Origin of the sequence: Streptomyces sp. NPDC052042 (assembly GCF_044548345.1) — a bacterium.
In the GTDB taxonomy this organism is placed as follows: Bacteria; Actinomycetota; Actinomycetes; order Streptomycetales; family Streptomycetaceae; genus Streptomyces.
In genome coordinates this window covers 57,672-114,798 of the sequence record NZ_JBIUBU010000021.1, presented here as the reverse complement: position 1 = coordinate 114,798, position 57,127 = coordinate 57,672, and the positions used below count along the sequence as shown (strand labels likewise).

General features: G+C 69.8%; 50 protein-coding genes and 2 pseudogenes (2 of these 52 only partly in view). 16 read left to right on the top strand and 36 right to left on the bottom strand.

The features are described from left to right. On the bottom strand, positions 1-1,120 hold the 5' portion of the coding sequence (locus ACIHCL_RS28330; protein ID WP_399866165.1) for a hydantoinase/oxoprolinase N-terminal domain-containing protein. Its footprint begins 449 nt before the window's first position; only the first 1,120 of its 1,569 coding nucleotides appear in the window; the start codon lies at positions 1,118-1,120; the stop codon falls past the left edge of the window. Positions 1,121-1,146: 26 nt separating this feature from the next. Further along, positions 1,147-2,505, bottom strand: coding sequence for a purine-cytosine permease family protein (locus tag ACIHCL_RS28325; protein ID WP_399866164.1), 1,359 nt, complete (start codon positions 2,503-2,505; stop codon positions 1,147-1,149). A 658-nt stretch (positions 2,506-3,163) separates the two neighbouring features. Here ACIHCL_RS28325 and ACIHCL_RS28320 point away from each other — a divergent pair. Further along, complete coding sequence (locus tag ACIHCL_RS28320) at positions 3,164-3,640, top strand: GNAT family N-acetyltransferase (RefSeq protein ID WP_399866162.1); 477 nt, start codon at positions 3,164-3,166, stop codon at positions 3,638-3,640. A gap of 13 nt (positions 3,641-3,653) precedes the next feature. Here ACIHCL_RS28320 and ACIHCL_RS28315 read toward each other — a convergent pair. The 7 genes and pseudogenes from ACIHCL_RS28315 to ACIHCL_RS28285 all read right to left on the bottom strand — a co-directional run. Further along, positions 3,654-3,903: pseudogene (locus ACIHCL_RS28315) on the bottom strand (oxidoreductase); the annotation flags it as partial. Between the two features lie 139 nt (positions 3,904-4,042). Beyond that, entirely contained in the window at positions 4,043-4,573 is a 531-nt protein-coding gene (locus ACIHCL_RS28310; RefSeq protein ID WP_399866160.1) for a hypothetical protein, read from the bottom strand. Positions 4,574-4,746: 173 nt separating this feature from the next. Then, complete coding sequence (locus ACIHCL_RS28305) at positions 4,747-5,322, bottom strand: hypothetical protein (protein WP_399866157.1); 576 nt, start codon at positions 5,320-5,322, stop codon at positions 4,747-4,749. After that, positions 5,319-6,716 carry a hypothetical protein gene (locus ACIHCL_RS28300; protein WP_399866213.1) on the bottom strand — a complete coding sequence of 466 codons (1,398 nt, stop codon included), beginning with the start codon at positions 6,714-6,716 and terminating at the stop codon, positions 5,319-5,321. Before ACIHCL_RS28300 ends, ACIHCL_RS28305 begins: the two co-directional genes overlap by 4 nt. Further along, positions 6,713-7,546 (bottom strand): ABC transporter ATP-binding protein, encoded by an 834-nt coding sequence (locus ACIHCL_RS28295; RefSeq protein WP_399866155.1) that lies wholly within the window; start codon positions 7,544-7,546, stop codon positions 6,713-6,715. Before ACIHCL_RS28295 ends, ACIHCL_RS28300 begins: the two co-directional genes overlap by 4 nt. After that, positions 7,543-8,361 carry a zf-HC2 domain-containing protein gene (locus ACIHCL_RS28290; protein ID WP_399866152.1) on the bottom strand — a complete coding sequence of 273 codons (819 nt, stop codon included), beginning with the start codon at positions 8,359-8,361 and terminating at the stop codon, positions 7,543-7,545. Before ACIHCL_RS28290 ends, ACIHCL_RS28295 begins: the two co-directional genes overlap by 4 nt. Continuing rightward, positions 8,358-8,918 (bottom strand): RNA polymerase sigma factor, encoded by a 561-nt coding sequence (locus ACIHCL_RS28285; RefSeq protein ID WP_399866150.1) that lies wholly within the window; start codon positions 8,916-8,918, stop codon positions 8,358-8,360. Before ACIHCL_RS28285 ends, ACIHCL_RS28290 begins: the two co-directional genes overlap by 4 nt. Positions 8,919-9,553: 635 nt before the next feature. On the opposite strand from ACIHCL_RS28285, the gene ACIHCL_RS28280 reads away from it, so the two are divergent. The 7 genes from ACIHCL_RS28280 to ACIHCL_RS28250 all read left to right on the top strand — a co-directional run bounded on the left by ACIHCL_RS28280 (position 9,554) and on the right by ACIHCL_RS28250 (position 16,472). Further along, positions 9,554-10,471 carry a ribokinase gene (locus tag ACIHCL_RS28280; RefSeq protein ID WP_399866147.1) on the top strand — a complete coding sequence of 306 codons (918 nt, stop codon included), beginning with the start codon at positions 9,554-9,556 and terminating at the stop codon, positions 10,469-10,471. Next, a complete protein-coding gene (locus ACIHCL_RS28275) occupies positions 10,468-11,505 on the top strand; it encodes an ABC transporter permease (protein WP_399866144.1) in 1,038 nt (345 codons plus the stop codon). The genes ACIHCL_RS28280 and ACIHCL_RS28275 overlap by 4 nt, the downstream gene beginning before the upstream one ends. A gap of 110 nt (positions 11,506-11,615) precedes the next feature. Further along, a complete protein-coding gene (locus ACIHCL_RS28270) occupies positions 11,616-12,641 on the top strand; it encodes a sugar ABC transporter substrate-binding protein (RefSeq protein ID WP_399866142.1) in 1,026 nt (341 codons plus the stop codon). Beyond that, positions 12,641-14,209: a sugar ABC transporter ATP-binding protein gene (locus ACIHCL_RS28265; protein ID WP_399866140.1), complete on the top strand. Its 1,569-nt coding sequence runs from the start codon at positions 12,641-12,643 to the stop codon at positions 14,207-14,209. The genes ACIHCL_RS28270 and ACIHCL_RS28265 overlap by 1 nt, the downstream gene beginning before the upstream one ends. A 96-nt stretch (positions 14,210-14,305) precedes the next feature. Then, positions 14,306-14,761, top strand: a complete 456-nt coding sequence (rbsD, locus tag ACIHCL_RS28260) for a D-ribose pyranase (RefSeq protein WP_399866138.1) — start codon at positions 14,306-14,308, stop codon at positions 14,759-14,761. Between the two features lie 130 nt (positions 14,762-14,891). After that, entirely contained in the window at positions 14,892-15,605 is a 714-nt protein-coding gene (deoC, locus tag ACIHCL_RS28255; RefSeq protein WP_399866136.1) for a deoxyribose-phosphate aldolase, read from the top strand. Positions 15,606-15,713: 108 nt separating this feature from the next. Continuing rightward, entirely contained in the window at positions 15,714-16,472 is a 759-nt protein-coding gene (locus ACIHCL_RS28250) for a GntR family transcriptional regulator (protein WP_399866133.1), read from the top strand. Between the two features lie 457 nt (positions 16,473-16,929). Here the strand turns inward: ACIHCL_RS28250 and ACIHCL_RS28245 are convergent, their stop codons facing one another. The 6 genes from ACIHCL_RS28245 to ACIHCL_RS28220 all read right to left on the bottom strand — a co-directional run bounded on the left by ACIHCL_RS28245 (position 16,930) and on the right by ACIHCL_RS28220 (position 23,363). Continuing rightward, positions 16,930-17,838 (bottom strand): aldo/keto reductase, encoded by a 909-nt coding sequence (locus ACIHCL_RS28245; protein ID WP_399866130.1) that lies wholly within the window; start codon positions 17,836-17,838, stop codon positions 16,930-16,932. A gap of 212 nt (positions 17,839-18,050) precedes the next feature. Further along, complete coding sequence (locus tag ACIHCL_RS28240; RefSeq protein ID WP_399866211.1) at positions 18,051-18,920, bottom strand: endonuclease/exonuclease/phosphatase family protein; 870 nt, start codon at positions 18,918-18,920, stop codon at positions 18,051-18,053. A gap of 426 nt (positions 18,921-19,346) precedes the next feature. Then, entirely contained in the window at positions 19,347-19,895 is a 549-nt protein-coding gene (locus ACIHCL_RS28235; protein ID WP_399866129.1) for a GNAT family N-acetyltransferase, read from the bottom strand. A gap of 221 nt (positions 19,896-20,116) precedes the next feature. After that, complete coding sequence (locus ACIHCL_RS28230) at positions 20,117-20,248, bottom strand: putative transporter small subunit (RefSeq protein ID WP_399866127.1); 132 nt, start codon at positions 20,246-20,248, stop codon at positions 20,117-20,119. Positions 20,249-20,270: 22 nt separating this feature from the next. Next, on the bottom strand, positions 20,271-22,046 hold the full coding sequence (locus ACIHCL_RS28225; RefSeq protein WP_399866124.1) for a sodium:solute symporter family protein: 1,776 nt from the start codon (positions 22,044-22,046) through the stop codon (positions 20,271-20,273). A gap of 732 nt (positions 22,047-22,778) precedes the next feature. Continuing rightward, positions 22,779-23,363 (bottom strand): GNAT family N-acetyltransferase, encoded by a 585-nt coding sequence (locus ACIHCL_RS28220; RefSeq protein ID WP_399866122.1) that lies wholly within the window; start codon positions 23,361-23,363, stop codon positions 22,779-22,781. Positions 23,364-23,864: 501 nt separating this feature from the next. Between ACIHCL_RS28220 and ACIHCL_RS28215 the strand changes: the two genes are divergently transcribed. After that, positions 23,865-24,101: a hypothetical protein gene (locus tag ACIHCL_RS28215; RefSeq protein WP_399866119.1), complete on the top strand. Its 237-nt coding sequence runs from the start codon at positions 23,865-23,867 to the stop codon at positions 24,099-24,101. 118 nt (positions 24,102-24,219) lie between these two features. Here ACIHCL_RS28215 and ACIHCL_RS28210 read toward each other — a convergent pair whose 3' ends face one another. Continuing rightward, the gene (locus ACIHCL_RS28210; protein ID WP_399866117.1) at positions 24,220-25,554 is read right to left on the bottom strand and encodes an MFS transporter; all 1,335 of its coding nucleotides are present in this window, start codon (positions 25,552-25,554) and stop codon (positions 24,220-24,222) included. After that, positions 25,554-26,150: an ArsR/SmtB family transcription factor gene (locus ACIHCL_RS28205; protein ID WP_399866115.1), complete on the bottom strand. Its 597-nt coding sequence runs from the start codon at positions 26,148-26,150 to the stop codon at positions 25,554-25,556. Before ACIHCL_RS28205 ends, ACIHCL_RS28210 begins: the two co-directional genes overlap by 1 nt. Positions 26,151-26,180: 30 nt before the next feature. On the opposite strand from ACIHCL_RS28205, the gene ACIHCL_RS28200 reads away from it, so the two are divergent. From ACIHCL_RS28200 to ACIHCL_RS28190, 3 genes and pseudogenes are all read left to right on the top strand, one after another. Then, a complete protein-coding gene (locus ACIHCL_RS28200) occupies positions 26,181-26,540 on the top strand; it encodes a CoA transferase (protein WP_399866113.1) in 360 nt (119 codons plus the stop codon). 753 nt (positions 26,541-27,293) lie between these two features. Continuing rightward, positions 27,294-28,472, top strand: a complete 1,179-nt coding sequence (locus ACIHCL_RS28195) for a DUF418 domain-containing protein (protein WP_399866111.1) — start codon at positions 27,294-27,296, stop codon at positions 28,470-28,472. Beyond that, positions 28,427-29,038, top strand: a pseudogene (locus ACIHCL_RS28190) (SDR family NAD(P)-dependent oxidoreductase). Before ACIHCL_RS28195 ends, ACIHCL_RS28190 begins: the two are co-directional and overlap by 46 nt. Before the next feature lie 105 nt (positions 29,039-29,143). Here ACIHCL_RS28190 and ACIHCL_RS28185 read toward each other — a convergent pair. The 5 genes from ACIHCL_RS28185 to ACIHCL_RS28165 form a co-directional block, all read right to left on the bottom strand. After that, a complete protein-coding gene (locus tag ACIHCL_RS28185) occupies positions 29,144-30,856 on the bottom strand; it encodes a (2,3-dihydroxybenzoyl)adenylate synthase (protein WP_399866109.1) in 1,713 nt (570 codons plus the stop codon). Beyond that, positions 30,834-33,125, bottom strand: coding sequence for an acetate--CoA ligase family protein (locus tag ACIHCL_RS28180; RefSeq protein WP_399866108.1), 2,292 nt, complete (start codon positions 33,123-33,125; stop codon positions 30,834-30,836). Before ACIHCL_RS28180 ends, ACIHCL_RS28185 begins: the two co-directional genes overlap by 23 nt. Next, positions 33,122-34,702 carry an FAD-dependent monooxygenase gene (locus tag ACIHCL_RS28175; protein WP_399866106.1) on the bottom strand — a complete coding sequence of 527 codons (1,581 nt, stop codon included), beginning with the start codon at positions 34,700-34,702 and terminating at the stop codon, positions 33,122-33,124. Before ACIHCL_RS28175 ends, ACIHCL_RS28180 begins: the two co-directional genes overlap by 4 nt. A gap of 249 nt (positions 34,703-34,951) precedes the next feature. Further along, positions 34,952-35,734 carry a PaaX family transcriptional regulator C-terminal domain-containing protein gene (locus ACIHCL_RS28170; protein WP_399866209.1) on the bottom strand — a complete coding sequence of 261 codons (783 nt, stop codon included), beginning with the start codon at positions 35,732-35,734 and terminating at the stop codon, positions 34,952-34,954. A gap of 245 nt (positions 35,735-35,979) precedes the next feature. After that, complete coding sequence (locus ACIHCL_RS28165; protein WP_399866104.1) at positions 35,980-36,630, bottom strand: TetR/AcrR family transcriptional regulator; 651 nt, start codon at positions 36,628-36,630, stop codon at positions 35,980-35,982. A 688-nt stretch (positions 36,631-37,318) separates the two neighbouring features. Between ACIHCL_RS28165 and ACIHCL_RS28160 the strand changes: the two genes are divergently transcribed. The 3 genes from ACIHCL_RS28160 (at position 37,319) to ACIHCL_RS28150 (ending at position 41,046) form a co-directional block, all read left to right on the top strand. Then, positions 37,319-38,260 (top strand): VOC family protein, encoded by a 942-nt coding sequence (locus ACIHCL_RS28160; RefSeq protein ID WP_399866102.1) that lies wholly within the window; start codon positions 37,319-37,321, stop codon positions 38,258-38,260. Continuing rightward, positions 38,260-39,102 (top strand): alpha/beta fold hydrolase, encoded by an 843-nt coding sequence (locus ACIHCL_RS28155; RefSeq protein ID WP_399866100.1) that lies wholly within the window; start codon positions 38,260-38,262, stop codon positions 39,100-39,102. The genes ACIHCL_RS28160 and ACIHCL_RS28155 overlap by 1 nt, the downstream gene beginning before the upstream one ends. Positions 39,103-39,282: 180 nt before the next feature. Further along, on the top strand, positions 39,283-41,046 hold the full coding sequence (locus tag ACIHCL_RS28150) for an FAD-dependent oxidoreductase (protein WP_399866098.1): 1,764 nt from the start codon (positions 39,283-39,285) through the stop codon (positions 41,044-41,046). A gap of 328 nt (positions 41,047-41,374) precedes the next feature. On the opposite strand, the gene ACIHCL_RS28145 is transcribed toward ACIHCL_RS28150, so the two are convergent. Genes ACIHCL_RS28145 through ACIHCL_RS28095 form a run of 11 tightly spaced genes read right to left on the bottom strand, consistent with a single transcriptional unit; the run spans position 41,375 to position 53,051 of the window. Then, positions 41,375-42,619, bottom strand: a complete 1,245-nt coding sequence (locus ACIHCL_RS28145; protein WP_399866096.1) for a PucR family transcriptional regulator — start codon at positions 42,617-42,619, stop codon at positions 41,375-41,377. A gap of 49 nt (positions 42,620-42,668) precedes the next feature. Then, positions 42,669-43,850: an ABC transporter ATP-binding protein gene (locus ACIHCL_RS28140; protein ID WP_399866093.1), complete on the bottom strand. Its 1,182-nt coding sequence runs from the start codon at positions 43,848-43,850 to the stop codon at positions 42,669-42,671. Continuing rightward, positions 43,847-44,881, bottom strand: a complete 1,035-nt coding sequence (locus tag ACIHCL_RS28135) for an ABC transporter ATP-binding protein (RefSeq protein ID WP_399866091.1) — start codon at positions 44,879-44,881, stop codon at positions 43,847-43,849. The genes ACIHCL_RS28140 and ACIHCL_RS28135 overlap by 4 nt, the downstream gene beginning before the upstream one ends. 5 nt (positions 44,882-44,886) lie before the next feature. Further along, complete coding sequence (locus tag ACIHCL_RS28130; RefSeq protein ID WP_399866089.1) at positions 44,887-45,810, bottom strand: ABC transporter permease; 924 nt, start codon at positions 45,808-45,810, stop codon at positions 44,887-44,889. Next, entirely contained in the window at positions 45,807-46,814 is a 1,008-nt protein-coding gene (locus tag ACIHCL_RS28125) for an ABC transporter permease (protein ID WP_391784827.1), read from the bottom strand. Before ACIHCL_RS28125 ends, ACIHCL_RS28130 begins: the two co-directional genes overlap by 4 nt. Positions 46,815-46,870: 56 nt before the next feature. Continuing rightward, positions 46,871-48,535 (bottom strand): ABC transporter substrate-binding protein, encoded by a 1,665-nt coding sequence (locus ACIHCL_RS28120; protein ID WP_399866086.1) that lies wholly within the window; start codon positions 48,533-48,535, stop codon positions 46,871-46,873. After that, the gene (locus ACIHCL_RS28115; RefSeq protein WP_399866083.1) at positions 48,532-49,458 is read right to left on the bottom strand and encodes a hypothetical protein; all 927 of its coding nucleotides are present in this window, start codon (positions 49,456-49,458) and stop codon (positions 48,532-48,534) included. The genes ACIHCL_RS28120 and ACIHCL_RS28115 overlap by 4 nt, the downstream gene beginning before the upstream one ends. Next, entirely contained in the window at positions 49,455-50,360 is a 906-nt protein-coding gene (locus ACIHCL_RS28110; RefSeq protein WP_399866082.1) for a polysaccharide deacetylase family protein, read from the bottom strand. Before ACIHCL_RS28110 ends, ACIHCL_RS28115 begins: the two co-directional genes overlap by 4 nt. A gap of 2 nt (positions 50,361-50,362) precedes the next feature. After that, entirely contained in the window at positions 50,363-51,253 is an 891-nt protein-coding gene (locus tag ACIHCL_RS28105) for a polysaccharide deacetylase family protein (protein WP_399866079.1), read from the bottom strand. Between the two features lie 24 nt (positions 51,254-51,277). Continuing rightward, positions 51,278-51,874 (bottom strand): isochorismatase family protein, encoded by a 597-nt coding sequence (locus tag ACIHCL_RS28100; protein ID WP_399866077.1) that lies wholly within the window; start codon positions 51,872-51,874, stop codon positions 51,278-51,280. Positions 51,875-51,905: 31 nt separating this feature from the next. After that, positions 51,906-53,051 carry a four-carbon acid sugar kinase family protein gene (locus tag ACIHCL_RS28095; RefSeq protein WP_399866206.1) on the bottom strand — a complete coding sequence of 382 codons (1,146 nt, stop codon included), beginning with the start codon at positions 53,049-53,051 and terminating at the stop codon, positions 51,906-51,908. 897 nt (positions 53,052-53,948) lie between these two features. On the opposite strand from ACIHCL_RS28095, the gene ACIHCL_RS28090 reads away from it, so the two are divergent. Further along, positions 53,949-54,179 carry a hypothetical protein gene (locus ACIHCL_RS28090; RefSeq protein WP_399866075.1) on the top strand — a complete coding sequence of 77 codons (231 nt, stop codon included), beginning with the start codon at positions 53,949-53,951 and terminating at the stop codon, positions 54,177-54,179. Positions 54,180-54,523: 344 nt separating this feature from the next. Here ACIHCL_RS28090 and ACIHCL_RS28085 read toward each other — a convergent pair whose 3' ends face one another. The 3 genes from ACIHCL_RS28085 to ACIHCL_RS28075 form a co-directional block, all read right to left on the bottom strand. Further along, complete coding sequence (locus ACIHCL_RS28085; protein WP_399866074.1) at positions 54,524-55,858, bottom strand: NAD-dependent succinate-semialdehyde dehydrogenase; 1,335 nt, start codon at positions 55,856-55,858, stop codon at positions 54,524-54,526. A 110-nt stretch (positions 55,859-55,968) separates the two neighbouring features. Continuing rightward, positions 55,969-57,069 carry an alcohol dehydrogenase catalytic domain-containing protein gene (locus tag ACIHCL_RS28080; protein ID WP_399866071.1) on the bottom strand — a complete coding sequence of 367 codons (1,101 nt, stop codon included), beginning with the start codon at positions 57,067-57,069 and terminating at the stop codon, positions 55,969-55,971. After that, a protein-coding gene (locus ACIHCL_RS28075) for an APC family permease (RefSeq protein ID WP_399866069.1) crosses the window boundary here: on the bottom strand, positions 57,069-57,127 show its 3' portion. Its footprint extends 1,423 nt past the window's final position; only the last 59 of its 1,482 coding nucleotides appear in the window; its start codon lies off the right edge, out of view; the stop codon is at positions 57,069-57,071. Before ACIHCL_RS28075 ends, ACIHCL_RS28080 begins: the two co-directional genes overlap by 1 nt.

The window sequence follows — 57,127 nt, the reverse complement described above, 5'->3', positions numbered from 1 at the left end:
CCACGTGGGCGACCCGCCCGGCGTCGCCGATGTCGGCGAGTCCGGCGGCCACGGCCAGGTCGGTGGCGGTGAGCTGGTCGCCGCCGAAGACGAGGGCCCGCTCGGTGAGCCGGGAGCCGACGCTCTTCGGGCCCACCCGCGGCCCGCCGTCCCGGGTGACGTGGCTGCCGCCGCCGATGCCCACGGACAGCACGTCGGGCATCCGGAAGTTGGTCTGCACCTCGGCGACGGCGACGTCGGTGGACGCCTCGCGCGGGAAGCCGTTCTGCAGGATGCCGACGTCGGTGGTGGTGCCGCCGACGTCCATCACCGCGCAGTCCGTCTGCCGGGAGAGGAAGGCCGCGCCGCGCATGGAGTTGGTGGGGCCGGAGGCGAAGGTGGCCACCGGGTAGCGGCGGGCGTAGTCGACGTCCATCAGCGTGCCGTCGTTCTGGCTGAGGAACAGGGGGGCACTGATGCCCGCGGCGGTCACGGTCCGGGTGAGTCCGGCGGTGACGTGTTCGGCCAGTTCGCGCAGGGCCGCGTTGATGACGGTGGCGTTCTCCCGGCCGAGCAGGCCCATCCGTCCGATCTCGTGGGACAGGCTGATGGGGCAGCCGGGCAACTCCTCGGCGATGATCTCGGCGGCGCGCTGCTCGAACTCGGCGTTGACCGGTGAGAACACCGAGGAGATGGCGAAGGAGCGGGCGCCGGCCCGGGCCGCCTGTTCCAGTACGGCGCGGAACTCCCGTTCGTCGAAATCGGCGATCCGGGCGCCGTCGTACTCGTGGCCGCCGTGGCACAGGTAGCTGTGCTCGCCGATGGCCGTGCGCAGCCGGTCGGGCCAGTCCACCAGGGGCGGCAGGGCGCTGGTCGCGGGCAGTCCGAAGCGGATGGCGGCGGTGGGGGCCAGCCGGTCGCCCTCGACGAGGGCGTTGATGAAGTGGGTGGTGCCGATCATCACCGCGGCGACGGAGGCGGGGGCGAAGTCCGAGGCCTCCTTGAGACCGGCTATCGCGGTGACGATGCCGGTGGTGACGTCCGGGCTGGTGGACGCCTTGGTGGCGGCCAGGACGCGGTTTCCGTCGATGAGGACGGCGTCGGTGTTGGTGCCTCCGACGTCGATTCCCAGTCTCAGCATGGTGTGTCGTTCTCTTTCACTCGGCTTCACTCGGCCGACGCGCGGCTCTTGGCCGCCGTCGCCTCAGTGGTGGTGGGGGTCGGGTGGGTGGCGGACCGGCCGACGCCCCGGACCAGGCCGAGCCGGGCCGCGGCCGTGTAGAGGAGCATCGCGACGACGACGGAGTTGACGGAGGGCAGGCCCCAGTCGACGAAGTGGCCGAAGAGGGAGGCGCAGGTCCACACCACCAGGGCGGCGGGGACCCAGGTCGGCGCGGTGTCCGGGAGTGTGCCGCGCTCGCGCGAGGCGTCCAGCTCGGGGCGCCAGACCCGGCCGATGAAGTACTCGGCGACCATGATGCCCGCGATGGGCGGGAAGACGACGCCGAGCAGCACCAGGAAGTCGGTGAAGCGGTCGAGGATGCCGACCGCGCCGAGCACGGAGCCCAGGACGCCGACGACGAGGGTGACCAGGGTGCGGTGGACGCGCCGTCCGAAGACCTGGTCGACGAAGTTCACGATGCCCAGGGAGGCGGCGTACAGGTTCCAGTCGTTGATCTTGAGGGTGGCGGCGATGATCACCAGGGTGCCGAGGAAGCCGGACGTCGAGGTGACGATGGCGACGACGTCGTTGGTGCGCAGGGCCAGCGCGAGCAGGACGCCGATCAGGCCGATGACGTACTCGCCCAGGGATATGCCGACGACGGTCTGCTTGACCACGTCCCCGGAGGTGCGGTTGAACCGGCTCATGTCCGGGGTGATCACGGCGCCGACGATGAAACCGCCGGCCACGATCGAGGTGCCCTGCAGCAGGCTCAGCTGTGGCCCGGCCGGCGCCGCGTGGAGGAGGTCGCCGAGGTCGTGTCTGGACAGCTCGCTGATGATGGACCAGCCGGCCAGGGCCAGGAACGCGGGCACGGCGATGTAGGCGGTCCAGGCCATGGAGCCGATGCCGAGCATCACGATGCCGGTGACGGCGAGGCCGAAGATCAGGGCCCACGCCCACAGCGGCAGCACGCCGATCAGGCTGACCAGGCCCTGCGCGGAGACGGCGTTCTGGATGCCGAACCAGCCGAGCGCCGAGATGCTGATGGCCAGGCCGATCAGGGAGGACCCGGCCCGGCCGAAGCCGGTCCAGCGGGCCAGGACGGAGGTGGACAGTCCTTCGCGCTGTCCGGCGATACCGGTGAAGATCGTGACGATCTCCAGGACGACCGCGCCGAAGGTGATGGCGAGGACCGCGTTCCAGAAGTCCATTCCGAAGCCGAGGGTGGCGCCGATCAGGAAGCTGGCGAGCGAGCTCAGCATTCCGAAGCGCTGTACGGCGATGGAGAACCAGTGGTACCTGTGGCCGGCGGGCACCCGGCTCAGGGCGAAGTCGTCGTGGTGCTCAGCGGTGGATTCCATGGCGTCTCCCGGGCTGGGAACGGAACATTCCGCTGAAGGTAAGCGCCTCGGCGGCACCGGTCATTGGGCGGATGGACCGGTGTCGCCGGGACAACTGTGCAGTGCGCACAAATCGATGCGCCGGCCCGCGAGCCGGGCCCGCTCGTTGAGCCGGCGCCGGGCCGGGTCAGTGGTGGCGTGGTGGGCGTCGTACTGGATCAGGCGCCGCAGCCGCCCAGGAGCTGGGCCGGAGCCGGGCGAGCCGTCCCGGACGGCGGCTTGCCCCGCCTGCCTGGGGCGGTCGCGTGTACAGGTCCCCCTTCTCCACGCGGTGGCTGCGGGGGGCGCGCTGTCCGCCGAGCCCGAGCCCGCGCGTCACCCGTCCGGAGGGCGGGGGAGCGGGGAACGCGAACCTCACGGCCCGCAAGGGCGACTCTCCGCACACAACACCCGACTCGAACGACGCCTTGCACAGTCGCCGTTCACCCGGGACCACCGGCGCCGCGCGGCCTGGGCCGAGAAGTGCTGGAGCAGACCCGCGACCTGGCCCGCAAGGGAGCAGTTGTCCAAACTTGTGGGTCGAGTCGTTGGTGTGGCGGCCGAGCATGGTGGCGGAGCCAGCGGGCTTGGAATCCCGTAGCGCTGCTACGAGTGACCGGTTGAAGATGGCGGCATGGATATGCAGCAGGTGGCCTTGCGGAAAATGACACCCGCGGAGTATCACGCGGCGACTGAGCACCGTGAAGCAGAGGCGGCTCGTGCGCTCAGCGAGTTCATGCCGGAGGAGCTGGCGCGAGAACGAGTCCGGTCCGGCACGGCCAAGTTCCTCCCTGACGGCCCCGACACGGCCGGTCATCATCTCGTGGTGGCGGAGAACGGATCGGGCGAGGTGGTGGGGAACGCGTGGATCGGTCCGGATCCGGGCCAGGCGTCGGGCACCACCAGCTCCGCGTGGCTGTACGACATCAACGTCTTCGAGCCGTTTCGACGCCGTGGATACGGATCCGCCATCCTCGCAGCCGCCGAGGAGCTCGTCGCCCGCGAGGGCAAGACAGCGCTCGCCTTGGATGTCATCGGTGGCAACGAGGCGGCCATCGCAATGTACCGCCACGGTGGCTACGAAGTGTCGTCGATGTCCATGCGCAAGGACCTGTAACGGCAAGAAGCGGGTCAGGCGCGGTGGCCGAGCGGCGCTTGCGCTTCGGCGTGCCGAAGGTCGGGCGGGCGATGCCCCACCCGGCCCCCCTTGAACACGCCCGACTTGAGCCACGCGGCGGTCCGGCCGCCCAGGTACCAGGACTTCGCTCGGACGTCCCCGTCCACCATCCGGAAGATTGCGTCCCACTGCCCGAGGCTGATGTGGTTGCCGTGGTACTTCAGCCCGGTGGCCGGGACCTCGCTGACCGTCAGGCGCGCGATATTGTGACGCGGTCGCCTTGAAGGGACGGTGGTGGTCGGCCGACCGTCGCCCGCGGACCGCATCGGCAGGCATCCGGCTCGATCCGGTCCGGCACCACATCACTGATGACGCCTCGACCTGGTCGGAGGCGCCGTAGCGTTACATGTTCCGGCAGGCCTTGGCTTTGAATTCTGCTACGGAGACGGTGATCGCGGATTCGTCGCCGTTGTCCGAGATGCTGTTGTAGCGCACCGTTCCCGGGGTGAGCCGGTCCCGGTCGGCCAGGGTGAAGGAGATGCTGTTCGCTGACCACGAGTTGTCCTTGGTCCACCCGTAGAGCGCGTAAGTGGTCTTGGCGGTGAGCGGAGCGAGGGATCTGGTTGTGGTCCAGCCGGCAGCAGGAGAGTCAAGGGGCCAGGTGGCGAGACCCGGTGTGAGGGGGCGGTCGGCGGTCCACGAACCGACCGTCACCTGCTTGTTGGCGTCGTCGCCGTCCACGTGGAGGGTCGCGCCATCGATCCGATGTCCGCAGACCATCATGACGCCGAGCAGATGGCCGTCGGCGGTCACGGAGATGCCGGCGACCGCGTCGGGGGGAACGGTGCATCCTGAGGTTGCGGTCAGGGCCACACCGACCGCGACGGCGCCGACGAAGCGCCGGAACACCGGATGTGAAGTGGTCGACCACATGCTCAGCCCCTGCCCGGGGTGCGCGTGGGGCCCCTGCCCCCGGATGGTAGGGGGCGAGCGGCGTCTGGCCGCAGTGTCGTCACCCACCTGTTGTGCGCTCGTTGTTACCTCGTAGTCGCTTGGCTGAGTCAGCCCGATCACGGCACCGATGCCCCGGCGCCTTCTCGCGGTCGTCACCGTCTGGGGCCCGCGACGGCGTAGGCCGCGGTGCCGGCCACCGCGAGGACCAGGGCCGTCCAGGTGCCCGCTGCCGTGCCGGGCGGCAGCAGCATCCAGCTCGCCACCTGCATCGGCGCACTCGTCGGGGGCGGGGCGAGGAACGAGAACGAGAGCCAGGCGAACGGCAGCGTCCAGGCGTACTGGCCGCCCGAGAGCGCCGCGCCCAGGGCGACCAGTCCCATCAGGCCCGCGCTGTCCCGGACGACGAACGGGGTGGTGGCCATGTCCTCGCCCATCGCCTGCACGGTCAGCAGCACCGTGCCGACGACCGCCCCGCAGAGCAGCACGTGTGCCGCTCTGCGGGGCACCCAGCGGATCGCGGCCGTCCGGTCCAGCGCGAGGTCCTGCCCGCTGAGCCCGATCGAGGCCGCCATCGCCCCCGTAGCGAGGACGAGCACGGACAGCCGCGGATCACCGGGCCCCCCGCTGCCGTCCCGGGCAAGTGCCCACACCGCCACCGCGCTGATCACCACCACGGCGAGCGACGCGGGTACCCGACGCGAGCGCGCGTACAGCGTCAGCCATCTCACCGGGACGCACCGCCGTTCAGCGCGTCGAACGCGTCGCCCTCGCAGGAGAGCGCGGCGGTGCGCATCGCGTTGATCCGCGAGAGCTGCTCGGCCCGCGGCAGCGCCTTGAGTTCCTTCCACACCGGGCGGGTCTCGGCGTCGACCTCGTGGCGCAAACCTGCCGGCAAGGTGCCGGGAAGCGGCCTGAGGTCCCCGAGGACCCAGCCCACCGCGATGGTCCGCGCGAATTCATCTCCCCCAAAGCTGCTCCAGCCGACGGGGGAGCACCCTGGCACCATGCCTTTGGCGATCAGGGCCCGGGTCAGCTCCCCGCCCTTCGCGGCGGCGATGACGTCGTCGTCGAAGTCGAAGAGCACGGTCCTGCGGGACCACTGCGGCGTGGAGCCCCTCGGCAGTACGGCGGTGTTCTCCCGGACCGAGGCCGGCGCCTGGCCGCCCAGGGCGTCATGCAGCAGGCGCAGCGCCTCCTTACCGGGACCCGCGAGGTCGGCGAGTCGCGCCTGCTGCGTCTTCGTCACGCACACCGGGCCGTCGCACACCAACTCCGCGGCGGCCTGGTCGACGACATACATCCGGCGCGGGTCGGAGGGAAGGACGAGCAGGGCGATCACCGCGCCCGCCAGGACGGGCGTCAGGGCGATCAGCCGGGCGCGCGGGGTCGCGGCGACCAGCAGCGCGAAGCCGGTCGCGGCCATGCCGAGCAGCCAGATCGTCTGCCCGACGTGCACGGAGGCGGAGAGCGTGACGAGTACATCGCGCACCTCCTGCACCGCCGGTGACAGCAGGGAGACCCGGTTCGGCTCCGTGCTCGGGAACCCCGTCGCCGTGATCGTCTCCGTCCGGCCCAACGACATCTGCATGAGGGCCACGAACACGAAGGCGCCCATGGCCAGCGCGGGCGGGGTGAGCACGGACGGAAGGGCCCGTCCTGCCCCCATGCCCAGCACGGCGCCCGCGACGAGAGAGAGGGCCCCCACCAGCGAGATCGGCAGCCATCCGAGGTGCGTGTACTGGGTGTTGGCGACCACCTGGACCGCCCCCACGAGGACGAGGAGGGCAAAGGCCGAGGCCAGCGTGATCGCCGTCGTGCCCGCCAGCGTGGCCGCGCGGTGCCGGGCGGGCCGCGGCGTGCTCGTCAGCAGCTCGGACATCTTCGAGCGGTGGTCGCGCAGACCCTGCAACGCCCCGAGCCCCACGGCAAGCGGCCACAGGTAGAACAGCACGGAGCGGGTCCACAGGGCCATGGACGTCCACTGGGCCGTCCATGCCGTGGTGCCCGTCCACCACGATCCGGAGAGCAGGTACAGGAACGCCAGCGCCGTCGTCAGGACCACGACGCCGGCCCACGGGGCGACGGAGCGCTTCAGCTCGATATGCAGGACGCGGACGTTCACCATGTGCCCCTTGCCTGCTCGGGGTTGAGCAGCAGCGCCGAGTAGCCGCGCTCCAGCGGGCTGTCCCCCACGTGCTCGGGGCCGCCCGCCGAGGCCAGCTCGTCCGGAGGGCCCTGGAAGACCAGCCGCCCCTCGGCGAAGAGCACCACGTCGGTGCATGCGGCGGCGACGTCCTCCACCAGATGGGTCGAGACGAGCACGCAGGTGTCCGTACCCAACTCCTGCAACAGCTCACGGAAGCGCAGCCGCTGCACCGGGTCCAGGCCGACCGTCGGCTCGTCCAGCAGCAGGATCGTCGGGTCGTTGACGATGGCCTGGGCGATGCCGACCCTGCGCACCATGCCGCCCGACAGGGCCTTCATCCTCTCGTCGGCGTGGTCCGCCAGCCCCACCCTCTCCACGGCGCGCTGCACGGCGGCGGGGATGTCCGCCTTGGGCACCTCCTTCAGCCACGCCATGTACTCGACGAACTCGCGCACCGTGAAGCGCTTGTAGTAGCCGAACTCCTGCGGCAGGTAGCCCATCCGGCGGCGCACCGCCCGGTGCTCGCCCCTGCCGCCCACGGACTCGCCGAGCAGCTCCAGGCTGCCCTCGGTGGGGCGCAGTACGGTGGCCAGTGTCCGGATGAGGGTGGTTTTGCCCGCCCCGTTGGGGCCGAGGAGTCCGTGTACGCCGGTGCCCAGCGACAGGTCGAGCCCATTGACGGCCATTCGGTTCCTGCCGACCCTGACCTTCAGCCCGGTGGCCTGGATCTGCCAGGCGTAGGCCGTTGGTGCGATGTCGGCCGCGCTTATCGCGGACATGAGGTGGTGTTCCCTTCTGTTGGTCATCGATGGGCTCCCAACACGGAGTACGCGCCCCTGCGTGCGAGCACGACAGCGGTACCGAGCGCGAGGACCAGTCCCCATGCGGGCAGGCTGCCCGTCTGCAGGGCGATGACCGTACGGCTGGTGACCAGGGTCGGCGCCACGACGGCGGCGGCCCACACGGCCGCCAGTGCGACAGCGGCGCGGGTCACGCCGACGACGCCGCCGAGCGCCAGGGTCGTCGAGGTGAAGGCCAGACAGGGCAGCAGCCACTGTGCGGCCGTCACACCGGTCAGCCATCCGGCCACCAGCAGCGCGGGGACGACCACGGCGAGCACGGACGCGGTGCGCCGCAGCACCAGGTGCAGTCCCGCCCTCGGCGCGGAGGCCGTCAGTTCGTACGCCGGGTCCAGGCCGCGCGACCACGACGCCGCGACGCCGAGGGCGGGCAGGATCGGGGCGAGCAACAGCACCAGTGACACCTCGCCGAAGCCGGTGTCGACCAGGTCGAGCAGGAGCGCGAGCAGTGTCACGCTCACGACCATGGCCGGCCACGGCACCATCGTGGGCGTGACCCATCTCGGCAGCCAAGCGGACCAGCGCCGTTGGTGCGGCATCGTGGCTGTGGCGGCCAGTTGGGGTTCGAGGCCGGACCACACGGTGCCGACCAGCGCCGCCACGACGGGCGCCTCGGCGGTGACGGCGGCCGACAGCCGGTCACGGCACACCCCGCACGTCTCCAGATGGGCCTCCAGGGCCCACACCTCGTCGGCGGCGATGTCCGTGTCGCCGCGTGTGTAACCGTCGATGAGCCGCATCGACGCGTGTTCCACGCTCATGCCAGCGCCTTCCGCATCGCGATCCGGGCCCGGCGGGCACGGGTCTTGACCGTGCCCTCGGGCAGCCCGAGCAGGACCGAGGTCTCTCGGACGGACAGCCCGTCGAGCACCATGGCCTGCAGTACCTGTCTGAGTTCCGGCGCGAGGCGCCGCAGCGCGTCGCCGACGTCACCGCCGACGGTCGTCGCGAGCGCCTCCTCCTCGGCGGCGGGCGCCGCGTCGGGGAGAGCAGCGGCCGTCGGCGGCTCGGCGTGGTGGGCCCTGCGCCGGAAGGCGTCCACGAGGCGGCGTGCCGCGATCGTCCACAGCCATCCGGCGGCCGTCCCTCCCACCGAGGACCCCGCGAACGCGCCCGCCGCGCGCCACACCGCCAGATACGTCTCCTGCATGACCTCGGCGACGATCTGCTCGTCGGCACAGCGACGGCGCAGCCGCACCGCGATCCACGGCGCGGTGCGCCGGTACAGCTCCTCGAACGCCGCGCGGTCACCCCTGGCCACCAGTTGGACGAGTTGTTCCTCGTCCAGCGCGCGCGGTGCCTTCCTGACTGATCTCACACCGGCTAGACGCCCGGGCGGGGCCGCAGGTTTTCCCTCCAGTGTGATCCCCATCACGCATGGGAGGGCTCATGGGCTCCACTCGGCTGAAGTGTCGCCGCCACGCAGCCGTCGCTTCGCTGGTCCGGAGGTCTCGCTGAAGAGGATGTGCGATGGCTTGAGTTGCGGTGGTTTGGGTTGTCCGAGCGCGCGGGAAGGCGGTAGTGAGCCACCCCGCCCCGCGAGCACCGGCACCGAGCCGGCCGGCCGCGTCTGTCTCGGGTGCGCCCGCGCCTCGACCGCGCGGCAGTCCATGGGCGTGCAGCTGGACTCCCTCGCCGAAGCCGGGGGCGCCCGGGTCGCCTCGGGGAAGTTCTCCACCCGCGCCGAGAACGGCCCGAGTTGGAGGCCGCCGTGAAGCCGACCGGGGAGATCCGACCCTCCGGTGTCGCCGTCACTCTCGTCGTGCATGGGTCCAGCAATGCGGCGCGACCGAGGGCCCCGGCAGGAGCAGGGCTGCCTTGTTGCAGTCGGGGCGGTCGGGGCAGTCGGCGGTGATGTCCGACTTTCCGCTTCTGCCCGACCATTGACTATGGACATCCCTATACCTACGATCGCGCTTGTCCATGGTTGTCCATATACAAATTGGTGGGTCGATGAAGATCGCGGTCGTCGGAAGTTACGGAGCCGGCCTCACCATGCGGGTCCCCAAGGCCCCCGCAGCGGGCGAGACCGTCTCGGGTGGCCTGTTCGATCCGGGCGCCGGCGGCAAGGGCAGCAACCAGGCCATCGGCGTCGCCCGGCTGGGTGCCGAGGTCTCCCTGCTCACCGCCGTAGGCGACGATGAATTCGGCAACTCCGCACGGGAGTTGTGGCGGCGTGAGGGAGTCGGGGCCGAGCATGTGCTGACCGCCGGCGCACCCACCATGGTCGGGTTCATCCTGGTCGAACCGTCCGGCGAGAACCGCATCGCCATCGCCCCGGGCGCACTGGACGAACTGGACGCAGCCGCCGTCGAATCCTTCCGCTCCGAGATCGCCTCCGCCGACATCCTGGTCGTCTCGATGGAGATCCCCGAGGAAGCCGTGGTCGCCGCGCTCCGCGTCGGCCGCGAGACCGGCACGCGGACCCTGCTCAACCCGGCTCCCGCCCGCTCGCTCCCCGAGGAGTGCTGGCCGCTCATCGACGTACTCACGCCCAACCAGACGGAGGCACCTGTCCTCCTCGGCCTCGACGAGGGGCACGGGCTCGGCGACGAGGAGCTGGCCCGCGCGCTGCACGAGCGCACCAGGGGCATCGTCGTCATCACCCGGGGCGGTGAGGGTGCAGTGGTCGCCCAGGCCTCCGGCGTCACCCACGTGCCGCCTCACCCGGCCCGGACCGTCGTCGACACCACGGGCGCCGGCGACTCCTTCACCGCCGCATTCGCCGTCGCCCTGTCCGAGGGGCAACCCGTCGAGCAGGCCGTGGAGTTCGCCGCCGTCGCAGGCTCCCACACCGTGTCGATCGCGGGCGTCGTACCCGCCCTCCCCACCAGAGCCCAGCTGAATGCCCTGATTGGAAACGCCTCGTGACCTCGACAACCTCCAAGCCGCCGGCCACCGCGGCGCCATCGCCCGACGAGTCCGCCCGGCAGTTCCCGCCCGCGCTGCGCAGGCTGCTGCACGCGCGTGAGGCCGGCGTGTTCGCCGCGCTCGTCCTGCTCTTCCTGCTGGGCACCGTGCTCTCGCCGACCTTCGCCCAGTCCGACAACCTGCTCTCGGTGGGCCAGCAGATCGCGCAGATCGGGATCATGGCCGTCGGGGCGACCTTCGTCATCCTCAACGGCGAGATCGACCTCTCGGTCGGCTCCACCTACGCCCTGTCCGCGATCTCCACCGGAATGCTCATCGCGGACGGCTGGAACTGGCCCTCGGCCATGCTCGTCGGACTGGCCGTGGGAGCCCTGGCCGGGCTCTTCAACGGGCTGGCAGTGGTGATGCTGGGCGTACCGTCCTTCATCGTCACCCTGGGCACGCTCAGCGTCTTCCGCGGCATCGCCCTGCTCATCTCCGACGGCGCCCCGATCTCGCTGAGTTCCTCCCAGCCCGGCGTCGCGGAGTTCAACCTCCTCGGCCAGGGGCGGCTGTTCGGCCTGGTGCCCATGCAGTTCGTCTTCTTCGCCGCCGTCGCGGCCATCGGCGTGGTTCTGCTGGCGCGTTCGCGCTTCGGCTTCAACACCTACGCGGTCGGTGGCAACCAGGAGGCCGCCCGGCTCGTCGGCGTCGACGTCAAGCGGGTCAAGCTCACCGCCTTCGTCCTCTCCGGCTTCACCGCGGGCCTCGCCGGCGTCCTCGGCCTGTCCTTCCTCTCCTACGTGCAGGGCGTGACGGGCCAGGGACTGGAACTCACCGTCATCTCCGCCGTCATCATCGGTGGCGCCGCGCTCTTCGGAGGCTCGGGCACCATGTGGGGCACCGTCATCGGCGTCGCCTTCATCGGCCTGCTCCAGAACATCCTCAACATCAAGGGCATCTCGTCCTTCTGGCAGACCGTCGTCACCGGTCTCGTCATCGTCGCCGCCGTCGCGGCCGATACCTGGCAGCGAAAGCGCAAGAGCCGAGCCTGAGCGCCGTCCCCGGCCGGCGTCCGCCGCCCCGCGAGCCGCTCACCCCCCGCCGCACCACCGCCCAGCCCCTCCACTTCCTCCCGCCCCACGGACACGATGAAGGAGTCACGATGTTCCCGCGTACCCTCCTCAGATCGCTCAGCGCCACGACGGCCGTCGCCGCGGCCCTCACCCTCACCGCGTGCGGCGCCGTCACCGCCGGCGACGCCACCGGCTCCGACGACGGCTCCTTCAAGCTTGCCCCGTACATCCAGCAGCGGATCGACGGCGACAAGCCGATGCGCATCAAGCTGAGCTACCACGACCCGTCCCTCGCCTTCGCCACGCCGATCAGCTCCGGCATGAAGAAGGCCGGCAAGGAGTTCGGGGCCGAGGTCTCCCTCATCGGTCCCACCGGCGGTGACGCCGCCAAGCAGGTCTCCGAGATCCAGACGCTCATCCAGCAGAAGGCCGTGGACGGACTCGCCGTCTCCTCGGCCTCCAGTGACGCGCTCAAGCCGGTCATCAGCCAGGCCTACAAGGCCGGCATCCCGATCATCTCCTTCAACACCGACAACCCCGACTCCCAGCAGATGGGCTTCGTCGGCCAGGACCTGAAGGGCTCCGGCAAGGCCCAGGCCGAAGAGCTCCGCAAGAACCTGAACAAGAACGTCAAGGGCAAGTCCGTGGTGGTCTTCTCCGTCGACACCGGCGCCGGCTGGTCGCACGACCGCTTCAACGGCTTCAAGGAGGGCCTCGACGGAAGCGGCCTGAACATCGTCGGCCCGGTGAACGTCGGCAATGAACCCAGCACCGCCTACAACACCGTCGAGTCCACCATGTCCGGCCAGTCCGACGTGATCGCCGTCGCCGGTCTGGACTGCTGCTCGACCACGGCCGCCGCCAAGTGGGTGGCCCAGGCCGGCCAGGCGGACGACATCACGATGGGCGGCTTCGACCTGCTCACCCAGACGGCCGAGTACGTGAAGCGCGGCGTCCTGGACTTCACCATCAGCCAGAACCCGTCCGAGCAGGGCTACCAGGCGGTGAAGGTGCTGCACGACTTCCTCACCAAGGGCACCAAGATCACCGGCGTGGACACCGGTGCGCAGTTCATCACCCGCGACAACCTCGACGGCGCGACGGTGGAGGACTGATGACCGCCGCACCCCGAGACGCCTCCACGGGCGACCCGGCCCGTCCAGAGAACCTGGGCGCCGCCGGCCAAGCCATCCGCGTCCGCGGCCTCTCCCGCAACTTCGGTCCGGTCCGAGCCCTGCGCGATGTCTCCTTCGACGTCCCCGCGGGCGAGATCACCGCACTGCTGGGGGAGAACGGAGCCGGCAAGTCGACCCTGCTGAAGATCCTGGCGGGCCTCCAGCCTCCCAGCGAGGGCAGCGTCACCGTCTTCGGCGAAGAGGTCACCTCCTTCGAGCCGAGCGCGATGCTCGGCCGGCACGGAGTCGCGATCGTCCCCCAGGAACTGTCGCTGCTGCCCGACCGCACCGTGGCGGAGAACGTGCTCAGCGGCGTCGAGCCGGGCAACCGCTGGTTCCCCTCGCGGCGCCGGATGCTGGAGCGCACCACCGAACTCCTCGCGGAACTGGACCTCCGCCTCGACCCCAACGCCTCCGTACGCACCCTGGACCTGGCCACCCAGCAGCTCATCGTAGTGGCCCGCTCCATCGCCCGGGGCTGCCGCGTGCTGATCCTGGACGAACCGACGGCGATGCTTACCCCCGCGGAGGCCGACCGGCTGTTCACCCTGATGGACAAGCTCAAGACGGGCGGGACGACCATGCTCTACGTCTCGCATCGCATGCCCGAGGTCTTCCGCCTGGCCGACCACATCCAGGTGCTGCGCGACGGCGCCCACGTCGCCTCCTGGCGCAGCGCGGAGACCACCTCCGACCAGGCGGTCGCCGCGATGGTCGGCCGCGAGCTGGGCCAGTTCACCCGCCGCGCGGGACGCGCGGCCGAACCGGCCGCCGAACCCGCCCTGAAGGTAAGGGAACTGAGCGGCAGGCGACACAGCGGTGTCACCTTCGACCTGCGCCCTGGCGAGATCCTCGGCGTGGCCGGACTGCCCGATTCCGGCCGGGTGGAGCTGCTGCACAACCTCTTCGGCGGGGACCCCGGCACCGGCGGCACCGTGGAATTGCTGGGCAAGCCCTACGAACGGCGCAACCCCATCGCCAGTGTCGAACGTCGGCTGGCATTCGTCCCCGGCGAGCGCCGTGCCCAGGGCCTGCTGACCACGATGAGCGTTGGCGACAACATCGGCGCGCTCACCACGAGGACGTTCAGCCGACTCGGCCTCATCCGCCGCCGCACCTTCGACTCGGCCGCGACCGAGCAGGCGCAGCGGCTGAGGGTGAAGACGGCGACCATGAGCCAGCCCATCACCAGCCTGTCCGGCGGAAACCAGCAGAAGGCCGTGCTGGGACGCTGGCTGGCGATCAACCCCGGGGTACTGATCCTCGACGAGCCCACGCGCGGCGTGGACATCGGCGCGAAGGCCGAGATCTACGCGCAGTTGTCCGCGCTCGCGGAAAAGGGCCTGGCGATCCTCTGCTCCTCCTCCGATCTGCCCGAACTGCTCACCCTGACCGACCGGATCGCGGTGATGAGCCAGGGCCGCCTGGTGGCCGTCGTCGACACCGCCGAGGCCACCGAGGAGTCCGTCATGACCCTCGCCACCGGAGCGGTGCCGGCCGCGGCCTGAGACCGGCCGACCATGAGCCCCGCACCCGGGCCCCACCGGCCCCCGAGGTCCGAACGGCCACCGGGTCACGACCGCCCCAGCTGAAAGGAAAACACCATGAAACGCTCCGGCATCCTCAACGCCGAGCTGAGCGGGGTCCTGGCCACGCTCGGCCACACCGACCTGCTGCTCGTCGTGGACGCGGGCTTCCCCGTGCCGCGCGACGCGCACCGCATCGACCTCGCCCTGGCCGAGAACCTGCCCGACCTGCGGACGGTGCTCGGCCTGATCGCCGACGAAATCGTCGTCGAGGGCGTGGTCCGGGCCGAGGACGTCCCCACCCACAATCCCCGCCTCGACACCTGGCTGCACGAACACTTCGCCGATGCCGAGTTCACCACCCGCCCGCACGCGGAGGTGCTCCATGACCTCGCCCGGCAGGCCAAGGCCGTCGTACGCACCGGAGCCTTCGAGCCCTGGGGCAACATCGGCCTGTACTGCGGTGTGGACGCCCCCCGGTGGTTCGGCGGAGAAGGCGTCGTCGTACCGGAGCAGTACGCGTCCAAGCTCTGAGCCGCCCCGGCCCGCCCGCCGGAGCCGTGACGGCCCCCGTCATTCCGCATCCCGCAGCGGCCCCATGAAGAACATCCGGCGGCCGATCCGCCGGGCCCCTTGTTGCTTTCGACCCCAGGGAGATCACCCCATGTCCGAAACCACTGCCCTCGCCACCGAACTCACCCTCACCCCGGCCGAGCTGGCGCCCTACATCCAGCACACCAAGATCGATTCGGATGCGACGCGCGACCAGATGATCGCCCACGCCCGGGAGGCCGTCACCCACGGCTTCAACGCCGCGATGGTGCCCGCCTCCTGGCTGCCCGTCGTGGTCGCCGAACTGAGCGGCACCGGTGTGGAGGTCGCCTCCGCGCTGGACTTCCCGACCGTCGGTGTCATGACCAGCGCCGGAAAGGCCGCCGAGGCCGCCGAGATCGCCCGGCTCGGTGCGACCCAGCTCGACATGGGCGCCCAGGTCGGCTGGCTCAAGAGCGGACGCTACGACGACTTCCGCGAGGACATCGCGGGCGTCGTCCGGGCCTCGGGCCTGCCCGTCAAGGTCATGCTGGAACTGCCGCTGCTCACCGACGACGAGAAGGAGGCCGCCGTCGAACTCGCCATGGAGGCGGGCGCCGTCTTCCTGAAGAACGCCAGCAGCGGACAGATCGAGACTGCGAATACGACCAGCGTTCGTTACCTTGTTGACCGGGCACGGGAGGGCGTCCGGGTGAAGGCGTCCGGTTCGATCAAGACCTATCAGCAGGGTCTTGAACTCCTGCGCGCGGGCGCCTCCCTGCTCGGGACCAGCGCCGGCCTGGCGATCATCACCGACACTGGTGACGAGACGACCGTCAGCTACTGACCAGCCACCACCGCCGTACCCCGGCCGCCCACCGCGGCCGGGGTACGGCTCCCACGTCCGGAGCGACGCCCGTCCTCCGGTCAAACCGGAGAAGGAGATGCGACCACTGTGACGGCCGACAAAGGGGGACTCCCGGGCATCAAGCGGGATGTTCCCACGGCGATCCACGTCCAGATCTCGGAACACATCCGACTGCGTATCGCCAGCGGCGAGTGGCCAGCGCACTACCGCCTCAAGAGCGAGCCGGAACTGGCTCAGGAATTCGGCGTCAGCCGCGGCACCCTGCGGCGCGCCCTGACCACGCTCATCGAGGAGGGCCTGCTGCGGCAGGTACGGGGACGCGGCACCTTCGTCACCTCGACGACGATCGAACCCGCCATCGCCCAGAAGCTGAGCACCCTGTCCGAGGACTTCGCCAGCCAGGGCGTCGTCACCACCACCTCGGTGCGGGAGAGCTCGCTGATCGTCCCGCACCAGCCCGTCGCCGCTCTCCTGGACGTCGCCCCCGGTACCCGAGTATTGCGCCTGGTGCGAGTCCGCAGAACCGAACAGGGGCCGGTCGCGCTGCTCTTCAACTTCGTACGCACCGACCTCGCGCCCGGAATCGAGAAGATGGACTTCACGTCCTCCAGCCTCTTCAGCGTCCTGGAGGGCACCTACGGACTGAAGATCGCCACGGCCCGCCGTACCTTCAGCGCCGAGGCCGCCACCACCGACGTCGCCACCGCCCTCGAACTGAGCGAGGGCGCCCCGGTGCAGTACCTCCAGCAGGTCACCTATCTGGCCGACGACCGGCCGGTGGAGTACTCGGACGTTTGGATCCACAGCGGCCGACTGCGAGTCACCTCGTTGCTGCTGCGCAGATGAGCGCCGCGATCCAGCAGCACGCGCGAGCGCGGGTCTCAGGAGCTCGTCGGCACGGGCAGTCGTCCAGGACAGCTTGTCGAGGGCCCCGTTCGTGAGAGATCAGGTTCGGGATCACGGGCATGGGGGCGTCTTCGTGGACGTATGGCCCTCCTCACGTGATCCCGTCCCTTTCTCACCGAGTCCTGTCGGATTCGCCGCCGGTCCCACTCGGAGGGTCCGCCAGTAGGGCGCCGCCGGACCCTTTCCGTGCGCGTGGTGGCCGGTGGAACGGATTCCGGCCGGCAGTGGCCCCGCTGAGGGCTGCCCCGTAGTACCCGGCGGGTGCACGACGCCGCCTACGGCACCTCGCCACCTTGTCGGAACATCCGCATACATCCGGTATGCGGACGTCCCTCCGTCGTGCGACGCACCGCATCCGACGCCGCGCGCCGGTCCACCGCGGATGACGGGAGAGCCCTCAGACTCCGGCCGGCTGCAGAGAGGTGAGGCGTGCCATCTCGTCCTCCGAGAGCCGCAGCGCGCCGGACGCCACGTTCTGCGCGAGGTGGTCCGGATCACCGGTCCCCGGGATCGCCAGCACGTGTGGCCCCTGCTGCAAGGTCCAGGCCAGCCGGACCTGCGCGACGGACACACCGTGCGCGCGGGCGACGGCGCACACCGCCTCGCGGTCGTTGGCAGCCGGACCCGCCTCGCGCCCGGGACCGGCGATCGCGAAGAACGGGACGAAGGCGAGGCCGAGTTCACCGCAGAGCCGCAGCAGTGCCCGGTCCTCGCTCGACGCACCGATCCCATAGGGGTTCTGCACACAGACGACCGGGGCGATGGCACGGGCCTCGGCCAGTTGCTCGGACGTGACGTTGGAGATGCCGAGGTGGCGGATGAGCCCGGCATCGCGCAGTTCGGCCAACGCGCCGAAGTGCTCGCCGATCGAGCCGGTCCGCCGGCTCGGTGGCACGCGCAGGTTCACCACGTCCAGGTGATCGCGGCCGAGTTGGCGCAGGTTCTCCTCGACCTGGCCGCGCAACTGCGCCGGCGTGGCCCACCACCACGCGCCCGAGGGATCGCGGCCCGGCCAGACCTTGGTGGTGATGACCAGATCCTCCGGATACGGCGCCAGCGCCCGGTTGATCAGCTCGTTGGCGGAGCGCGTCGCCGAGAAGTAGAACGCGGCGGTGTCGATGTGGTTCACACCGAGCTCGATCGCCCGCCGGAGCACGCCGATCGACCGATCGCGGTCACGCGGCACGCCGCGGTCGAAGGGCGCGGTACCCGTCAGGCGCATCGCGCCGAACCCGACGCGGTTGACGGTCTGGTCACCAAGTTGCCAAGTACCTGCGGCAGGCGCGGTGTTCGTCCGTGGGCTCATGACATGGATCTCCTCTTGAGGGCAACAAAGAACCGATGGCTGGGGCGCGGCGCGTTCGGGCCCCTCGGCAGGGCGAGGACCTCGAAGCGAGCCCACCGGTGTCGAGGCAAGCGGGCCCCGGGCATGAAAAAAGCCTCCCCGGTGGATCGGAATCCGCACCGAGAAGGCTCACGTGATGACCAGCATTTTAGCAGGGCAGGGCGATCACTTCTTCAGCCCAGTGCGATCCGAGCGGTGACCGGCAGGTGGTCGCTGCCGGTGGGCGGCAAGGTGCGGATCTGGCGGACAGCCGCTGAGCGGGCCATGACCTGGTCGATACGCGCCATGGGGAAGGCGGCGGGGAAGCTGAAGGCGAAGCCTCGCTCCGCCGTGTTCATCCGTGAGGTCAGCGGGGCCAGCCCACGGTCTTCGACGGTGCCGTTGAGATCGCCGAGCAGAAGGACCGTTTTCAGCTTCTCGGCGGCGATGGCCTTGCCCAGCAGGCCGGCGCTCTCGTCCCTCCGGGAGGATGCAAGACCACTCGCCCGGACGCGGATCGATGGCAGGTGCGCGACGTACGCCGCGACATCGCCGTGCGGGGTGTGAACCACGGCCCGCAGCCCGCGACTCCATGTCTCCCCGACCCCGCGGGGTTTGATGTCGACCAGCCGGGCACCGGTCAGCGGATGCTTCGACCAGAGTCCGACGGTGCCCCGGACCGCGTGGTAGGGGTAGTCCGGGGCGAGGGTCTGCGCGTACACCGCCAGCGCCGGGGGCACCAGCTCCTCCAACCCGATGAGATCGGGCCCGGCGTCGGCCAGGGCACGCGCCGTGCCCGCCGGTTCGGTGTTCTCGTCGCTCACGTTGTGCTGCACCACGACCAGGTCGCGCGGCCCAGGAACCGCCCCGGGCAGGAGCAGCCCTCCGAAGAGGTGCGTCCAGGCCGCCGCCGGCAGCAGCAGTGCCGTCAGCGCGGTCGCTGAACGGCGCAGCAGGGCCAGGAGGAGCAGCATCACGACCACCAGGCCGAGCCACGGAAGGAATGCTTCCAACAGACTGCCCAGGTGCCCCACGGAGTTGGGCACCGCCCGGTGGAAGGCCATGAGCCCGGCCGTCAGCACCGCGAACACGGTGGGCACCCGCCCCCGTCTCCAGGCCGACCGGCACCGTGGATCCCGCTGCGTACTCCCACCCGCGGGCCACGGCCCGGATCGGCATCGCGCCCACCGGGCCACTGCTGTCTTCTGCTCCACCGCGCGTCCCATCTGCTCGACCTTGGTGTTCAAGACGGGGCACGAGGCGAATCAGTTTCGACAGCCCCGCTCCCGCGGTACCGGCACCACGTCGGCGGCGGCGAGCACCAGCCGATGAGACCAGGCACGGCTTTCCGCGCAGCCCAGCAGACGGCGTGCACGACGCCTCGGCCGGGCCGGCGGTCCCGGCCAGGGCCTGCGCCCCTTCCGGGACCCGGACGCCGTCGAGGACGAAGAAGGCCGACGGCCGGCACACCGGCCCTTCCGGGCGCGAGCTCAAACGGGCGGCGTGACCGGGGACCACACGCCCATCCACTGTTCCGCGCCCCACGCCTCGTACCGTTGCACCTCGGTGAAGCCCAGCTTCGCCGCGAGACGCATCGAGCGGACGTTGGCGGTCTGAGTGCAGAGCACCACCGGCTCGCCGGGAAGCGCGCCGGCGAACCAGCCGAGCGCCGCCGCGCACGCCTCGGCGGCGTACCCGTGTCCCCATGCCGCCGGCAGGAGCAGGTAGCCGAGTTCGGCCTCCCCGGCATCCGGACGGACATGACTCCGACGCTCCGCGTCGCGCCGGTTGACCTCGATGGTGCCGATCATCGCTCCGTCGGGCTCGATCACGAAACGGCCGGGGCGCCTCTCGGGCGTCTCGGGCAACGCGCGCTCGCACTCATCACGTGGTCGAGGGCCGCCCAGATAAGTGTTCACCTCCGGCGAGGTGAACAGCTCGATGAACGCCGCACGGTCCCGGGACTCGGGCTCGCGGAGCACGAGCCGCTCGGTCCTGATCGGGGCAGGTGGCCAGGCGACGGACCCCAGTTCAGTCATGGCGGGGAACCTATCGCACGCTCGCCGAGCAGCACGTGCTCTCACAACTCACGAACAAGGGCCACCACCGCACCGGCCACCGCTGCCCCGACACGCCGCGGCACAAAAGGCCCCTCTTCGCGGGACGACCCCTTGAATCCAAGGACCGCGGAGAGGGGCCTCTTCCGTCCGAAGCGAACGGCAGCCGGGCCGACCGTGCGGCCGGCCCGCAGCCACCGGGATCAGATCATGCGCTGTCCGTTGCGGCGGGCCTCGGCCCACTCACGGAAGAAGCTGCGGCTGATCACGCACAGGACGATGGCCACGATGACGGGCCATATCAAGACGTACACGCTCAGAGCGAGGGTGGTCACTGGACCTCCTATCCGTTCTGTTTCACTTGCTGTTCGCGACGGGCTCGGGTTCGTCGCGGATGCCCCCCGCCGGTCGCGGGACACCGACCCCGCCGTCGACCCCGTCGGCCTCATCGGTGACGGCGGACGCCTGCGCGGAATCGTCGTCGAAGTCACCGGTGCGCTGGGCGATGACGGCGAAGTCGAAGCGTTCGGTGTTGCCCACGGACATCGCCCAGCAGATGACGGTACTCACGGAGTAGGCCACCAGGGAGCCGCACAGCGTCGCGTACTCGTGCAGGGACCCGATGGCGAACGGCGCGGACACCACTGCGGCCAGCACACCGACGATCTTCGCCGGTTTGGCGCCCAGGAAGCCGAACACCATCAAGCCGAGGACGACACCGATGCCGATGACCGCCAGTACGTCCACGACGATGCCGAAGACGCCGTCCGTGGGGATCCAGCTGAAGCGGACCGGCAGGAACACCGCGAGCGCCGCGAGCGCCGAGGTGGTGAACGCCTTGCTGGTGACCTTCTCCCAGTAGAAGCTGGCCAGCACCGGGAAGACGAGGGCGCCCCACAACGCGCCGACGAACACCAGTAGATCGAGGATGTTCAGACGGAGGCTGGCGAAGGCCACGGCCGCCGCGGTCGCCAGCACCATCGTGATGCGTCCGATCAGCAGCATCGTCCTGGGGTTGGCCTTTTCCCTGCCGGCCACCGCCTGGCCGTAGATGTCGGTCATCGCGATCGAGGAGAGGGCACAGAGGTCGGCGTCCGCGGTGGAGGACAGCGCGCCGACGATCATGATGAAGAACACCGCCAGCAGCACGGGCGACAGGTAGGTGGCGGCCATCTCGGGGATGAGGTTGTTCAGGTCGCCGCCGGTCGGCTCGAAGCCGATGTAGAGGGCGAGCACCCCGAGCATGCCGACGCCGATCACCATGGCGCCGTAGCCGATGGTCGCGGTGACGAAGGTCGGCTTGATCAGGCTCTGCTTCACCGCGAAGAGCCGCTGCGCGATGGTCTGGTTGCCGATGGCGTAGGCCAGCACCGCGGCGATGTAGGGGGCGCCCTGGTTCATGAACGCGTGGCTGGAGAAGAAGTCGCCCTGCTGCGGGGTCAGATTGTCCGCGCCGGTCTCGAACGCCGCCGGGAAGCCGGCCGCGAAGAAGATGACCGGAACGATCACGGCCACCGCACCGAGCATCGCGACGACCTGGATGAAGTCGGTCAGCACGGAAGCGCGGAAACCGGACCACAGGGTGTAGAGCAGCACGCCCGCGGCCACGGCGAAGACACCCTGGGTGAAGTTGAACGGCGACAGCAGCGAGATCAGCACACCGCCGGCGATGAAGTTCGACATCAGGCTGATGAGGCTGCCGACGACGTTGGAGCCGGCGAGCATCAGCTGGCTGGAGCGGCCGTGCCGCGCGTACATGACCTCGGCCAGCGTGTGCGCCTTCGGGGCGACGGAGCGGATGCGCTTGCCGAAGGGGTAGATGAAGAGGATCATCAGGGCGCCCCAGAGCCCGTAGTGGATGGGGCCCGATATGCCATAGGTGTAGCCCGATGTCGCGGATGCGTACATCGAGGCCGCCCAGATCCAGGTCGCCGTCATGCTGGCGGCGGAGATTCCGAAACCGATGTTGTTGCCACCGGTCATGTACGCATCGGCGTTCTCGTCCTTCTTGCCGATGCGGGTCGAAATGAGGAAGGTCCCTCCGTAGAAGAGGACCAGCAGACCAATGATCACCACGGCGCCGAACTGGGCTGTTTCCACCCCGTGCAATCGCGCCACCTCCTTACGACTCATGGAGCCCGGCATCAGCCGCGGCGCCCGGCGCACCGACCGGGGACCTGCGGACCTGTCCCGCGCACTGCGGGCGGCGGGGAAATGGCTCCGGCTCCCCGGAGCAGTGGCGTCGATGACACTGGAGCCGGGGGCGTTCACAAAAAGGCAGACTCTTTGAGTCCGCAAATCTTCGGCATCCTAACATTTTTTACGCCACTATGGCTGTCAACCGATCTTGACGCTATTGGAGATGACGCCCCGTGATTTGCGGGGCTGACGGATGACGTCTGTCAACCCCGTAGCCGCATCCCTCGGCCGACCGTGCCCGCATTGCCCGTTTGCAGCCCCTTCTTCACAGATCACAACTGCGACGTGCAACGGCGACGTTGCTCTCTTCGAGTACATGATTCGTTTCCGTGTGGGGTGCACCGGGAGCGCTCATGCTCGGCAGGCACCCCGGCCGAGGTCTGCGAACGCCGGCCACGGAGTATGAGTCAGCAGTATCTTCCCGGGCTTCGTGGCGACAGACATGGGTCACGCAGTCGGTTCGGCGTACGGCGTTCCGGACGCCCCGAACTTCTGCCTGGCCCCTGCGACGGTCGCGGATGCGGTCCGCACCGAGCTGATGGATGGAGGACGACGAGGGAGAAATCCGCCTGGCCGAGCCCCGCTGCTTCTGTGCGGGGGCGGTCATGGCGGCAGCGGACGAACGTGCCCCTGCCTCGCGTCGTAGGACGGAACGGCTGCCTGCCTTCAGCGTGGGGCAGAGAGAGGAGACCGGGCCTTGAACGAGTGCAGGTGGGCTACGGCGAGGGTTTGCTCCGCGTCATGCTCCTCGAAGGTGCCCATGCGCTGGAAGCCGAGACGGGTGGCGAGCTTGAGGGAACGCTCGTTGGCCGTCTGGGTCACCACCAGGACCAGCTGATCGGGCAGCTCGCCGGCAGCGGCACGCAATACGGCCGTGGCGGCCTCGAATGCCAGCCCCGCACCCCAGGTTCCACGCCGGAGCAGGTAGCTCAGCTCCAACTCCCCGCCTTCCGTGGTGACGTGCCCGGGACGGTCGGCGGCGCGGCGGTCGAGTACGAGTGTCCCGATGAACCGGTCGGTTTCCTTGTCGGCGATGACGTAGGTACCCGGCTCGCCTGCGATAGCGCTGATGCCGTTTGCGACGAAGTACTGCTCGACGACGCTGCGGGGCCGCGGGCCGCCGAGGTGGGCACGGACCTGTGGATCGGTCTGGAGCTCGATGAGACCGTCGATGTCAGCGTCGTGCGCTTTTCGCAACCGGAGACGATCAGTGGTGATCTCAGCGGCAGACAGCGTGGGCAATGCGTTCATGAGATCCATAGTCCCCGCTTCATTGGATCGATACGTCCGCCACGACACAGGTCACCACGCATACCTGACGCGGAGTACGCATATGCCCAGCACGGAAGAGACACTCTCCGGCTCACGATCCAGGCCCTGATGCGCCTGACCGGCGAAGAACACGCCCGCATGGCCCAATGCCCCGCCTGCCACCCCGCCGCAGCACCTCAGTACGGCGCCTCAGCCGGTGGAATCAGCGCAGCGATCGACGATGGCGTCCCCGATTCCCCGACAGGTGCCGGATAACGGCAAGTCCACCGGATCGCCCGCGGCCCTTCGCCGGCCGACGTCGCCCCGTCGGCCTGCCCTGGGTGCCCCAGCAGAGTCCTCCAAGCCCCGCCCCGATATCGCCAAGGCCCTCGGTTACCACGACAAGACCCACCCGCCTGGTCACCGAGGCCGTTGCCCCAGGAGAGAAGCGAGCCTGCACCATTCCTCGCCGGGAGGCCGCCCCTGCCGAACGCCTTGTACGTGGCGGGCTGTGTTGTCGACACCTTGGACGTCGCGCACGAGGCGGGCCTGACCCATTGGGACGTCAAGCCGTCCGACGTCATCGTCAGGCCCGGCTGGAAAGCGACGGTCGTCGACTTCGGCATCACCGAGTGCAGCGACGAACGGCACGACATCATGGCCACCGGCATCCTGATCGGTACCCCGGCCCTCATGGCACCGCCTGCGCCCCGACCTCCCCCGGAGGACATCGCCTGATGAGGCTCAGGCTCCCCGCGCGACTCTTCGCCGGCGTGGAGCTCGCGATGACGGTGGATGAGCCCGCCATTCCTCAGCAGCGCCTCCCGCCATCAGCAGGTGACCGGAACAACGGCTCCTACGAGGCCGATTGGGCGGCGTCTGCCGGGGTGGCTGGATGGGGCGGCCCGGCTCGTCCTTTGCCGCGGTGTCGGTCCATCTCATGCCATTCCGGGCGCAGACCCGCGAGGTTGGTCGTGAGGAAGTACACGACGCCGCTAGCCACCAGTACCGGCGCGAGGCCGATGGCCGCGACGGCGGCGCCGCCGAGCAGCCCGCCCAGCGGAATCCCGGCCCAGGTGAGGGCCTGCCCGATACCTCGGACCCTGCCCACCATCTCCGTCGGGATCCGCTCATACATGACCGCGCCGATGATCGGGTTGATGAAGCCGCCCCCGAGACCGCTGACGCCCATGACCACCGCCACGACCCACAGCGGCGCCCCCGACACGAGGATGAGGAACCGCGGCGCCCCCGTGACGAGCCAGCCGAGGAAGAACACCGGTCGACGCCGCAACCGGTGCGCCACTGTTGCGGCAACGAGGCTGCCGACCATCGCCGTGATGCTGAACGCCGCCCACACCAGTCCGATCGCGGCAGGTCCGTGGCCGGACTCCTTGGCCCACACAGGCACGAACACCGCTACATATGCGGCATCCAGCAGATTCGTAACGCCGATCATCGCGCAGAGGGCCAGCAGCAGCGGCTCCCCACGCAGGAACGCGAAGCCCTGTCGGAAGCTGTGCCAGTAACCGCCTTCCCTATCGCCTTCGCCCCCTGCTTTCTCCGCAGGGCGCCCGTGCAGTTGTCCCATACCGCGTGGCAACGCCACGGCGACGATCAGCGAACCCAGCGCGAAGCAGGCCGCGTTGACTCCCAATCCAGCCATCGGGCCGACCAGCCCCACCAGCGCGCCCCCGGCGGCGGGCCCCACGGTCCCGGACAACCGCTCGACCACGCCTCCCAGCCCGGTCGCCCGCTCCAACGGCACCCGGCTGCGCTCCGCCGCCTCCGGGATCATGACATCCTTGGCCAGATCCCCAGGGCTGCGGACGGCGCCGATCACCGCGACCAGCACCAACAGCGCACCGAAGGACAGCAGGCCTCCGGCGTGAAGCAGAGGGATCAACAAGGCGGCAACCGAGCTGACCACATCCGCAACCCAGGAGATCCGGCGCGGCCCGATCCGGTCGACCAGCGGCCCGGTGAAGGCTTTGATCGCCACGTAGGGGCCCATCTCGCAGAACGCGACCAGACCGGTCTGCGTGGCGCTGCCGGTCGTGACCAGCACGAACCACGGAATGGCGATGGCCGAGATCCTGGTGCCGCTCTGCGCCACCACCAGCGCCGTGAGAACCCCGGCGAGTGGCCGCAACCGCGCCAGACCGGTTGCACGTGTCCCCTCGGACGGCATCAGCTCTCCGCCCCCTGCTCAGCGATGTCGACATCCGGCAGCACCTGGATGTTCACCCAGACCCGCTCGGCGCCCTCGGGCTCCTCGCCGCCCGAAGCCCGCCGGTACCGGTCGATCACGGACCAGATCCCCTCCTGCATCTCCCGGGCCTCCGCGGGAGTGAGCCGCAGGGTGGTGTCGCTCATGTTGAATGCCTCCCGCCACGGCCGTGGCAGCGTCTGTAGACCGTTGAGCGCCTGCTGGGTGCGCAAGGTGTACGCGTTGTGTACCGACTGCAGATACGCCAACGCCGCCTCAGGCTCCCGCTCTGCGAGGTCTTCGGAGTTGAAGCGGGTCAACTGGTGCACCGAACGCCACCACCGCTCCCGCGCGTTCCCCCTCTCGGCATCCTCGGCCACGAAGCCGGCCGCAGCGAGTTGGCGCAGGTGGTAACTGGTCGCCCCGGAGTTCAGGCCCAGACGGTCAGCCAACTGAGTGGCAGTGGCTGGTCCGTGGAGCCGCAGCAGACCAAGTAGCTGCACACGCACGGGGTGAGCCAGGGCGCGTAGGCCCTTGGCATCCAGGACGACGGACTTCTCCGCGGGAATCTCTGCCATGCCCATGCACGGTAGACCACAAAATACTCTTTGCAAAGAGTTCCTTGCGAAGAGTGCTTTGCAGAGTCGCCTCGCCCGGCCGGTCCGACTGAACCCGCCACCGACACTCCGCCTGCGACGGAGCAGCCGGGCACCTCGGCTGCTCCATCAGCTCTGCCCGGCGCCAAGCGGGTGATCGTACTGATGGAGCACTTGGCCAGGGACGGTTCATGCAAGGTCGTCAACGAATGCTCGCTTCCCTGCACCGGCAGAGGCGTGGTGCAGCGCATCATCACCGACCCGGCCGTGATCGACGTCACGCCGGACGGCCTTCGCCTGGTGGAGACGGCCCCTGGTGTCACCGAGGACGACGTCCGCAAAGCCACCGAACCGCCGCCGCTCACGAGGTGAGACCCAGCGCGCGAAGGCCGGCCCGGACGGGCGAGGGCGGGCGCGGCGGGCAGACGGCCGCCGAAGCGGAGGCGCCGATGGGCCTACGGGTTGCGCATCGGCTCGATGTCGACCCGCGGGGCGGTCCTGGATCCGTACCACCCCGTAGTCGGCGAACTCGTGCACCAGCTCGTAGGCCATCGCGGCGCGCGGTGCCCGGCGCTGGGCGGCGATGAGCATCTCCGCCGAGCGCCGGTCCTGCCGGGGGGTCCCGCACAACCGCCACTCCCGCCTGGCTTCGTTCACTTCAAAGGGTTCTGGTTCAGGTTTTGCGGCGCGGCCACTCTGAGCGACGACACCACCTCCGTGGCGGCAGTCGAAGTGGCCGGAAAATGAGCCGTGGTCAAGGCGATCGGGCTGACACTTCGAGGCCGTGGAAGAAGTCGTGCTCCGGCTGAAGGAGGGGTGACTCCTCCCCCAGGACGTATCGGGGGAGGGGTCACCCCTTTGGGCCGCATCCCGGCCGACCCCCACCGAGAGCCGGATCACATGTGTTCCGCCTCATCATCTTTCGCGGCCATCGGCTGTACATTCGGAGTCACGCGCCGATGGCTGTCCATGCCTGCTGCGCCGAGGCCAAAGCCCCGGATGACCGGGGCGGCTCCGCGAGCAGTGGCTCCAGTCACCCGGCAGGTGGGCCTCCGCCGGATGGTGGGGACAGCCCGGACATCTGCCGGATACCTGGCGATCAATCCACTCTCAAACCTGGAAGGCATGACACAGCACTCAGACGTCGCAGCTCCTGTGATAGACGCCCCGGTCCGCGCGCGCGACAGCGGAAAGCCACCGGCGGGCCGACTGATCGGGCTGGACCTGGCCCGCGGACTCGCGGTATTCGGCATGTACGCGGCTCATGTGGGGCCCGACCCTGACCAGGGCGGTGTGATCGGCTTCCTGATGGAGCTGGCCCACGGCAGGTCCTCCGCTCTCTTCGCCTTCCTGGCGGGCTTCGCGGTTGTCCTCATCACCGGGCGCGTGACGCCGAAGACGGGGCGGGCCGGGCGCCAGGCAGCGGCCAAGGTGGTGATCCGGGCCGTGATCCTTCTGGCCCTGGGCACTGCGCTGACCATGAGCGGCATCCCGGTCGACGTGATCCTCGCCTTCTACGGCCTGTACTTCCTACTCGCACTGCCGCTGTACCGGCTCGGCACCGGCCCCCTGGCGGCGATCGCCGTGGGAACGGCCCTCGTCCTGCCCCAGGTGCTCTACGTGGTGCAGCAGGCGATCGGCAGCAGTGGCGTCCGCTCACCCGGTGAGCCCGACGGCATCGTCTCGCTGCTCTTCACCGGCTCCTACCCGGCCCTGGCCTGGATCCCGTTCGTGATCGCCGGCATGGCCGTGGCCCGCCTGGACCTGGCCGCCACCGCTGTCCGCATACGCCTGGCCCTCACGGGTGCCGCCCTCATGATCGCCGGCTACGGAGGCTCCTGGCTGGCGCTGCACGTCGTTCCCGGCGCCGCCAACGCCATCGGCACGGGTGGGACGAGCGCATGGTGGTCCGACATCGCGGGTTCTCCGTCCGGCGACACCCCCGCCTGGCTGCTGGCTGCCTCCCCGCACAGTGAGACCACCCTGTCGATCCTGGGCAACACGGGTGTGGCGATCATGGTCGTGGCCGCGTGTCTGGCGGCGACGGACGCCCTCCCGCGGCTCCGGTCCCTGGCCCGGCCGGTCATCGCAGTCGGTTCCATGTCGCTGACCGCGTACGTCTTCCACCTCGTCGGCATCCGGGTCCTGGGCATCGAGGAGCTGCCTGGGTCACCCCTGCATGTCCTGCTTGGCTTCATCGCGGCCACCATGGTGTTCGCGACCGTCTGGTCGCGCTTCCACCAGCGCGGACCACTGGAATGGCTGATGACCAAGGCGACGGGCCTGGCCCGGCACATCCGCTGAGCGCAGAACCGGCCGGACCGTCACACCGACGCCCCGGCGGTCAACGCCCTGACGCCGACCGCTGCGGTGCCCCACGCGCTGCGCGTCCACAGCGACGATGCCGGCCAGGACATACCTGGTCCCCGCGTCGAGCCGATGCGGGGCATGGAAGAGGTGAATCCGTTCGGCTTCCGTGGCAAGAGCGCACTCGTGACCGGGGAGCCACCGGCATCGGCAGGGCGGGCGTCAACATCGCCTCCGTCGCCGGACTGATCGCCGACCCGGGCATGGCGCCCTACGTCGCGGCCAGGCACGGCGTGGTCGGGCTGACCAGGGCGGCTGCCATCGAGTACGCCTCCGCCGGCGTCCGGATCAACGCGGTGGCCCCCGGCCTCACCGCGACACCGATGACCAAGAGGTAGATGGACGACCCCGAGATGCAGGGCATCGTCCTGGCCGGACCCGCGACGGGCCGGGCGGCCGAGCCCGAGGAGATCGCCGCGACGGTTCTCTTCCTCTGCTCCGGCCAGTCCTCCTTCACCACCGGCGCGATCTACCCGGTGGACGGCGGCCAGGTGGCGCACTGAGGGGCCCGCGCACCGAAAGTCACGCTGCGCCGGGCGCGGCACCTCGCGGTCCATGGGCCGTCCGGGGCGCCGCGCTTCCGGCCGTGCCCGCTGACCCGCCGACGGTCACCCGGCCGGTTCGGCGGCGAGGCGGCTCGCGATGTCGACCCGCAGGGCCTTCTTGTCTATCTTGCCGACCTTGGTGGACAGCAGCTCCTCCACGATCACCAGACGCTCGGGCAGCTTGAACCCGGCCACGCCGACCCGTTCCATCGAGGCGCGGACCTCCTCCAGCGTGAGCGCGGCGCCCGGGCGCAGCACGACGTAGAGGCACACCCGCTCGCCGAGGACGGGATCAGGCATGGCCACCGCCGCGACCTGGCTGACCGCCGGGAGCTGGTAGACGACGTTCTCGACCTCCTCGGCGGAGATCTTCTCACCGCCACGGTTGATCATGTCCTTGTCGCGACCCTCGACGACGAGGTTGCCCTCCTTCGTGCGCCGGCAGATGTCGCCGGAGCGGTACCAGCCGTCGGGCGTGAAAGCGCGGGCGTTCTGCTCGGCGGCCCGGTAGTAGCCGCGTGGGGTGTACGGGCCCCGGGTGAGCAGCAGGCCGGGTTCGCCGTCGGGGACGTCGCGATCGAGGTCGTCGACGAGCCGTACCTCGTCGAGGGGGCACACCGGGCGGCCCTGCGTGGTGCACACGACGTCCTCGGGATCGTCGAGGCGGGTGACGTTGAGCAGGCCCTCCGCCATGCCGAAGACCTGCTGCAGTGCCACACCGAGCACCGGCCGGATCCTGCGGGCCAGTTCGTCGGCCAGCCGCGCGCCGCCCACCTGGAGCACACGCAGGCTCGCCAGCTGCTCCGCGCCCTGCTCGGCGGCGTACTCGAGCCAGCGGCCCGCGACCGCCGGGACGACCGCCGTGTGGGTGACACCCTCGGCGGCGATGGTGGCGAAGGCCCGCACCGGTTCCGGCGAGGGCAGGGTGACGACACGTCCGCCGACCAGCAACGTACCGAGAAGGCCGGGGCACGCCAGTGCGAAGTTGTGGCCGGCCGGAATGTTGACGAGATACGCGGTGGTGTCGTCCACCTCTGCGAACCGCGCGGCGACGCGGGCGTTGTAGGCGTAGTCGTCATGGGTGCGGGCGATGAGCTTGGGCAGGCCGGTCGTACCACCGGAGAGCAGGAACACCGCCACGTCGCGGCTGCCGGGCGGGTCGGCGTCCAGCCGGGCCCGGCGTTCCCGGTCGGCCTCGGCGTCCGTCGGCGCGGCGCACAGCGCGCGCAGGTCGACGCTGCCCGGCGCGAGGTCGTCCCCCGCGACGAGTACATGCCACTCGGCTCCGGTGGCCGCCCGGACCTCCCCGGCCAGTTCATGGGCGAGAGCCTGGTGATCGAAGTCCCGCATGACGTCGGGCACCGCGATGGCGACGGCCTCCGCGTGCACGGCCAGGTAGCCCAGCTCGCTGCGCCGGTGCGCGGGCAGCGCCATGACGGGAACGATGCCCGCCCGCAGACAGGCCAGGACGAGGACGACGAACTCCCAGCCGTTGGCCAGCTGGACGATGATCCGGTCGCCCTTACGGATGCCGAGGTCCAGCAGGCGTACCGCTGCCGCGTCGGCCCGTGCGGCGAGTTCCGCGTGGGTCAGCCGTACACCGGTGCCGGCGTGCGCCACTGCGTCGATCAGGGCGGGATCGTCCGGGACGCGGTCCGCGACCGTCCGCAGCAGGTGGCCGAGGGGTGTCCCGGCCCAGTAGCCGTCGGCGACGTACCGTGCCGCCTCGTCCTGCGGCCAGGGAACGATGTGGTCAGAGACGGGGCTGGGCATCATCGGCCTCCTTGCGGATGATCACGGCGTCCAGCGCGACGAGTCCGTGCGCGGTGAGCCGCAGTGGGTTCACCTCGACGGCGTCGAGCGAGGGATGGGCGGCGAGCAGGTCGCCGAGGGCGACGAGAACCCGGCTCAGCTCCTCCCTGTCGAGGACGGGGCCGCCGCGCCACCCGGCGAGCAGGGTCCGGCCCGCGAGTTCGTCCGGCATGCCGGCGGCCTCGGCGGGAGAGAGGGGGGCGAGGCGGATCGCGACATCGGCTAGCGCCTCCGCTGTCGTCCCGCCGAGCCCGAGCAGGACGACGGGACCGAAGACGGGGTCGCGGCGGGCGCCGACGACCAGGTCGACACCGGGCGGTGCCATCGCCTCGACCAGGTAGCGGCGGGCGCCGATCGCCTCCAGCGCGTCCAGCGCGGCGTCGAGGACGTCCGAGGCCGTGATGCCGAGGTGGACGCCGCCGAGCTCCGTCTTGTGCAGGACGGTCGCGTCGAGCAGCTTGACCGCCACCGGGCCGCCGCCCAGCTCCGCGCGGGCGGCGTGGGCCGATGCCCGGTCCTCGCAGACCCGGCGCGGTGGTGTGGAGATGCCGAGCCGGGTGAGGAGCTGCTTCGCCTGGTGCTCGTCGTAGGAGGGGGCGAGGACGACGGGAGCCGGGGCGGCGACGAGTCGGCTGTCCTCGCGGGTTCGGGCGTCCGCTGCGCGAGACCGGGTGAGTTCGTGGGCTCGGGCGTCGGCTTCCTGGGCCTGGTCGTTCGCTTCGTGAGTCCGTGCGTCGGCTTCGCAGGCCCCTGCGCGGGCTTTACGGGCCCGGGCGTCGGTGAGGAGTGCGGCCGTCGCCGAGGCAACGCCGCTCGGGTCGGCGGCCACGGCGAACCCGGCGTCGACCAGGGCTCGCCGGGTGCGTATGACCTGCTCGCCCATGCCGCCGACGCCGAGCACCACGGGGACGTCGCCCAGCTGTGCTTCCTGCGCGGCCGCGACCAGGTCGACGGCACCGGGCTCGTACAGGACGTATCCGGCGATCACATCGACGCCCGGATCGGCGCCGACGGCGGAGAGGACACGGCCGAACGCCGGTCCGGGGCGGCCGGTGTCCACCGGGTTGCGCTGGAAGGTGAGCGGGGGCAGCAGACCGGCCAGTGTTTGCTGTGTCGCGACGGTCAGTTCGGGGACGTGCGCCCGCCTGCCGCGCAGGTCGTCCAGAAGCAGCAGGCCGGGGCCCGCCTGGGCGGTGACCACGCCCACGCCCGGGTCGGCGGACGGGCGGGCACGGGTGACGGCGAGTACACAGACCGCGTCCACCAGTTCCCGCTCGTTGTCCACGACCACCGCTCCGGCCTGGGCGAGTGCGGCCCGGGTGGTACGCCAGGAGGTGGCCAGGGCACCGGTGTGGGAAGCGGCGAAGGCGCTGACGTCGTGCCGGCCGACCACCAGGGCCACCACCGGCCGACGGGCCGTGAGCCTGCGTACGCTCGCCACCAGCCGGGGTCCGTCGGCGACCGACTCGATGTGCAGCGCGACGGCCGAGGTGTGCGGATCGTCCGCGAGATGGTCCAGGACGTCCGGTGCGGTGACGTCCACTCCGTTGCCGAGGCCTACAGCGAGACTGACGCCGTGTCCGGCCTCGGCGAGCAGGAACGCCAGCGCGTGATTGACCCCGCCGCTGGCCGCGACCACCGCCACACGGCCCGCGGGGATCTCGGCCGCGCCCGGCACGAAACTGGCGGTGACGTCGGCGTGCGGGGCCATGAAGCCACTGGTGTTGGGGCCGAGCAGTCGGATGCCCGTTTCGGCGACGATGTCGGCGAGCCGCCGCTGGTGCTCGATGCCGGGCCCGCCCGCCTCGGCGAATCCGCCGCCGCAGATGACCGCGGCACGGACCCCGGCGGCCGCAGCCGCGGCCAGGACGTCAGGGCAGGCGGGCGCGGGGACACAGAGCATGGCGAGGTCGACCGGGCCGTCCTCGGCAGCCGCGCGGACCGATCCGTACATGGTCTCGTCCCGGCCGTTGACCAGTGCCAGACGGCCGCCCCCGGCGGCGAAACCGGACAGCGAGCGGACCAGCCCGGCACCGAGCTTGCCCGGATTGCGCGAGGCGCCCACGACGGCGATCCCGCGCGGTGCGAACAACGACGTCAACGGGCTTACGGACGCGGAGGACCGGGCGGATGCGGAGGCCCGGTCGGTTGCGGAGGCGTGGTCGGACGCGGAGGTCCGGCCGGTCGCCGGGGCCGGACCGGTCGCGGAGGTCGGGGAGACGGTCTCGGTCATGCCCGGACTCCGACGAGGTCGGCGCGACCGGACAGGACGGTGGTCACGCCGCGGTCGCGGTCGGCGTCCGGCTCGATCAGCAGGGCCGGAAGCTTCTCCTCCATCCGGGCCTGCTCGCACAGCAGCGTCCGGGTCAGCGGATTACCGCCGTACACCGCGGCCAGGACGGGCCGGTCGGAATCCGGGAGTGCCGCGAACCGCGCGAGTCTGCCGCGGGCCTCGGGCAGCCCGGCCTCGGTGTCGGGGGCGGCCAGCAGCGCTCCCCAGCGCCCGGGCGCCGGGGAGTCGCAGACGGGCAGTTCCTCGGTGCCGTGTACGGCCGTCGGTGTGCCGTCGGCGTCCGTCGTCACCTCCACGAACCGGCCCGGTGCCGCCCAGCCGTCCTGTTCGAACCGTGTCGCCAGCGGATCGGTACCGTACTTGGCGTTCCAGGCACGATGGCTGGCGTCGACGAAGTCCGGGGCGCGGCGGGCGAGCCGGGCGTCACTGATGCTGCGCGTGAGGAAGTGGAACGCGAACTGCCAGGGCTCGAAGGCTTCGTGGTAGCGGCCGAAGTGCTCCCACCATGACAGGCTGGGCCGCGCCGAGTCCTGGATCCTGCGGACCGACGGCTGTGCGGCCTCCTCGTAGGCAGCGAGTGCGGCCGGGACGTCGCCCGGGTGGTCGGTGAGGACGTGGGCCAGGGCGATCGCGTCCTCCATCGCCATCTTCGTTCCGGATCCGACCGAGAAGTGCGCGGTGTGCACCGCGTCTCCGACGAACACCACCGGCTGCGGTGCCAGGGTGTGCCAGCGGCGGGTGCGGCGCGTACGGAAGTTGCCCCAGCGGGAGTTGTTGGTCAGCAGTTGCAGGCCGTCGATCTGCTCGGCGAACAGCTTCTCCAGGTACTCCTTGGAGACCATGTCGCTCACACCGGGCGGCTGGGTGGTGTCGAACCCGTCCAGCCCGGCGCGGCGCCAGGAGGCCTCGTCCGTCTCGACGATGAACGTGGACATCGTGTCGGAGATCGGGTACCCGTGCACGGCGAAGACGCCGTGCGGGCCTCGCTCGTGGACGAAGGACAGCCCGTCGAAGAGGTAGTCGGTGCCGAACCAGATGAACTTGGCCGTGGCGGTCTCCACCTGCACGCCGAGGTCGTCGGTCAGCTGTTCGCGGATGCGCGAGCCGGTCCCGTCCGCCGCGATGACCAGGTCGTAGCCGGCCAGGTCGTCGAGACCGACCTCGGTGGAGAAGCGCAGCTCGGCTCCGACCTCCCGGGCGCGGGCCTGCATGAGCGTGAGCAGCGTCCGCCGGACCACCGCGGTCATGCCGTTGCCGCCGCAGCGGATCCGCTCGCCCTTCAGCCGTACCTCGATGTCGTCCCAGTGCCGGCCGTGCCGGTCCAGGGCCTCGCGCAGAATTGGATCCGCCTCGTGGATACCGGCCAGGGTGCGATCGGAGAAGACGACTCCGAAGCCGAAAGTGTCGTCGGCGCGGTTGCGCTCGAAGACGGTGACCTCGATCGAGGGATCCAACCGGCGGATGAGGGTGGCGAAGAACAGCCCTCCCGGGCCACCGCCTGCGACAGCTATACGCATTGCTTCCCCTGGTGAGACGGCGGGGGCGGGGCGCGTGGACGCCCCGTCGGTTCGAGCGGCACAGGCCGTGCCGCCGCAGCCACAACGTACGACATCCGAGCGACGGCCGTCTAGAGAGTGACACGTTTCTTTCGCTCGGCCCGGTGCACGCCCGGACCCGTCTGACGTGGGCCGGAACGCGGCCGGACAAGCGGCCCGGGACTCGACCCGGTGCGCCGCAGGGGCCCGGCCTGGGCCGCGGCGCGGAATTCAGCCGACCGTGATCCGTTCGTCGACGTACGCCTCGGCCGGAGCCCTGAGCAGGTCGTGCGCCTCGAGGAACACCTCGTGCGCGGGCCGGCCGTGCCACCCGGCGGCCAGCAGTTCCGGCGGCAGGTCCGGGTCGCGGAAGGGGATCAGGCGGTAGTCGTGGACCAGCCGCGTACGTTCCACCAGGGCCTCGCGGCCGGTGAGCACTCCCGCGCGGTAGCGGGGGAGCCGGGGCCGGTAGACCTCCAGCAGCCCGGCGTACTCCTCGTCCAGTCGCTCAAGGTCCCAGGCGCGGGCTGCGATATCCAGGTCGGCCCCCAGCCCCGCCGACCTGGACCGGAAGGTGTCGAGCTGGACGGCCGGCTGCTCCGCGAACGCGGCCAGCACCTGGTCGGTGCGGTCATGAGGGCTCAGCCAGACTGCCGAGGACAGCGGGCCGAAACCGAACCAGGCGAGCTTCTTGCGCAACTGCTCCCGCAGGGACCGTTCCGGCTCGGGCACCGAGTAGACCACCATGTGCCACTGGCGGTCCCAGGGGCCCTGCACTCGGTCGAAGATACGTGCTCGCCCCTCGTCCAGCAGCCCCCAGGCCGCGTCCGTGAGCACGTACACCGTCTCCCGGCCCTCGCGCCTGCTCTCCAGCCATCCCTCTTTGCGCATACGGGCCACCACCACCCGCACGGTGGCCTCCGGAACGCCGAAGCAGGCCATCAGGGCCACCAGCCCGCGCAGCCTGACCTCCCCGCCCCGGTAGCGCAGATAGTCGCCGAACAGATCGAACACCAACGACCGCGGCTTCACCCGACACCTCCCGACGGTTCGTCCCGGGTCACAGGCACTCCGTGGGTCGTGTTCGGACCTCCTACCGGCCCCGCCGCACCGCGCCGCGGAACTCGCCCCGCCCGGCCGCAACGGACGACCGGCACTGAGGGCGATTCACTTTCCAGACGGACGTCATTCTACTGACGCGCGACAGTGATGTCACTGTGGTGGGCGACGACGGGCCGCCCGGCGGGGTCCGGCACGTGCTACGCCTTGTGGTGAGCGACCGCTGCCTCGCCGAGGGCGACCATCGCGTAGGTGAGGCGGGCCATCTGGGAGGCGATGGTGCACTCGGGGTCGGACTGCGCGTTGACGAAGGACCCGTCGAAGCCCGCGATCGCGAAGTAATCGAGCTCCTCGGCGACCGCTTGGGCGATCTCGGGGCCCTCGTCGGCGAAGGCGGACGAGATCATCACCCGCATGTAGGCGCGGCCCTCGGCGCGCACCTGCCGGTTCATCTCGGCGACCTCGGCGTCCGTGGCCTCGTCGCTCATGAGGAGCAGGACGTGCAGCCGCAGGAAGTCGGGCCTGGACGTGAAGATCTCGGCCGTCCGGTTCATGTACCAGGCCATCCGCTCGTGGTGCGTGCCCCCCTCGGGGGGATTCGCGTGCGCCTCGCGCATGGCGGCGAAGAAATTGTGGGCACCACGCGCCATCACCGCCGAGAGCAGCCCGCCCTTGGAGCGGAAGTGGTGGTAGATCGCGCTTCTCGGCAGTCCGGTCTCGGCGGTGATCGACGAGATCGAGGTGCCCGCGTACCCGCGCAGCGACATGACGTGAGCCGCCGCGTCAAGGATCTCTTCCCTTGAGCGCTGCCCGCGCCGATTGCCGTTCGGTGCTCTGGTTCCCTTCCTCACCCTGAAGATCCTAAGGCCTCTGCTTCGATCGGCTGTATGCCGGAAATCTGCCCGATCCACACCTCTTGACGTCAGGCCGTACGCATGTGAGCGTAGCCACTATTGGACGGACCGATCGGTCCAATAATCCTGGGAACGATCACTGGAGATCGGCATGCCCCAGCATGTGCAAGCGGGACATGGCACCGTTGACCAGCTTGTGCGTACCGGTCAACGGGCACCCGCGTTATGAACGGGGCAAGGCCGCCGTCATCGGCCGGATGACGCCGCAGCTGGTGTGCGGCGACACCGTCGGTGTCATAGGCCCGCCTTCATGAGTAGTGCCCGGCACCTTCTGTGCTCCTCGGTGCCGGGCTTGATCGGCCCGCGCCGCTGACCTTGAGACGGAAAGCCGAGCGGGACGACGCGCGACCGGCCCGCTGTGCCGGTTCAGGCCCTCCCGGCATGCCGTTTGTGCAAAGCGCCGGCGGACTCCTGCCGCGTCCGGACGGTGATGGCGCGCATGCGTCCCGACGCTGCGTCGATGAGCGGCGACGTCGACCAGACCATGCACCACCTCAAACCCTCTGGTCTCACCTTTCTTGTCTCTCTTGCCTCATCCCTTCCACCTCACCTCTCTCACCTCTCTCACCTCTCCATCTCGACTGGCGTCCCCGTGCGCCCAGTTGATCAGTGAAAGGAAACACTCATGACAGGAGTGAAGGAGCTCGCGTACGTCGTGTACGAGGTCAGCGACCTCACCGGCTGGGAGCACTTCGGCGTGACGCTGCTCGGCATGCAGCTGGGCGAGAAGTACGACAACGGCTTCACCCTGCGCACCGACGAGAAGGCGCACCGCTGGATCATCACCGAGGGGCCCGCGGACGACCTCGCGTTCAGCGGTTACGAGGTCGAGTCGGGGGAGGCCCTCGACGCACTCGTCGCCAGGCTCACCGCCGCCGGTGTCGAGGTCACCGAGGGCGACGCCGACCTGGCCGCCGCCCGCCGTGTCGACCGGCTGGTCCGGGTCACCGACCCCATGGGCAACCGCATCGAGCTGGTCACCGGGCTCGCCGACGCCGACACCCCGTTCCACTCCGACGCCCTGCTCGGCGCGTTCGTCACCGGCGCGGGCGGCGCGGGCCACCATGTGCTGCTCTCCAAGGGCGTCTCGCGCGAGGAGTACATGGCCTTCTACGAGGGTCTGCTCGGCTTCCGGATCAGCGACATCATCATCGAGGAGCTCGCGCCGGGCATCGTCGCGGACCTGATCTTCCTGCACTGCAACCCGCGCCACCACAGCGTCGCGTTCGGTGACATGCCGCACCCCAAGAAGACCCACCACTTCATGCTTGAGGTCACCGACATCCGTGACGTCGGCATGGCCTACGACCGGTGCATGGACGCCAAGCAGCCTTTCGAGATGACACTCGGCATGCACCCCAACGACCACATGTTCAGCTTCTACGTCCGTACGCCGTCCGGTTTCTCGGTCGAGTACGGCTGGGGCGGCCTGCTCATCGACGACGAGACCTGGCAGGTGCGCACCCTCGACCGGCTGCACAGCTGGGGCCACCGCCCGCCGGAGCTTGTGCACGAGCTGCTCGGCCAGGCCCCTTTCACCAACCAGGCACCCGGGAGTGACCACTGATGGCTCTGCGGCAGAACGACATCTCCAAGTACGTCCAGACCAAGGACTGGAAGATCCACCTCAACGAGGTCGGCGAGGGCCACCCCGTCGTGCTGCTGCACGGCGGCGGCCCCGGCGCGACCGGGTGGAGCAACTACTCACCCAACATCGAGGCGCTCTCCCGCAACTTCCGCGTGATCGCCCCCGACATGCCGGGCTGGGGCGACTCCGACGCGGTCGACTTCAGCACGCTGGACCATGTCGAGGCGGCCTGCCAGCTGCTGGACGTCCTGGGTATCGAGAAGGCCGCGTTCGTCGGCAACTCGATGGGCGGCCACACCTCGCTCCGGCTCGCGGCCGAGCGCCCCGAGCGGGTCTCGCACCTGATCACCATGGGTGCGCCGCTCCAGATGAAGCCGTTCCTCTTCGGTGCGGGCGGCGGCCCGACCGAGGGCCTGAAGATCATGTACGAGACGTTCACCGACGCGACGCCGGAAGGCATGCGCCGCCTCGTCGAGATCATGGTCTACGACAAGGAACGCTTCGCCACTCCGGAACTGTGCCGCCTCCGCTCGGAAGCCGCGCTCCGGCGCCCCGAGCACCTGCACAACATCGCCTCGGTCGCCCCGAAGGCACCGATCCCGATCTGGATCGACCCGCACCAGATCTCGAACATCACCGCGCCCTCGCTGCTGATCCACGGCCGCGACGACCGTGTGGTCTCCTTCGAGTCGACGCTCTTCCTCGCTGCCAACATCCCCGACTCGCGGGCCCACATCATCAACCGCTGTGGCCACTGGGCCCAGTTGGAGCACGCCGACGAGTTCAACCGTCTGGTGACCGACTTCGTCACCCAGCACTGATCCACCCCGCGCCGCCAGACCCTTCGTACCCGGCGACAGTCGGCGACACCCGGCGGCGCGGGCCCACGGGCTCACGGTTTCCCGCAGGGGCCCTGCACCCCGCAGACGTGGCCTGCTTCCCATAGAGCAGGCGTGGCCTGCTTCCCATAGAAGAGTCTTGCTTCTCCGAGGAGTTGCCCTATGAGCACCATGCGTATGGCAGAGACCGACGTCCTCGTCGTGGGCGCCGGTCCGGCGGGCGCCGCAGCCGGTGCGCTGCTGGCGACGTACGGCGTCCGCGCGATCGTGCTGAACAAGTACGGCTCGGTCGCCAACACGCCGCGCGCCCACATCACCAACCAGCGCACCATGGAGGTGCTGCGCGACCTCGGGGTCGAGGACGAGGGCAAGCGGGCCTCGACACCCCAGCATCTGATGGGCGAGCACGTGTGGGCCGTCAGCCTCACCGGTCCGGAGCTCGGACGGTTGCGGACCTGGTACACCCACCCGCTGTTCAAGGCCGAGCACGACCTGGCCAGCCCGACCGCCGTGTGCGACCTGCCCCAGGACCGCATGGAGCCGATCCTGCTGCAGGCCGCCACCCAGCGCGGCACGACCCTGCGGGTCAACACCGAACTGCTCTCCTTCACCCAGGACGACGACGGTGTCACCGCCACCGTCCTCGACCGGGTGACCGGCGAGGAGTACCGGATCCGGTCGAAGTACCTGATCGGCGCCGACGGCGGAAAGTCGCGCGTCATGGAGCAGCTCGGTATTCCGCTCGAGGGCGAGATGGGCCACGGCGGATCGATCAACATCGTCTTCGAGGCGGACCTGACCCACCTGGTCGAGCACCGGCCGGGCGACATGTACTGGTTCGTTCAGCCCGGCGTCGGCCACGACGGCAACGGCATCGGTGTGCTGCGTATGGTCCGGCCCTGGAACAAGTGGGTCGCCGTGTGGGGCTACGACGTCGAACACGGCGCCCCCGACCTCACCGACGAGTTCGGCACCGCGATCGTCCACCAGCTCATCGGCGACGACACCGTCCCGGTGAAGATCGAATCCGTCTCCACCTGGGCGGTCAACCACGTCCACGCAACCGAGAACCAGGTCGGCCGCGTCTTCTGCGTCGGCGACGCCGTGCACCGCCACTCGCCGATGAACGGCCTGGGCTCCAACACCTCGATCCAGGACTCGTTCAACCTGTGCTGGAAGCTGGCCCTGGTCCTGCGTGGCCAGGCGGAACCCGGCCTGCTGGAGACCTACCGCGACGAGCGGCTGCCCGTAGCCCGCCAGATCGTCGAACGGGCCACGGCGAGCAACCAACTGATGCCGCCCCTGTTCAAGGCCCTGCACCTGCCGCCCGCCGCCGGACCGGAAGCGCTGGCAGCCGCGCTCGAAACTCTCCAGGCCCCCACCGACGAAGGCGCGGAGCGGCGCGCCGCCTTCGACGTGGCTGTGCGGAACACCCTGCTCTGCTTCAACACCCACGGTGTGGAGACCAACCAGAACTACCGGTCCGGTGCTCTCGTGACCGACGGCACGCCGGCACCCGTCGCGCCCCGGGACGAGGAGATCCACTACTTCCCCACCACCTACCCCGGACGGCACCTGCCGCACGCGTGGCTGCTCGACGGGCAGCGCAAGGTCCCCGTCATCGACCTGTGCGGCCATGGCCGGTTCACGCTGCTGACCGGCATCCGCGGTGAGGCCTGGCGCGAGGCCGCCGCCAAGGTCACGGCGGAGACGGGTGTGGAGATCGAGGTCGTCTCCATCGGTCGTGGGTGCGACTACGAGGACCGGTACGGCGACTGGGCCGCTGTCTCGGAGATCGTCGAGAGCGGCGCGGTGCTGGTCCGCCCCGACCACATCGTCGGCTGGCGCAGCACCGAGCTGGCCGACGACCCGAAGGGCACCCTGCTCGACGTCATGCGGTCGATCCTGCGGACCACGGCTTCCTGAACCGCACAGGAACCGGGTGAGCGTTCAGGGCGATGGCAAAGTCGTGCTGATCTTGTGGGTGCGCAGGCCAGGGTGGTGTGACGATGGTCGGCCGGCGCGCGACGTACGCAACCAAGCTCCGTTGTGCAGGTGACCTTCCCAAGTTGCCCTGCCACAAGAGCCGTACGCGGAGGGCCGCACCGCTCCGGAGGGGGCGGTGCGGCCCGGCACCCGTTCACCACCGCCCGACCCCCGGCGGGTTCGCCGCGCGACGCCCTCCAGGGCACGGACGCGATCGACACGTCGGGAGCCGCACGGCCGCCGGTGCCTCGCCGACGGCTCTCTCGTTTCAGTGACGCGTGGTCCTACGGTCTCCGACGGCCAGTCGGCTCGCGACGATGTCCGCCGCGAGCAGCCCCGCATGTGCCTCCAGTCGTCCGCTGCCGCTGAACAGGTCTATGCCCAGGCGCTCCTCGACCTTCCTGATCCGGTGATACACGGTGGCGCGGTGCAGGTACAGGTCGGCCGCGACCTGTTTGACGTTCCCCGCCGTGGTGAGGTAGGCCCGGAGCGTCTCGACGAGCCCGGCAGCCGATTCGTCCTCCAGCAGCCACTTCAGTGAGGGGCTGACGAAGTGATGCACCAGGATGTTGGTCGGTACCGCCGCGAGGCCTGACATGTGTCCCGTACTGTCCCAGCGGATCACCTGGTGCTTCCAGCCGAGGCTGTCGCCCAGGTCCAGGCTCTGCCGCGCCTGCCACACGGCCGCGCTGGCCCGGCCCGACACGACCGTGCTGGCCGCGACCAGCCAGGGGACGTCAATACCCTGTGGCCGTGACCGGAAGACGAGGTCCGCCGCCTTCGTCGCGAGGAGTTCGGGCAGCGCGGTGTGCACATCTCGCGGATACGGCGCGAGGAGCGCGAAGCTGACCGACCCGCTGAAGGCGATGAGGCACCTGCTGCGCGGGTGGGCCTCAGCGAATCTGTTCGTCAAGGCCGCCAGACGCCCTCGTGTCGCGGGATCGGCCGACTTGGCGTCAATCGCGGCAGGCATGGAGAGAGCAAGGCAGACGAAGGCGTCGTCGTGCTGCAGTTGGCCTTCGCGGATCGCGCGCCCCAGCAGCACGTCCAGCGTCTCCAGATCACCCGTCGCGAAAGCGCGTCCGAAATGGTCATCAGCCCATTCCGGCGAAGCGAGCAGCCCGGCAGTCTCCAGGGCGTGCACGGTCGCCTCGGCGATTCGGCTCACGCTCTCGACCCGCTCCGACGACAGAGGTCCGCGTGCACAGGTGATCCAGAGCAGCAGGGACGGCGCCGATCCGGGCGAACTCAGCGGAATCACGAGCGTCGACGGTATCCCGAGATCCACGCTGCCACCGATGTACACCGGCACGGAGATCAGCGTCACCGCACGCGTGCTCAGCCCGAGATGGCGCGGTGAGACGGGCTCGGCGTGGACGTCGTCCGACGAGCCGTGCGGGATGGACTGGGCGACGCGGTTCAGGTGAAGGTCGGTCAGCTCCACCGGTACGTCCAACGATGCGGCGAGGGACTGCACCAGCTCGTGGAGATGCTGTGTAAGGAGTCCGTTCACAGCCGTTCCTTCCGCTGGTGGAGCCCGTTCAGCACCGCTGACGCCATACTCAGCTCCCGTCTCTCGCGGAGGCCGTGCCCGGGTCGGACACCGATGTGGCCGAGGGCCGGGACAGGGTGTCCGCCCCGGACGCCACGACTCCGGCAGGAACCGCGGTCCCGGTCCGAGCCGACGTTGTGGGCCGGATCCCACCCGCGTGGATTTCCTCGGCCCAGTGGCAGGCGACGCGATGAGCCGCGGTCGCCCCGGGCACATCGATCACCCGCAGCCGGGGCCGCTCGCTGTCGCAACGGGTCGCCTGTTTCCACGGGCACCTGGTGCTGAAGCGACAGCCGGGCGGCGGATTCTCCGGACTGGGAAGATCGCCCCGGAGAAGGATCTGCTCCCTGCTGTCCTCCTGTCGCGGGTCCGGGTGCGGCACCGCCGACAGCAATGCGCGGGTGTACGGATGCAGCGGACCGGCGAACAGTTCGGACGTCGGCGCCTCCTCGACGAGTCCGCCGAGGTACATCACCCCGATCCGGTCGCTGACGTGCCTGATCACGGCGAGGTCGTGCGCGATGATCAGATAGGTCAGTCCGTACCTCGTCTGGATGTCCTCAAGCAGGTTGATCACCTGAGCCTGCACGGACACGTCCAGCGCGCTGACCGGCTCGTCGGCGACGATCAGCTGCGGCTCGACCGAGAGAGCCCGGGCAATGCCGATCCGCTGTCTCTGTCCTCCTGAGAACTCGTGCGGGTACTTGCCGAGCGCGGTTCGCGGCAGCCCCACCGAGTCGAGCAGTTCGTGAAGCCGCGCGCTCATGTCGCCCTTGGACAGCCCGTGTGCGTTCATCCCCTCGCGGAACATCTGCTCCACGCTCTGTCGTGGGTCCAGACTCCCCAGTGGATCCTGGAACACCATCTGCATGTGCCGACGCTGCCGGCGGAGCTTCTCCCCTCGGAGCGTGCGCAGGTCCACATCGCCGAAGCGGATCTCTCCGGCGGTCACGGGCGTCAGCTGAAGCACCGCTCTCCCGAAGGTCGACTTCCCGCATCCGGACTCTCCGACCAGGCCGTAGGTCTCTCCTTTACGGATCTGCAGGTCGACGCCGTCCACCGCGTGCACGTGCCCGACCGTCCGATTGAGCAGAACACCACGGCGGATCGGGAAGTGCACTTTGAGCCCGCGTACATCCAGGAGCGGGTTCTCGGGGGCGTCCGGGTGGGCTTGCGCGGTTTCCGCCGTCATGAGGTCTGCTCCTTCGTGGCCGTCGTCGGTACCGGGATGGGGTGATGACAGCGCAGCCGGTGCTCGGCCCCTCCCGCCCATACCGGGCTCTCCCTCAGGCAGAGGTCGGTGGCGGAGTGGCAGCGCGGTGCGAATGCGCACCCCTGTGACCAGGGAATATTGTCCGTGACGGATCCGGGTATCGAGTGGAGGCGCCGCTCCTCGCCGTCCAGCCTCGGCACGGAGGCCAGCAGACCGCCGGTGTACGGATGGCGTGGCCCGTCGAACAGGTCGTAGCGGCCGGCCCGTTCGACGATCCGCCCGCCGTAGAGCACGTTGACCGAGTCGCACAGGCCCGCGACCACGCCCAGGTCGTGCGTGATCATGATCAACGAGGTCCCCGAGCCGATGACCAGTTCCTTCAGCAGAGCAAGAATCTGGGCCTGGATGGTCACGTCCAGTGCCGTGGTCGGCTCGTCGGCGATCAGCAGACGCGGCTCGCAGGCCAGTGCTGTCGCGATCAGTACGCGCTGGCGCATGCCACCGGACACCTGGTGCGGGTACTCGTGCATGCGACGGCCAGGATCGGGGATGCCGACCCGTTCGAGCATCTCCTGCGCGCGTCGCAGCGCCTGCGACCGGCTGGTGCGCCGGTGCCGCTGGATCACCTCGGCGACCTGCACACCCAGGGGCACGACCGGGTTGAGGGAGGACAGCGGGTCCTGGAAGATCATCGCGAGCTCGGCCCCGCGGCGATCGCGCAGCTCACCGTCCGTCAGCGTGAGCAGGTCCGTGCCGGCGAACAGGGCCCGTCCGAGGACTCGGGTTCCGCGCCGGGGCAACAGCCCCATCAGGGCGAGTGAGGTGACCGACTTGCCGCAGCCGGACTCACCCACCAGGCCGACGACCTCGCCGGGGCCCACCTCGAAGCTCACTCCGTCGACGGCGGTGAACGGCTCGGCTCCCGGCCGGGTGAACGTGACGGAGAGGTCCTCCACCGACAGGAGTTTCCCCCCGCCGGCGGAATGGGGCGCCTGTGTGCCTGCGTTCATCACATCTACCTCCGCGTCCGCGGATCGAGGGTCTCGCGAAGCGACTCGCCCGCAAGCGTGAAGCCGAGCGCCACCACGATGATGCACAGCGCGGGGTAGATCGCGAGATGGGGATACGAGTTGAAGTACTGCTGCGCGCCGCCGAGCATCTGGCCCCACTCCGGTTGCGCGTCATCGGGATTCCCCAGTCCCAGGAATGACAGCGCCGCGGCGTCAAGGATCGACACGGCCAGGCTCAGTGTCCCCTGCACGATCACCGGCCCCAGGGCGTTGGGAACCATGTGGCGGAAGACGATCGCCCCGGGCCGGACCCCCAGGGCGCGGGCCGCGAGCACGTGGTCGGTGCCGCGCTGCACAAGCATCGAACCGCGCATGAGCCGGGCGAAGATGGGTATCTGAACGATGGCGATGGCGACGATGAGCGTCCATTCGTTCGGGCGTGCGAACAATGCCGCGATCGAGAAGGCCATCAGCAGCGAGGGGATCGCGAGCATCACATCGACCACGCGCATCACGAACGTATCGACCTTTCCGGCGAACACGCCGGCGAGGAGGCCGAGCGCCGCGCCGCCGGTGAGCCCGCCGAGGGTCGCCAGCACCCCCACGATGAGCGTCTGGCGAGCGCCCACGAGCAAGCGGGAAAGGAGATCCCGCCCGGCGGGGTCGGCTCCCAGCGGAAAGCCGTCCTGCGGGCCCGGCACCGGATTGGCCTGTGCCCGGACCTGATCCAGCAGCAGCGGTGCCGCCGGATCGTGCGGCGCCAGCAGTGGGGCGGCCACCGCCAGGACGACGAACACGAAGGTGATCGCCGCCCCGGTCACGAAGGCCGGTTGGCGCAGCAGCCTGTGCAGTGTCCGTGTGGCCGAGTGCCCGGCCACCAGCACCTGCGACTGAACGACTGGTGCGCCCCCTCCTCGGGCGAACGTCATTGCATCCTCACTCTCGGGTCGCACAGCGCGTTGGTGATGTCAACAACGATGTTCACGAACAGGTACAGCACCGCGATCATCATGATCAGCGCCTGCAGCACGGCGTAGTCGCGGGTGGTGAAGGCCAGCGCCATCGACTGTCCGAGCCCCCGGTAGTTGAAGACGGTCTCGGTGAGCACGGCCCCGGCGAACAGGCCACCGGCCTGCAGGCCGATCACGGTGATCACCGGCAGCAGGGAGTTGCGCAGCACATGACGCCCGGCGATCGTCCGGTCCCGCAGTCCCTTGGCCGTCGCGGTGCGAACGAAGTCCTGCTGGAGTGTTTCCGCGACGGAGGCCCGGGTCAGACGAAAGATCACGGCGAACGGGATGATCGACAGCGCGATCGTGGGCAGGGTCAGGTACCTCACGCTCTCCAGGAGAGCCGCTCCGTCGCCGGCGAGCAGCGAGTCGAGCAGCGTGAGCCCGGTCGGCGTGGGTATCGATCCCTGCAGGTCCGCCCTGCCCGACGGCGGCAGCCATCCGGCGCGGACCGCGAAGACGTACTTGAGGACGAACGCGGTGAAGAAGACCGGCACGGCCAGGCCGAGTACGGAGAAGCTGAGGAAGGCGAAGTCGAACACGCCGCGTCGCGTCGCGGCCCAGTAACCGATGGAAACGCCGAGCACCGTGCCGATGACGAGTGCGCACAGCGCGAGTTCGATCGTGGCCGGTGCCCGGGTGAGGATCACCTCGGTCACCGGCGCACCACGCCACACGCCGGTCGACACTCCGAGGTCGCCGTTCCAGAACCGCCCGAGGTAGCGAACGTACTGCGTCCAGATCGGTTCGTCGAGGCCGAGCGACTCGACGAGCTTCGCGCGGTCCTGCGGGCTGGCGTTCTCGCCGAGCAGTGCGTCCAGCGGTCCGCCGGGAAGGCTCCGCAGCCAGACGAAGAGGATTGCCGTCAGCGCGAGGAACGTCGCGCCCGCCTGGACCGTCCTTCGAAGGATGAATCTGTACATGTCTGTCCAATCGGTGTGGGGCGCACGTCGGCCGCACGCCCCACATCGGGGTTGGGCTACTCGCCGAAGGTGGCTGTGGCCAGCTGCTCGCCACCGACCGGGCTGGCGACGACACCGTGCACCCGACCGCTGAGCACCAGGGCCGAGGGGCTGCTGGCGATCGGAATCGACGGAAGCCAGTCCTCCGCCATCTTGCGGTTGATCGTGAGATACATCGCGGTGCGCTTCTTCGGATCGGGCTCGCGGTCCGCGGCGTCGAGGTCGTCGACGAGCTGCTGCCCGAAGCCGAGCAGTCCGGTGGCGAAGGCGTTGTCCACCGCTCCGAACAGGATTCCCAGGAAGTTCTGTGCGCTGTTGTAGTGCCCGGTGGTGCCGAGCAGGTACACAGGTGCCTCGCCGGCCTCGCGACCGCTGAGGTAGCCGCCCGCCCAGGGCTTGGCAACCGGCTCCACCTGGATCCCGACGGCCTCCAGGTCGGCCTTGATCAGATCGAAGAAACGTTTCGGCTCAGGCATGTACGGCCGGGTCACCTCGGTGGGGTACCAGAGCTGGATCTTCAGATTCGGGTGGCCGGCCTCGGCGAGCAGCTTGCGGGCCTTGTCAGGATCGTACGGATACCCCTTGACCTCCTTGTTGTAGCCCTCGACCGAGCGCGGGACGAACTGCGACACCGTCTCCGAGCCCTCGGGCAGCAGCGTGTCGACTATCTGCTTCTTGTTGATCGCCCAGGCGATCGCCTGGCGGACCCGCAGATCCTTCAACTCGGGCACGGTCTTGGCGTTCAGACCGAGGTACATGACGTTGAACGGCGGTCGGGCGATCACCTGGAAGCCGTTGTCCCTGAGGCTCTTCCAGTCGCGGGGGGCGGGCAGGTCGTAGGCGTGGATGGCCCCGGCCTCGAGCTCCTGGCGGCGCGCGGTCTCGTCGGGAATCGTCCGGAACTCGATCCCGCCGATCTTCGGCGCGTCCCCCCAGTAGGCGTCGTTGCGCTCAAGCTTGACCGTGCCGGTCGAGTCGTCGTAGGAGACGAACTTGAACGGTCCGGTCCCCGTCGGGTGCAGGCGGCCGTACTCCGGGAAGGCGAAGCCCTCACCGCTGGCCTTGACGTCGTTGGCGTTGTGCTTCTTCATCGCCGTCGGGCTCGACATCGCATAGGTGCCGTGCGCCAGGATCGTCGGGAACTTCGAACTCGGGGTGTTCAGGCGCAGGACCACCGTCAGATCGCCCTGGGTCTCGCACCCGGAGTACAGCGACGGCGTGGTGTCACCCTCGAAGCCGCCGAAGTCGTTGACCCAGGTGTGGCTGACCGCCGAGGTGCGCGCGACCTTGGGCTGGCGGTACCAGCGCTCGAAGTTCGCGCAGACCGCGTCGGCGTCGAACTTCGTGCCGTCGTGGAAGGTGACCCCCTCACGCAGCTTGAACGTCCAGCGCTTGCCGTCCTCGCTCTGGTCCCACTTGACGGCCAGGCCCGGACCCGGATCCGCCGTGCCGGGCAGCAGGCTGAGCAGACCCTCGTACATCTGGTTGTTCACTCGGGCCGTCTCACCGTCCGAGGTGTAGAAGGGGTCGAAGAGCGACGGAGCTCCCGCGGCACCGAAGACGAGGCTCTCCGAGCCGGCCTTGCCACCGGCGTCGTCCTTGGCCCCATCCGCACCCCATGAGCACGACGAGAGCAGCATCATGCCGGCCAGCGTGATGACCCAGGTCTGTCTGAACTTCATTGTTCCTCCTGATCTTGGGTCTGCGTGAGGGAAAGCCGGTCACCGTAGAACCAGAGCCGTGAGAACCCGCCGTCCGGCAGCGCGCACACTCTGACGCGCCGGGTGTTGACGGGAGAGGTGAACTCGATGGTCGAGGTCGCCCCGGAGGTGATGTCGAAGATCCCGGTCTCCCGCCAGTTCGCCCCGGTGAGTGTCTCGATCGCGATGCGGGCCGCGCAGTTGCCCCGGAACGGAGCGGCGACCACCTCGAGCGCGCGCAGTTGCACCGGATCGGGCCATGAGAGCTCGACGAAATGCTGGTCGGCGGATGAACGACGCGGGGTCTCCCATCCGTCGTGCGTGCTTGTGGGCATGGCGTGGGAGATCACCGCCCATGGGCTGCCGAAGGAACCCTCCGACGCCTGGACGCGGCAGCCCAGTCGCACGTCGGACAGGCGGATGCCGGCGGGCGGGCGACTGCGCGGGACATCGACCACGCCGTACGCGCGCAGTCGTGCGACTCCTCCGTCGGGGAACATGCGCAGCCGTACGAACGCGGCGGACCGTCCGGCATCGGCCACCGGGTAGGTGTTCACGCAGTTCGGCTCGACCTCGGCCCCGGCGAGAATCTCCCGCCAGGGCCCGTCCGGTCGGTCGGCGACATCGACACCGATGCGCTGCGGCGCGTTGAAGCGGAACCCCGTGGTCTCCAGCTCGATCTCGTCCACACGGCCCGGGTACGCGGCCCGGACGACCACCCAGTCGTGGTCCGCCGGATTGTGCCGGCGGCTCTCCCAGCCGTCGACATCCGCGCCGCGCAGCCCATAGGTGCCCGGCCGCTGCGGCGGAGCCGCCAGGAGCAGCGCGTCGGCGGCTCCGAAGAACTCGTCCGAGCAGTCCACCACGGAGGCACCGAGTTCACGCGCGAGCAGGTTGAGGTTCATCGCTCATCCCCTCCGTTGTCCAGGTGCGCGACGATGTCCGCGCCGCGGGCCCACCACAGGCCGTCGAGTTCACGCAACGTACGCAGTACGTCGCGCAGGTGTGCGAAGCGGAACGGCTGGGCGATGAGCCACGGGTGGATTCCCAGCACCAGCGTCCGGTTCCGCGGTGCGTCCTCGTCGAGGAGCACCCGGACCGACGACACGATGTTGTCGGCCCACTTCTCGATCGGGATACCGCGTTTGAGGTGTGAGAAGACGTCGTCGAGGTGGATCGACACCGGGATGTTCAGGATGTCCCCGCGCGGGGTGGCCAGGATGTTCGGTACCTCGTCGTTGGGCCAGTCCGCCGTCCACCGGATTCCCAGGTCGGCGAGATCCTCGAGGGCCGTGGTGGACTGGGCGTAGTCGAGCCCGCTCCAGCCGGCCGGACGGACTCCGCAGAACTCCTCGACGGCGCCGACCGACTCGGCGAGGTACGCGCGCTGCGCCTCGCGCTCCATTCCGTCGTGCAGGATGCTGATTCCGTCGACCCCGTGCGCGACGAATTCGGCGCCCGACTCCGTGAGGCGTTCCACCAGCCGCGGCCGGTGCCGGGCGGAGTAGGCGTCGATCGCCGCGGTCGGCGGGATCCGCAGTTCGTCGAGGAGGTCGAGGATCCGGAAGGCGCCCACCCGCAGGCCGTACTCGTGCTGCGACGTGGTGTGCACGTCCATGATCCGCGGATACGGGCCTCGCAGTGCGACGCTCGACGGCGGGATGCCGGCATCCGGACCGGGAAGGGCGGGCACGTGATCGAGATGCATCAGCACCACGACGCTCAGGTGCGCACCGCCGGGCCAGCCCAGGTTCGGAGCGGGCCGGGGGCCGCCGTCGGCCTCGTGCAGTGGCCTGACAAGCTGCATGGTCAACACCATCCGATCTCATCGACATGGGCGGCGATCTGCTCCGGCGTGGTCCACCAGATGTCGTCGTGCGAACCCAGTTGTTCAAACATCTGCGCGAGATGGCCGATCCGATGCGGGATGCCCATGTAGAGCGGATGCAGCGCGACAGTCATCACATACGCCGTGTCGTGCCTGTGCGCTTCCTCGGACAGCACCGCGTACTGCGACTGGACGATCGCTGCGAAGTAGTCGCTGTCCAAGCCGTACATCGGTGATCCCGGGAACAGGAGGGCGTCGTTGACCTCCCGGGAGTACGGCACGCCGATCAGGCCGCCACCGCGTGGGCCGTCCAGACGGAACGGCTGATCATCGATGAACCAGTCGGTCGTGTAGGTCATGCCGGCTTCCGCCATCAGACGGTAGGTGGCGGGTGTGGCGCTGAACGACGGACCCAGCATTCCGCGCATGCGGTATCCGGTGAGCTCCCGCACTGTGGAAATCGTGTAGTCGTAGAACTCCCGTTCCGCGCTCTCCGATTCACCGAAGAGGAGCCGGCTGTTGTAGGTGCCATGGCTCATGAAGCTCCATTTGCGTTCGACCATCGCGTCGGCCACATCGGGATACAGGCGCAGCACTTCGCAGTTGAGCGAACAGGTCACCTTCACCGGGGAGTTGTCGAGGACGGGGAGCATGCGCCAGAACCCGACCCGGTTGCCGAAGTCCCGGAAGGAGTAGCCGACGTTGTCCGGCTTCGCGGGAACCCGGTAGAAGTAGTCGCGGTGCGGGTTGGTCGGCGGCAGATATTCGTAGTGCTCGATGTTCATCACCACGTTCACAGCCACCCGCTTGCCGCCGGGGAGTCGAAGCTTCTCCCTCCGGTCGAGGGCTCTGTAACTCAGGAACTCGTCCATCGCTGATCCTTTCGAACGACTGTCTCAGGGCGTGGCGGCGGTGGGAACGAGCTCCTCCACGACCTCGTCCAGGGGACGGACACAGCCGAGTTGCGGGAAGATGACACGCACCGAGTGGTCGTGCTGCTCGGCGGTATAGGCAGCCATCGCCTCGGGGACGAAGACCACGTTGTAGGCGTGGTCGAACGCCGCGCGAGCGGTTCCCTCGACACCGAAGCCGGTGGAGATGCCTGCCATGACCACCGTGTCGATCCCGCGACGCCGGAGCTGAAGGTCGAGGTCGGAGCCGTGGAAGGCGTTCCAGCTGCGCTTGATGATCACCGGTTCCGTCGGCAACGGCTCGATACCGGGAAGGAAGTGGTCCCACCCCTGCCGCCGTACGGGGCGTGCGGGACGCTCGATGTCGGTGCGCAGCTTGCCGCTGAGTGAATCGGCCTCGTCGGGAAGGAAACTCGTACGCACATGCACGACGAGACTCCCGGCCCGCCGTGCGGCTTCGATCAGGCGAACGCAGCGCTCCAGGACGGCGTCCGTGGTGTGCGGATGCACGGGATGATCGGCGTTGGAGCCCTGCAGGTCGATGAGGATGAGCGCGGTGCGCCCCGGTTCTGCGACGGTCATGAGCGATGTCCTTTCATGGAAAGTGGATCCTTCAGGCCCCGAGGATCTGACGGGTCATGCGAAGGAGGGTCTCTTCCGATCCCGTGCCGCTGGCCTTGCTCAGCAGGCGCAAGCCGTCGAATGCGCCACCGGCGACACGGGCGGCCGGGCAGAGCGGTTCCAGCTCCAGCCCGGCGCTCAGGCTCGTGCCCCCCAGCTCCCGCACGAGCGCGGTCGTGGTCAGGCCGCCGCTGACGACGGCCCCCAGGCACTTGTTGTCACCGTGGGACGAGACGTCCAGCAGCCCGCGTACCGCTTTGGCGAGCTGCTCGGCGATGACCCATCGGTCGGGATCGTCCCGGTCCGTCTCGTGCAGTGCGAGGATCCGGTGCGAGGCGAGCACCTTCCGCGCGACGACCGGGCCCCAGCTCGCGGCCTCCCCCGCGGTGGTGATGAGCGCGCGGGTGCCGTAGGCGGCGGCGAGCCGTCGCAACTGAGCGCGGTCGGTGTCGTGGTTGGCCGGGGTGACGACGACGACGAATCCGTCCCGGCCGAGGTCGGGGTAGAACCGCACCCATCCACCGGTGCTGGCCGTGGCCACCCGGTGTCCGTCCTCGTGCAGCCGCGACGCGACCTGTGCCGCGGCACCGAGGTGCGTTTCGACCGTGCCGTCCAGCACGAACCGGCGCGTGCCGCGGGCGAGGGCCGCGCGGACGTGAGCCATGACCGCTTCCGAGCCCTGGTTCAGGACCGACAGTCCCACGACCTCGGCATCCTCGATCCGGAGCGCGGTGCGCACATCGACGTCGAGGCCGTTGCCGACCGGCATGGGAGCCAGCAGACGGCCGTCCACACAGACCCGGCCGGCCGTCGGGTAGGCGGGAACGACCAGCAATATTCCGTTCTCGTCGTTACGCCTCTCGATACCGGCGACCAGGGCGTCGGGGGAACCGCGCAGTTCCGCGTTGAGTTTGACCTCCAGCCGCGAACACCCCAGAGATTCGAGCCAGTTCGTCCATTCCTCGATGAGTGCCGTGGCCGCGTGACCCGCGTGGTGAAGATCGAGATCGACGACGACGGCATCGGCGTCGGCCACAGCTGTCGAGGGATCGCGGACAATCACCGGTTCGAGCCCTCTCTGCCGTAGACGGCACGCCACCGCCACCGAGCACTGCAGATCCTCGGCCAGGATCCCCATGGCCAAAGCGCGCGTCTCATTCGACGAATGTGCTGCCGGCATGGGTCCGTCCCTCGTTTTCATTGTTGATGGGGAGTCGTCATGCTATTGAGCGCCATACGGACAGTCATTCGACAAACGTCGCAAATCATTCCGGCACCACGCCGCTCACTCTTCATCCGCTGTCGTTCAAGGGGTGGTAGTCGGTGTGCTGGTAGTGGTGCGGGTTGGGGTGTTGCGGGTCGATTGGGAACCGGTCGGGGTGGTGGCGGGTGGTCTGGCCCGGGAGTTCCTCATCTCTGTTGAGGGGGCTCGGGCCTGTTGTATGCAGCGCCTACGGCTGAAGGGGCCGGGTGTGTCTTCCTCGTTCGCGGACCTTTCCCTTGTTCACGGTTCCCTTTTCGCTTTGCGGTCCGGGAGTCGGTCAGCGCTCTTCGTGGGCGCGGGATCGGGAGTGGTGGCGAGGGTTTCGCGGTGGCGCCGGGCGGGACGAGGACGTACGCGACCGGCATGTGCGGATGCCGGGGCGGGTTGCGGTGGGTGTGGGCGAGGTGGCAGGCACGTCCGACGTGGAGGAGCGCGGTGGTTTTCCGGGCCGCCGCGGGCCCGGTGACGATCGGGGAGGGCCGGGCGGTCGTGGTCCGGTGGCGGCCGAGGGCCGGAAGGGTGCGGACACGGGTGGCGAGGGTGCCGATGACCGGGGTGCGGCGGGTGACGAACGCGGAGTGGTAGGCCAGGCGTTCTTCCGTGCTGCGTGGCGGGGCGCCGGGCACAGGAGCGCGGCGGGTGGTGTGGTGGCGCAGTGCTGCCGGCCCTGCCGCGTGGTCACCGGCCAGGAAACGCCGCCTGTTTCGGGGACAGCACCCGCAGGACCGTGTTCCGGCTCATGCCGAGTTGCCGGACCACGGACCGCTTGCTGTGCCCAGTGGCCGGCAGTGCGTGCATGGTGGCGGGCTGGGCGCGGGTGCGATCGGCGAGCCGGTGGCCCGTGGGGCGGGGGAAATCGACGCCGCCTACCGGACCGTGCGCCGCCAGAACGTCGCCGCCCACCTCCTGCGCCGCCTCAACAGCGGTGGCGGAACCAGGGCGGAGAGACACCCCCTGAACCAGTTGCGGGTCGCCCGTCCGTTCCAGCGGGTGATCGAGTAGCGCACGATGGCTGTCCGCCGCTGGGGCCGCATAGTCGGCTCCCGGGCCGCAGGCGACCACCAGGGCCTCGATCAGGCGTGGACCACCGGCGTCCTGCCCGACCCCGGAACCCAGTGGGGTCAGTTACGAGTACGTGACCGACTCGGCTTCGCAGCCTGAATCCCGAAGCAGGGCCTCCGTCCGCCGCCCCGAGCCCCACGGCCCGGGGCGGCGTCGCGCCCCACACCACCGCACCCGGCCGGACCCACGTTGAACCCCTGTGCAACGGGAGAGGACCCGGCCGCGCCGGCCCGGCGGCCCGGTACGGGCCATGGTGGCGTAGGCCGCGACGGCGCCGGCGCTGCCTACGCCACCGTGCGGACGAGCTTCTTGTTGACGAACTCCTCGATGCCGGGGCGGCCCAGCTCGCGGCCGAAGCCGGAGCGCTTGATGCCGCCGAAGGGCAGCTCGGCGCCCTCGGCGCCGACGCCGTTGATGAACACCATGCCGGCCTCGATGCCGTCGGCGACGCGGGCGGCCTGTGCGGAATCCGTGGTGAAGACGTACGAGCCGAGACCGTACGGGGTGTCGTTGGCGATCCGCAGCGCGTCCTCCTCGTCGGCCGCCCGGAAGACCATGGCGACCGGGCCGAAGAGCTCCTGGCGCGCCGTGGCGTGCTCGGTGGTGAGGCCGGTGAGGACCCCGGCCGGGAAGTGGGCGCCGCTGCGTTCGCCCTCGGTGTGCAGCGTGGCACCTTCCGCGACGGCGGCGGCCACCTGGCGCTCCAGGGTGTCGGCCGCGGCGACCGAGGACAGGGGAGCCCCGGACTGGCGGGCGAGGAGTGCGGAGGTGAACTTCTCCACGAACGTGTCGTAGAGGTCGGAGGCGACGACGAACCGCTTGGCGGCGTTGCACGCCTGGCCGGTGTTGTCGAGGCGGGCGGACACGGCGGCGTCCACGACGGAGTCGAGGTCGTCGGTGGACAGCACGATGAACGGGTCGGAACCGCCGAGTTCGAGGACGACCTTCTTCAGGTGCCGTCCAGCGATCTCGGCGACGGCGGCACCGGCGCGCTCCGAGCCGGTCAGGGACACGCCGTGGACACGCGGGTCGGCGATCACGTCGGCGATCTGCTCGTTGGTGGCGTACACGTTGACGTACGCGCCGGCGGGGAAGCCGGCCTCGGCGACCAGCCGCTCCAGCAGCGCCGCGGTGGCCGGGCACTGCGGGGCGTGCTTGAGGACGATGGTGTTGCCCAGGGCGAGGTTCGGGGCGGCGAACCGGGCGACCTGGTAGGCGGGGAAGTTCCACGGCATGATGCCGAGCAGAACACCCACCGGGCCGCGCCGGATGACGGCGCGGCCGGGGCCGGAGGTGACGGGGAGCTCCTCGTCGGCGAGGAATTCCTCGGCGTGGTCGGCGTAGTAGTGGTAGATGTCGACGCAGAAGTCGATCTCGCCCTCCGCCTCGTCGAGCGGCTTGCCCATCTCGCGCACGATGCCCGCCGCCAGTTCGGCGCGGTGCTCGGCGTGCAGGTCCCCGAGTCGGCGCAGGAGCGCGGCACGCTCGGCCACGGAGGTGCTTCGTCCCCAGGCGGTGGCCGCGTGGGCGGCGTCGACGGCCGCGATCACCTCGGCGTCGGTGGCGGTCGGGTAGGTCTGGGCGGTCGTGCCGGTGGACGGATCGGTGACGGCGTACATCGGGTCTCCAGGAAGTACGGGGGAGTGGTGGCAGGATCCGCGCCGACCGCGCGTCCAGGTGTGGTGCGAGGCCGGTGTCGCGGGTCCTACGGTTCGAGTTTCGCGGAATCCTACGGTTCGAGTATGGTCCGGGCGCCGACGGCGGACTTCAGGTCCTCGAATGCGGCGGCCGCCTCGTCGAGCGGGCGGACGTTGCCGATCAGCTCGTCCAGCGGCAGCCGGCCGGCCAGGTAGAGGCGGGCCAGCTTCGGGATGTCGATCGCGCCGACGCTGGAGCCGTAGTTGCATCCGAGGATGCGCTTTCCCTGGTCGGCGAGGTCGAAGAGGTTGAACGCCCCCGTCGCGTCGACGGGGGCCATGCCGACCAGGACGGCCGCCCCGCCGGAGGTGAGCATGCCCGGGAGGGTCTCGATGACCTTGGGGCTGCCGATGGCCTCGAAGGCGTAGTCGGCCCCGCCGAGTTCCTCCTGGCACCAGGCGGCCACGTCGGTCGTGGCGGCGTCGAGCGTGTGGGTCGCTCCGAAGCGTTCGGCGGCGGCCAGGCGCTCGGGCGAGAGGTCGACGGCGATGATGGGGTCGGCCCCCACCAGACGCAGGCCCATCACCACGGACAGGCCCACCCCGCCGGCGCCGACGACGATCGCGGATTCGCCGGGCCGCACGCCGGCAGTGTTCATGACCGCGCCGATGCCGGTGGAGATGGAGCAGCCCAGGAGGGCCCCGATGCCGAACGGCAGCGCGTCGGGGACCTTGACCGCGGCCGATTCGGGAACGACGACCCGGCTCGTGAACGAGCCGAGGCCCAGGTAGGGCCAGACCTCCTCGCCCCGGGCATCGGTGATGGGGGTCGTGCCGTCGGGCAGGGTGTTCGCCACGGCCTGGGTGCCGGTGCACAGCCAGGCCATGCCGGCCAGACACTTGCGGCAGCGGCGGCAGGGCGCGAACCAGGAGAGGACGACGTGGTCGCCCGCCTTCACCGCGCTGACGCCTTCGCCCACGTTCGTGACGACCCCGGCGGCCTCGTGGCCCAGCACGAGCGGGCGGTCGCTGGGCCAGTCGCCGGTCAGGATGTGCAGATCGGAGTGGCACACCCCGGCGGCGCGGACATCGATCTCGACCTCGCCCGGTCCAGCGGGCCGGTGGGAGATCTCGCGGGTGTGCAGTCCCGCGACGGGGTCGTAGGCGACGGCGGGGGAGAGGCGCGCGGACATCAGAGAGCCTTGATTTCTTCGGACGACGGGGTGGGGGAGAGCCGGGTGTGGGGTTTGG

Bases quoted from the DNA above. Each gene is read 5' to 3' on its own strand.
- ACIHCL_RS28225 (WP_399866124.1), bottom strand. From the start codon at position 22,046: ATGAGTCGTAAGGAGGTGGCGCGATTGCACGGGGTGGAAACAGCCCAG.
- ACIHCL_RS28105 (WP_399866079.1), bottom strand. From the start codon at position 51,253: ATGGACGAGTTCCTGAGTTACAGAGCCCTCGACCGGAGGGAGAAGCTT.
- rbsD (WP_399866138.1), top strand. From the start codon at position 14,306: ATGAAACGCTCCGGCATCCTCAACGCCGAGCTGAGCGGGGTCCTGGCC.
- ACIHCL_RS28245 (WP_399866130.1), bottom strand. From the start codon at position 17,838: ATGAGCCCACGGACGAACACCGCGCCTGCCGCAGGTACTTGGCAACTT.
- ACIHCL_RS28205 (WP_399866115.1), bottom strand. From the start codon at position 26,150: ATGGCAGAGATTCCCGCGGAGAAGTCCGTCGTCCTGGATGCCAAGGGC.
- ACIHCL_RS28140 (WP_399866093.1), bottom strand. From the start codon at position 43,850: ATGACGGCGGAAACCGCGCAAGCCCACCCGGACGCCCCCGAGAACCCG.
- ACIHCL_RS28210 (WP_399866117.1), bottom strand. From the start codon at position 25,554: ATGCCGTCCGAGGGGACACGTGCAACCGGTCTGGCGCGGTTGCGGCCA.
- ACIHCL_RS28130 (WP_399866089.1), bottom strand. From the start codon at position 45,810: ATGACGTTCGCCCGAGGAGGGGGCGCACCAGTCGTTCAGTCGCAGGTG.
- ACIHCL_RS28325 (WP_399866164.1), bottom strand. From the start codon at position 2,505: ATGGAATCCACCGCTGAGCACCACGACGACTTCGCCCTGAGCCGGGTG.
- ACIHCL_RS28100 (WP_399866077.1), bottom strand. From the start codon at position 51,874: ATGACCGTCGCAGAACCGGGGCGCACCGCGCTCATCCTCATCGACCTG.
- ACIHCL_RS28135 (WP_399866091.1), bottom strand. From the start codon at position 44,881: ATGAACGCAGGCACACAGGCGCCCCATTCCGCCGGCGGGGGGAAACTC.
- ACIHCL_RS28195 (WP_399866111.1), top strand. From the start codon at position 27,294: ATGACACAGCACTCAGACGTCGCAGCTCCTGTGATAGACGCCCCGGTC.
- ACIHCL_RS28280 (WP_399866147.1), top strand. From the start codon at position 9,554: ATGAAGATCGCGGTCGTCGGAAGTTACGGAGCCGGCCTCACCATGCGG.
- ACIHCL_RS28240 (WP_399866211.1), bottom strand. From the start codon at position 18,920: ATGGCCTTCCACCGGGCGGTGCCCAACTCCGTGGGGCACCTGGGCAGT.
- ACIHCL_RS28110 (WP_399866082.1), bottom strand. From the start codon at position 50,360: ATGCAGCTTGTCAGGCCACTGCACGAGGCCGACGGCGGCCCCCGGCCC.
- ACIHCL_RS28160 (WP_399866102.1), top strand. From the start codon at position 37,319: ATGACAGGAGTGAAGGAGCTCGCGTACGTCGTGTACGAGGTCAGCGAC.
- ACIHCL_RS28120 (WP_399866086.1), bottom strand. From the start codon at position 48,535: ATGAAGTTCAGACAGACCTGGGTCATCACGCTGGCCGGCATGATGCTG.
- ACIHCL_RS28125 (WP_391784827.1), bottom strand. From the start codon at position 46,814: ATGTACAGATTCATCCTTCGAAGGACGGTCCAGGCGGGCGCGACGTTC.
- ACIHCL_RS28295 (WP_399866155.1), bottom strand. From the start codon at position 7,546: ATGACCAACAGAAGGGAACACCACCTCATGTCCGCGATAAGCGCGGCC.
- ACIHCL_RS28235 (WP_399866129.1), bottom strand. From the start codon at position 19,895: ATGACTGAACTGGGGTCCGTCGCCTGGCCACCTGCCCCGATCAGGACC.
- deoC (WP_399866136.1), top strand. From the start codon at position 14,892: ATGTCCGAAACCACTGCCCTCGCCACCGAACTCACCCTCACCCCGGCC.
- ACIHCL_RS28270 (WP_399866142.1), top strand. From the start codon at position 11,616: ATGTTCCCGCGTACCCTCCTCAGATCGCTCAGCGCCACGACGGCCGTC.
- ACIHCL_RS28085 (WP_399866074.1), bottom strand. From the start codon at position 55,858: ATGTACGCCGTCACCGATCCGTCCACCGGCACGACCGCCCAGACCTAC.
- ACIHCL_RS28115 (WP_399866083.1), bottom strand. From the start codon at position 49,458: ATGAACCTCAACCTGCTCGCGCGTGAACTCGGTGCCTCCGTGGTGGAC.
- ACIHCL_RS28290 (WP_399866152.1), bottom strand. From the start codon at position 8,361: ATGAGCGTGGAACACGCGTCGATGCGGCTCATCGACGGTTACACACGC.
- ACIHCL_RS28080 (WP_399866071.1), bottom strand. From the start codon at position 57,069: ATGTCCGCGCGCCTCTCCCCCGCCGTCGCCTACGACCCCGTCGCGGGA.
- ACIHCL_RS28265 (WP_399866140.1), top strand. From the start codon at position 12,641: ATGACCGCCGCACCCCGAGACGCCTCCACGGGCGACCCGGCCCGTCCA.
- ACIHCL_RS28150 (WP_399866098.1), top strand. From the start codon at position 39,283: ATGAGCACCATGCGTATGGCAGAGACCGACGTCCTCGTCGTGGGCGCC.
- ACIHCL_RS28180 (WP_399866108.1), bottom strand. From the start codon at position 33,125: ATGACCGAGACCGTCTCCCCGACCTCCGCGACCGGTCCGGCCCCGGCG.
- ACIHCL_RS28310 (WP_399866160.1), bottom strand. From the start codon at position 4,573: ATGTGGTCGACCACTTCACATCCGGTGTTCCGGCGCTTCGTCGGCGCC.
- ACIHCL_RS28185 (WP_399866109.1), bottom strand. From the start codon at position 30,856: ATGATGCCCAGCCCCGTCTCTGACCACATCGTTCCCTGGCCGCAGGAC.
- ACIHCL_RS28155 (WP_399866100.1), top strand. From the start codon at position 38,260: ATGGCTCTGCGGCAGAACGACATCTCCAAGTACGTCCAGACCAAGGAC.
- ACIHCL_RS28175 (WP_399866106.1), bottom strand. From the start codon at position 34,702: ATGCGTATAGCTGTCGCAGGCGGTGGCCCGGGAGGGCTGTTCTTCGCC.
- ACIHCL_RS28095 (WP_399866206.1), bottom strand. From the start codon at position 53,051: ATGGGGATCCTGGCCGAGGATCTGCAGTGCTCGGTGGCGGTGGCGTGC.
- ACIHCL_RS28220 (WP_399866122.1), bottom strand. From the start codon at position 23,363: ATGAACGCATTGCCCACGCTGTCTGCCGCTGAGATCACCACTGATCGT.
- ACIHCL_RS28320 (WP_399866162.1), top strand. From the start codon at position 3,164: ATGCAGCAGGTGGCCTTGCGGAAAATGACACCCGCGGAGTATCACGCG.